Below are 57,287 nucleotides of genomic sequence, written 5' to 3' on the forward strand. Positions count from 1 at the left end.
GCCGATTGCCTTCCTGATCTGTTTGGCGGTCAGCCTTTTGCTCTCCACCGCCCTGAGGAACTTGTTCCCGTCCCTGTCCACTGCCGCCACTACTTGCACCGTGGTCACGTTGTGCTTCCCGCCATCGTTCCTTTTGAAGTCCGTGCCCCTCTTCCTCGGCTCCCTGTCCAGGTTCCTGTCGCCCTTTTTGCTCAGCGAGAGCTCCATCTCATCACACTCAACAGTGCCTCCTAGCTTACAAGGCTCCTGGGATCCCAGCGTGCTCAGTATCTTATGCCGCCAATCAAAACTGGTCTGGATGCTTATCCCTACTTCCTCGGCAGTTTTCTTGATGCCCGTCCCGCGCTGCATACACTCAAGATAGTGCTGCCATTTTTCCTTCTTCTTGATGTCCCATAAGGGAGTGCCGGTTGTCTGGCTGTACCATTTGTCGCATTCCCTGCACTGGTACATCTGTACGCCCTTCTGCTTCCCGCGCTTGTAAACCTTTTGGCTCTTGCAGTGCGGGCAGGGCTTGCGGTGCGATGATTCACCTACTTCCGCTTCGAGCTCTTCCAGTACTGGGCTTGATGCCTCCCTGATCATAAGTAGCTCCGACAGGATCGATTCCTGCTGAGAGGGGCTTAGGCCCCTGAACTGCTCCATTAGCTGTTTGTAGTCTTTCATCCTGCTAATCTAACACTTTTGCTGTTCTTTTTAGAACTAAGCCCTACGAACTTAATACAACCAAAAGAGGCAAAAGATGTAAATCTTGTAAGAAACAGTTTAGCGTTAGAGTTGGTACAATATTCGAGGACAGCAAACTACCTTTAAGAAAATGGTTTATTGCTATCTACTTAATCACAGCACACAAAAAAGGCATTAGCTCACATCAATTGTCAAGAGACTTAAAGATCACTCAAAAAACAGCTTGGTTTGTATTACAACGTGTAAGACATGCTTTTGCACCTGGGAATGATAAATTCTCAAATGATGTTGAAATAGATGAAACCTATATTGGTGGAAAAGAAAGCAACAAACACGCTAATAAAAGAACCAAAGGCACACAAGGCAGATCGTCTAAGACCAAAACACCTGTCTTGGGAATCATTGAAAGGGACGGTAAAGTTTATGCAGTTCCGGTTATAAACACGCGCAAAAAGCATATTTTGCCTATTGTAGAGGATAAAGTTGAAAAAGGCGGCAATATCTATACTGATGAATTTAATGCTTACAAATCATTAAAGGGTGATTATAGCCATAGATTTGTAAAACATTCAGCAGGAGAATACGTAAACGGAAGTGTCCACACCAATAACATTGAAAGCTTTTGGGCGTTGTTGAAAAGAGGTTTAGTAGGAATTTATCACAATGTTTCAGACAAACACTTGGATAAGTACGTAAATGAGTTTACATTTCGTTTCAATAACAAGGATTTGTCAGAAGGTTCAAGATTTGATGTCCTACTGGCTAATACCAACGGCAAAAGATTAGATTATAAAACTTTGAAAGGAAATGTCAGATAAGGATAAAAAGAAGATAGCGGAGCTTAAAAAGAAGCATAGGGACATAAATGTCCCTGACAAAGACATTAAGAACGACAAGTCTTTTAAGAAGTCTTTAGAAAATGTTTTAAATAAGGATAATCAAAAGAAAAACACTTTAAACTAAGTATAGCGTTTAAGATGCTAAGAACTAAAAGAATTTTATTTTGGTTATTAACTTGTAATAATTTTAGTAGATTTGCTTTAACCGAATAAAAAAGAAACAATGGCAATTGCAATCAAAAGTATACCAACCTTAAAAGATAAAGTAGCAAAAGACTTTGTTAAAAATGCTAATGAAGCCACTAGAAATAGAGCTTCAATCGATTTTAGCAAACAAATTCAAACTGCTCGATCTATCTTAGACAAAGCCAAGATTAAGCAGTCTTAATCATTGTGGCTTTTCTTGAGGATAATTGCACCTTTTCTGTATTATCAGAAGATCTACTTTCATCTTGTAATCAATTTGATTGTGGTCATGGTGATTTGAACGATTTTTTTTCCAATGACTCACACAATTATAACAAGGAGTTACTTGGAAAAACATATTGTTTTCAGTTAAACAAGGATCCCAAAGAAATAGTCTGTGCTTTTACAATTTCAAATGATAGTATCAAGACTACTTTTCTGCCAAATAGTAGAAAAAAGAAAGTTAATAAAGAGATCCCAAGGGTAAAACACAACAGAAGCTACCCGGCAGTACTGATTGGTCGTTTGGGAGTTAGTGAAAAATATCACGGAAAAGGTATCGGTCGAGAACTCATGGATTTTATCAAATCTTGGTTTATTGATTCTGAGAATAAAACTGGATGTAGGTTTGTAGTAGTAGATTCATATAATGAAACAGTTCCCATATCCTATTATTCAAGAAATGGATTCAAGTTTCTTTTTTCTACTGAGGAACAAGAAAAGAAGTTTATGGATTTGCCTCCTAATTATGATTTAAAAACCCGACTAATGATATTTGATCTGATTGTATTATCTTCTTAGGTTACACAAGTATATCAGTCCCTTTATTTTTAAATAAGTATACTGCTGTCAATGACATATTTATTTACCAGAAACAATTTTGTCAATTGAAGTTGATAATTTTTTCGGGATATCTTTCTGAGGCTTTACTATATGGTTTTTCGCAATCTGTAAAAAAGAAACAGGATGCTTCCTTTTACTTTTTTTTGAAGTAAAGTCTATTGACCATTTATCAGTTTTTTTTTGCATTGTTAACCGGAGTTTTTACTTACCTCTAAACTACATTCAGATCAGTGTTTTTGTTCCAATTCAGTATAAAAACAACAATTTATCTACAAAAACTAAAGACTTATTGCTCTTTATCAGCATTATTGTTCCAAAAATCATAATAATTAAACCATTGCAAAGGGTACTGGCTGATTTTATGCTCCAATAAAGCGATATACTCTTCAAGCAGCTCTTCCGGTTTTCCTTCATGTACTTTTCCTGGGGTAGCTGTAAAATGATAGTGATAACTCGATTCTTTCATGGCATAAACCAGGGAATAAGGAAATTTGTATTTGGTGGCCAATGCAAAGGGCCCCAGTGGAAATTCTGCTTCCTTGCCAAGAAAATTCTTTTTAGCGGATTTTCCACCTTCTACAAACCTATCGCCATGAAAACAGATCAGTTCTTTGTTTCTTATGGCATTGTTGATTTCAAACAAATGGGAAAGATCGTTTTCCCGGACAACTATGACTTTGAAATTTTTATCGGTCATTACTTCGTCCAGCATTTGTTTTATTTGTTCGTGCTCATTGTCATACATCACAATATTAAAAGGGCAATTGAGCCGGTTGAGGAAGTTTCCTGCAATTTCCCAGTTGCCGAGATGCGCAGATATTAATATGCCACCGGTGCTGTTGGCCATTTCTACAAGATGGTGCTCACCGTCAAAGTGATAGCTGAATTTGTCTTTCATTCCGGCCATAATGGCCACTTTGTCTAAAAGTGTTTGGCCAAAAACATAGTAATTGGAATACAAAGCCCTTAAGCTTTTCCATTTTGAAAAACCAAGTCTTTGTCGGAAGTAGTATTTGATGTGCTTGTTGGGCGTACCGCCAAAAAAGAAAAAATACAAGGCTACAAATCGCAGAATAAAATAGGCAGGTGCTAATCCGAGATTTTTAATTGTCCAGATAAAAATTCGATAGCCAAGTTGGTTTCCTCTGCTTTGCCCTTTCCATTTTGCCATTCAAGGGGATTATACTTCTAATTTATTCTCCAGGCGATTGTGTATGTAGTTGTAAAAATCCTGAAAAGTGAGAATTTCCTTGAAATCTTCACCCTTTACTTTAAAGCCAAAATTATTTTCAATCACTACTACCAGATCTACATAATCAAGGCTATCAAGATCTAAAGTCTCCTTCAGATCCTTTTCAGGCGCAATTTCACTTTCTTCTACTTCGAATTCTTCGACAAGAAAATGATTGGTTTTTTTAACAATTGAATCGTAGTTCATAGGGCAAAATTACAAAATAAATTTTTTCACAATAATCGATGAATTTGTTCCTCCAAATCCAAAAGAATTTGAGAGAAAAGTATTGATGTTCTGCTCTACTGTTTTATCTGCAATGCGCAATTTTTCAGAATCTTCATCGGGATGCTCAAAATTGATGTTGGGTGCTATAAATCCTTTTTCCATCATAATCAGCGAATAGATAATTTCACTGGCTCCGGCCATCCAACACTCATGCCCGGTCATTGATTTAGTAGAACTCACCCAAGGTTTTGAGCTGCCAAAAACACGGTCGATGGCTTTGGCTTCGTTGCTGTCACCGGCAGGTGTAGAAGTGGCGTGTGCATTGATGTATTCTATTTCACCGGCTTTCATTCCAGCTTGTTTCAGGCACATTTCCAGCGAATCTTGCGGGCCTTCAATATTGGGGTTGGAAATATGTTCACCATTTGATGAAAAACCATATCCTACAACTTCTCCCAGTATTTTCGCACCTCTTTTTTGTGCAGATTCAAGGCTTTCGAGAATCAGTGTAGCACCTCCGCCACTTGGCACCAATCCGTCCCTGTCCTTATCAAAAGGACGGGAAGCTTTGTGCGGATCATTTTCCCGCAAAGAAAAAACACTCAGTGCATCAAAACTCCCAAAACAGTATTTATTGACTTCCTGTGCACCTCCGCAAACTACCATTTCCTGCAATCCGCTTTTTATGAGGAAGTAGCCCATTCCAATGGAATGAGAGCCGCTGGCACAAGCCGCACTTATTGTGAAATTGATCCCCTTGAGCTTAAAAATGGTCGATAAATTCATCGTTACGGTAGAATTCATGGCCTGGAAAATATTTCCAGAACCCAATAGGGTTGTGTCTTTTTTCTCGCGAATAACATCTGTACCTTCTACTACTGCACGCGCAGAACTGTCATTTCCATAAATAATACCTGCTTTTTTCTCCAGCAATAGTTCTTCATCCACACCGGCATTTTCAAGTGCTTCAACAGTAGCCAGGTAGGCGTATTCTACTTCTTCGGCCATTCCTACTCTTTGCCTGCGCGATACCAGCCCTTTTAAATTGGGCTGTTCTACATGTCCGGTAAGTGCAGAGCGAAAACCATAATCTTTTCGTTCTTGCTCAAAAACAATTCCCGATTTCCCCTTGTACAAAGAGTTGCTGACCTCATCGACATTTTTGCCGATGCAGGAGTAAATTCCTGTGCCTGTTATAACTACTCTTTTCATTTTTATAAGTCTGCAAATCTAAAGGAACAGCACCTGTAAATCAAGTGTATATTCCGCCATTCACATGAATAACTTCTCCGGTAATATATGCTGATTCAGAACTGGCCAAGAAGTTTACTATAGCTGCTACTTCTTCCGGTTTTCCAAACCTTCTAAGTGGAATAAGATTTTTAAAGTTCTCTTCCGGTATATCTTCTGTCATATCTGTTTCAATAAATCCGGGGGCTACTGCATTCACTGTAATTTTTCTTCTGCCCATTTCCTGTGCCAGCGATTTTGTAGCGGCTATTACACCCGCTTTTGCTGCTGAATAATTGGTTTGTCCGGGCATTCCTTTTACTCCTGAAAGCGATACGATATTGATGATTCTGCCATAGCGATTGGAGATCATACCTTTTATTACACTGCGGGTTACGTGAAAAAAACTATTGAGGTTGGTACTGATCACATCATTCCATTCCTCATCTTTCATCAGCATCATCAGGTTGTCCTTTCTGATTCCTGCATTATTCACCAATACTTCTATATTTCCTTCCGGATGGTCTTTTTTCCAGGCATCCATAGCTGTTTCTATGGCTTTTGGATCGGAGACATCAAAAGGCATTTTTTCGGCCTTTCCCCCGGCTGCTTTTATTTCTTCTACAGTTGCATCAGCGGCAGCTTCATTGGAGCGGTAATTGACCAAAATGGTATAATCCATCTTTGCAATTTTCAAAGCAATGGCTTTTCCAATTCCCCTGGAAGCCCCTGTTATTAATGCGTATTTATTGTCCATTGTCTTCATTGATCAGTGCATTGTTTTTAATCAGCTCAGTCACTTTGTGAATGGCATTGTAGGCAGGCCGGTCTTCTTTGATTGGCTCCAGTTCATTGCGGATAAGCTCGTGTAATTTTTTTCCGCAGGAGGATAGTTTGTCCTTGTTTTTTAAATAATCTATGGCCTGGCAAATGGCAATAGTTTCAATGGCCAATATTTCAAATGAATTGTCAATCACTTTTCTCGCCATCAAAGCAGAATTGGTGCCCATGCTTACAATATCCTGGTTGTCATTATTATTAGGGATGCTGTGCACATACATTGGGTTCGACAGCATTTGATTTTCTGCAGTAGTGGAGGTTGCCGTAAACTGCATGCCTTGCAACCCAAAATTGAAACCGAGTTCTCCCAGGTTTATAAATGGTGGCAATTTTTCATTGAGTTTATTATTGAGCAAATAGTTGAGTTGTCTTTCTGCCAGCATACTCAATTTTGTAATGGCTATTTTCAGTTTGTCCATTTCGAAGGAAACATAATCGCCATGGAAATTACCTCCGTGAAATACGTTTTTATTAGCCACATCAATTATCGGGTTGTCATTGGCAGAATTGACTTCCTCCAATAATATTCTTTCCGACCTTTTTAAAGTATCGAGCACCGGCCCCAGAATTTGAGGCACGCAGCGCAGTGAATAGTATTCCTGCACTTTTTCTTTAAATACCTTAGTGACTTTATCTCCACTGTACAAGGATTCTGAACGTTGCTTTATGCTTTTGCTGTCGGCAAGCACATGGCGCATTGTTGCGGCTATCTTTTGCTGTCCTTTGTGTTTTTTAGCACCATTCAATTCCTTTGACAGGTGATCGTCATAGGAGCCCATTACCTCATTGATAACTGAAGATAGTGCTGTACTCCAGTTGAGCAGGCGCTGTGCTTTCAGGATATTGTTCAGGCCAATCCCCGTCATAGCTGCTGTTCCATTCATAATGGCCAGGCCTTCACGGATTTTTATTTCGGCAAACTGAATTTTATCAGCATTCTTTGATTGAGAAACAGGTATAGTTCTACACTGTTCTATAATTTCACCTTCGCCAATCATTGTAAGCGCAAGGTGCGCCAATTGCACTAAATCTCCACTGGCGCCCACGCCTCCATGAGAGGGGATATAGGGAATGGTATCAGTATTCAGGAAATCTTTTAGGGAATTCACCGTACTTTCATGTACTCCTGAATATCCGAGCAATAAGGTGTTTAGCCTGCAAAGCATTGTAGCACGTACATCTTCTGCAATTAATGGCGCCCCCGCTCCTGATGCATGGCTTCTGATAAGATTTAACTGTAGCTGCTTGCCTTTTTCATCTTCAACCCTGTACTGAGCCATTGGCCCGAACCCCGTATTTATGCCATAGATTACTTTATCTTTTGCAAATTCTGAAAGAAAATCAAAACTCTTATTTACAAAAGCTAAAGCGTTAGCATCTATTTGAAATGCTTGCTTGCCCTGTACAATTTCAGAAAATATATTCAGATCGAGATTTTCTCTTTTAAAACTTATCATTAAGTGCTTTGAACAATTAAAATATATTATTGTTGAATCAGGCCAATTTACAACGAAATAAGGTATGCCCAAGTCCTACTTCATCGGTGTCCTGATCTACTACCAAACCTGCGCGATGCACTTGTTTGATCATGTCTTTTGAATGGTACATTCTGCTATTTCCGTTGGCCATTGCAGTGAAATACAATGAAGTGGCATTCAGGCTATAAGTTGCTGCTTCAAAACGCTGACGGTCCCAGTAAGTTTCCATAATATAGAGTTTTGTACCGGAATCCATAGCTTCTCTTGCCCGGTTTAATATACTAAGTATCTGCTCCTCGGAAAAACAATCCAGGAATTGGCTCATCCAAATGGCATCGGCTCCTTCAGGGAATTTTTGATTTTCATCCAGCAGGTTAATTTCATAGCCTTTTATTCTGTTTTCAAATCCGTTTTCTTTAGCTGTCTTTTCTGCATCTCGCAATTGTCCGGGCAGATCGAGAATAGTGACTTCCACATCGGGATCGTATTTCACACATTCCAGGGCCCAGCGTCCGGTATTTCCACCTACATCAAATAGTTTGGCAGGTTTTTCAGAAAATACAATTTCTAAGGCTTTAGGAAAAGCATTGTCAGAATAAAAATGATCAAAAGCAAACCAGCTTTCGCGGACTTTTTCTGGAAGTTCAGAAAGAGCGTCATAGATTGTTTCCCATTCTCCAAAAACTTTCAGGCCGGAAGGTTTCTGTTTGTCAATAGCTTCACCCAGATAAAACAAGCCCTGATAACAGACATCGTGAATAAAGTCCATGTTGACATTCGACATTTTATCATTGAGGATAAAATAGCCGGTTTTCATTAGCACGTAGCGCTCTTCTTCAATGTAATCCACTAACATTAAGCTAGCTGCCATATCAAGCAGCACTTTTACTCCATAAAGAGAAACACCTGATTTTTCATGAATCTCTCGGGCACTTATTCCTTCCTTGCCAGCATCTGAGATCAATTTGAGTATCCCTTTATCTCGAAGCACTCGAGCGCATTGAAATGCTACTGGAGCAAAGGAAAGTTTTTGCGCTTCGAATTTGGCGTCAAGAGCAGAAATGTCCTTGCGCGGAGCTATTGTTTTTTGACTCATGTGGTAAATATGCTAAGCTTATTAATGTTTACAGCAAATACGATCAACTAAAATTGCTGGTGTTGGTATAAGGCTGCAAAATTATCGCTAAGTGCAGTAAAAACCAAATTGTAGTTTATTTATAAGAGATACACTTATTGCTTTGATTTAAAGCAATTTATAGGACAGTTCTTAGCTGTAAAATTGAGTATATTGAATTGTGAAAAGTACCTTAGCAGATAAAAACATAGAGATATTGGTATATACCCAACCGCATTACCACTTCTTTTTATACTGCTTTTCTGCGTCATCTAATACCAGGTAAAAACTTTTTGCCCAATAGTTTCTAAAACCAAAGCCGCCTGCATCGCCCTGCATTTTTTTGCTGAAAAGGATTTTTCTGCTTTCAATGTCAAAAAATACCAGGTGATAGGAGCCTTTTTCAGTGGCCTTATTCAGTGTCTCTGCAATGAACACAAGTCCAATCCCGGAATTTCCACCTGAATCATACTTCTTGATCATTCCTGCTAATTGATCCTCGCTAAATTCACTGGCCTCTTTTTTCACCAATTGATTGGGGTCAACTTTTGAATTGAGTTTATTGACCGATTCATTGTTGTATTTTATTTCATTTTTTTTGAAAATGCCTTGAAGGTCGTATTTGTCTTTTTCGCTGATAAACAAGCCGTTCCAGGACTGGAACATGCGATTTACAATATCATTTGGATTGGTGAAGCCTGATCCTTCGGCATCTTCTATACATTGCACTTTTGTATAGTCAATTCCAAACCAAACCAATTCGTCAGCAGCTTTTACATCTTCTATTCCAGCTGCTTTAATTTGAAATAATGAAAGTAAAATAAGATTGATCATTAAAAGGCTTAGCGTTTTCATAGTTGTATTTTTTTGTTAAGATAAAAAATCCCGGTACAAGCAGAAAATGTACCGGGATTTTTTTCCGCTAAATGCAGCTATATTTATTTCAGTCCTTTTTTGGCGATGTATTTTGCCAATTCCTTTCCGCATTTTGCATAGGATTCAGCAAGGCGTGTTCCTGTATCGAAATCCATTCCTGCAAACTGACTACCTGGACATCCGAAAATTGCCATTTTCAACAGTTCTTTCCCGCTTGAGTCGGTGAGAATTAACTCCCCATTAATGGAAGCTGGTTTTTTCATGACACCAATATTAAAACCAGGTTCGGTATAAGTGGTTTTAAACGTAACCGTGTGATCATTATCTCCATGTTTGACTAAAATCACACTTCCTGATTTGCCCTCGGCATGTTTGTTAAAAAGCTCTTCAAACTTGGGTTCAAAACGATTTCCCCTGTCTGCTACCCAAGACTCAGCCCAGTTGTCACCCCTTCCAGGCTCATCTTCGTTGTACTCTTTTACCTTTTTTGCAATGTAGTCCTCTTCCTTTTTGAATTTTCCCACACCCATGCTGCTGTAGTCATATTCAATATTTACAAGTTCTTTGCCTTTAAAGGCTGAGACATCTCCTTTTAAAACTTTGATTTTTTGTGCGAATGCTGTTCCACTAAAGAATAGCACCGCCATTAAAATTGGCATTGTTTTTTTCATGATTCATGATTTTTGATGATAAAAAAATTATTTCAGTAAAAATAAACTTAAATGGGAATTTGTAGTAAAAAAACAATCAAAAATATCAGATTAAAATCATTCCTTGACGAAAATGTAAATGATTTCGCGTCCACCTTCTGGTGTACCTCCCTTCATCATACTTCCTGACTGTTGAACTGAAAAATTTGAAGAAGTGGAAGTTTCCAGCTCGTAGCCTTCATTGTATAGCTTTGCAAACTCTTCATTGATAATACGGTTATCTGAATCAATTTGTTCATTCATGCCTCCATCAATATAGCGCTGTTGTAGTTCCCTTATGATTACATCTTCACCAGGTTTTGAAATAATCAGTCTTTGCTCATCACTTTTTCGTTTTGGTGCGCCCATCCAGTTTACCAGTCTAACGGTGGCAACTTTCGTTTCGGACTGGGCAAGCAATTGATTAGAATCAGGAACAAACAACAATGCAGCAAAACAAAATAAAACCACTTTTTTCATAACACTCAATACTTTTTTGATTCAATAAAACATTAAAGGTTTTAATGTATGTGTTCTTTATGGGAATTCAAATACAGCTTTGTATTTTATAGCTACAAATAGCTATTGATCAGACAAACTACTTTCTCTAATTTCACTGAGACACAAAACCTAAGGATTATGAGCAATTCATTACAGTCTTATCTAAACTCAATAGGTGAAAATTCCGATCATCTTCAAATGGTATTGGATCGTTATCCATTGAAAATTGAAAACAGGCAAGAGCCATTTAGTAAATTTTTAACGCGAAACCAGCTGACTGAAGACTTTGTAAAAAATATTGCAGTAGTTCTTGAAAGCCCTGAAAGTTTCGAAGCTGAAAATTTTAAGTCCGCAAGCATACCGGTTGTTTTGGATTACTTAAAAAGCACACATCAATACTATCAGTCTTATTATTTTTCAAAAATAGACCGAAGTATCGATAATCTTTATCAGCTCTATTCAGAAGCTGAAGAATTGCTTGATTTGCTCAAGCTCTTTTTTATGGATTATCAAAGGGATATTCATTTGCACATAGCGGAAGAAGAAGAAAAACTTTTTCCTTATATCTATAAGCTGCTTTGTCTGCCAAGTGTTACCTTTAAAAAAAGACACAAAAAAGGTTTTAGCATAGCACAGTTTAAAAAGCAGCACAATGATGAAAATGAGAATGCGCTGCTTCAAATTATCAATATGATTCGCCAGCGATATCCGGCTGCCGGTTTTTCCCCCTTGAATATTTTATTGCTGCAAATTCAGCTCTTTGAAAAGGATCTGCGCATTCACAGTAAAATAGAAGAGGAAGTTTTGCTGCCCAAAGCAGAAAAATTGGAAAAATTAGTGCTAAATAATTATTAGCAGGCTAACGGCCATAACAAGCATACCGAGAATCAGCCCATAAATAGAATGGTGATGCGCCCCGTATTTTTGTGCTGCCGGTAACAGTTCATCTAAGGAAATAAATACCATAACTCCCCCAACTGCGGAAAATACCATTCCAAAAACGACTTCATTAAAAAAGGGCATCAGAAAAAAATAAAATGCCAGGGCTCCTGCCGGTTCAGCCAATCCGGATAGGAAAGAGTAAAGAAATGCTTTACTTCTGCTGCCGGTGGCATAATATATAGGAACTGATATTGCAATGCCTTCGGGAATGTTGTGAATGGCAATGGCTATAGCCAGGGAAATACCCAAAGCAGGATCCTGCAGAGTAGAAAAAAAAGTGACTATTCCTTCCGGGAAGTTGTGAATGGCAATGGCCAATGCCGTAAACATGCCCATTCTGGCCAAATATTTTTTATTAATTATATCCTTATTCTCGCCTTGTGGCAATGGCCTTAGCATTTCCTCAGTGTTTTTCAACTCATGTGGATTTTCTGCATAGGGAATCATGCGGTCAATCAGGGCAATGATAAATATACCCGCAAAAAAACCAATAACGGTATAAAGTGTGCCTTTGGAAGTTCCGAGTTCTTCCTGCAAAATTTCCTGTGCAACCGGAAAAACCTCTATAAAAGATACATAGAGCATTACTCCCGCAGAAAAACCCAATACAGCCGAAAGGAATTTTTTATTGGTGGGTTGTGCAAAAAAAGCAAGTGTAGAACCTATACCCGTTGATAATCCGGCAAATAGTGTAAGACCAAAAGCAAGCCAAAGATTTTCACTCTCTATCATGGCTTGCAAATTTACGTTTTTTAGAATTATCTAAAAATTGTTTTAGTGGTTTTAAATAATTTATGTTGTTAAGATTTTTCAATGGATGTGTTTTTGTCGAGAAAATTGGCTTAACCGTATCGCCTTTATTTTGTAATATTGATATCTGCTTTTAAATTTTTTTATAGTGCAACAGCTTTTAATATTCTTCTTAGGATTTTTTATAGGTAATCTGGCTTTAGCTCAGGATGTTGCTTTTTCAGAGCCGGAAAAAATCTCCAGTAAAACCCCTAATTTTCAAATTCTGGGAAAGAACAATGATGGGGTTATACTTTATAAATATGGCAAAGGGGATTATGAGATCAATGCTTTCAATTCCAATTTAAAAAATATATGGTCTAAAAAAATTAGAATTCCAGAAGATGAAGCCGATATCAAGAGATTTGTGATTTTTCCGGACTCTACCTGGATGTTTTTTTCATCAATAGATCAAAATGGGATCGGGCAGATCAAAAGCATGTTGCTGTCCTCAAAATTTGAATATTCAAGTCAACCGATACTACTCGACACCCTAAGTCATAACAAATATCTGATTGAAGACCGGCTGAAAATAGTTCATTCTAAAGACAGGAGTCATTTAGTTGCTTATTTGCCTTTTTATGAGGGCAACAATATGGATGCGCTGTATCTCTTAGGCATACAAGGTAAAGATTCGGTATATACACGCAGCTACTTTCAAAATAATTTGCCGGGAGATTATATCCTTAGAAAAGTAGAACCCGATAGCAAGGGAAATGTATTCATTTTACTGGAACACGAAAAGAAAGGAGATAATAGGAAACCAATGAGTCAGCCGGAATACTTGTTATGGAAATACGACAGAGTCACTGATCTTTTTATACAGATCAGAGTGGATTTTGAAAGGCCTTTTTTTGATAAGCTGATGATGGATATTGACAATCACAACGAAAGCATAGTACTCAGTGGTCTATATGCCGATGCTGAAGGAAAATTATCAGAAGGCTATTACCTCGGAATTTACGATATAAAATTGGATGCTTTAACAGTAAATCGCTATGAACCCTACAATAGAGAGATATTTGCCAAAGTTACCGGCAAGGAAGATGAAAAAATGCAGGGGTTTTATTCTTTTAAAATAAGTGATATCGTTCTGCGCTATGACGGGGGAGTGAATATTTTAATAGAGTCCTCTTTTGACAATACTGAAAGTATGGAAATTCCTTCCTTTACACCTTCTGCCGGGCCAAATTATCGCACAGTGAATGTGATTTACTACAATGATGTGATTGTACTGTCAACTAAAGCCGATGGTTCGCTCGACTGGTATTCCGTAGTGAAAAAAAAACAGGTTTCAGAGGATGATGAAGGTTTCTTTTCTTCCTACTGCCTGCTAACAAGACACAACCACCTCCGATTGATCTACAATGAGGAAATTTATCACAAAACCAATATCAACGCATACAGAATAGATAAGAAAGGGGGGCAGCAAAGAAAATTTGTATTGAATGCAGCAGATAATAATATTTTTCTGGTGCCCTCACTGGGCAAGCAAATTTCTGCAACAGAGGTTTTAATTCCCAGTTTTAAGCGCAATTATTTCCGGCTTGTGAAATTTAATTTTAACTAAACCCGTGCTTTCATTCTTTGACAACAACAAACCATTTCTAATCCTCCCGCTTTTCCTGCTGGTATTAATATTGCATTTGCGTTTGTTTTTTGATGGAATAAGCCTGGCCCATACAGATGTACAGGCACCAATTGCACAATCTTTAGTAAGGGTGTTTGATCTAAGTAGCGGGATGCCGGTCTGGCTCGTTTTTATAATCAGTAGTGTGCTGCACTTTCTTGCTGCTTTGGTCTTTAATCAGTTTTTCAATGATTTTAAATTTATAGACCGTCAGTCACATTTGCCTGCCTATATGTATATTTTAGTCAGTTGTTATTTCACTGATTTCCTGCAATTACACCCCATGCTCTTTGCCAATATCCTCTGTCTGCTTTCCCTGAATCAGCTCTTTTTGGCATACAATGCCAAACAAGCATTTAAAGCCATATACAATGGTGGGTTTTTAATTGCACTCGCAGCACTTTTTTATTTCCCTTTTCTAATGCTTATTCCTGTTTTGATAATTGGGTTATTTGTATTCAGGGGCTTTATATGGCGCGAATGGACAATTCTTGTATTGGGAATCCTAACCCCCTTCTATCTGCTCCTGGCTTATTTTTATTTGAGCGGACAATTTGTTTCAAGATTTGGAATGCAATTGTCTCCAAAAGTAAAAACCCTGGGGCAGATGTTTGAGCAAATGAACTGGTTGGATTTTACACAATCTGCAATACTGATAATTATTAGCATATTTGCCTTATTTGTGATTCAGTCCAATTATTTCAACAGCCAGATAAAGATCAGAAAGTACTTTACTGTTTTTTACTGGTTACTGGCTTTTTGTGTTATAGCAGCTTTGGTTGAATTTCCGCCAGATCTTAAGCAATTTATGATTTTAACCTTACCTTTGTCCTTTGCTTTCAGCTACTTGATTATGAGCCTGGAAAACAAGCGCTGGGCTAATTTGCTCAATATAATTCTATTGTTGATTATATTCTCCGGACAGTACTTTGGGATCATTTTTAATTAGCCGCAGAAAACAAAAAAATAGCTTTTTTAATACTAAAACATAGAAACAGATGAAATTTGGCGTTGTAATCTTTCCCGGATCTAATTGCGACAGAGACATGATCCATGTATTGCGCAATGTAATGGGTGCAGAAGTAATAGAATTGTGGCACAAAGCAGAAAGTTTAGCTGATTTCACTACCGATGATTGTATTGTATTGCCAGGTGGTTTTTCCTATGGTGATTATCTGCGATCAGGGGCTATTGCGCGTTTTTCCCCTATTATGAAATCTGTTGTTGAATTTGCCAATAATGGCGGTTATGTTTTTGGTGTTTGTAACGGATTTCAGATTTTATGCGAATCGGGTTTGCTTCCAGGGGCATTACTTAGAAACAATAATCAGAAATTTATTTGCAAAAACATACACATAGTTCGCCAAACAAAAAACACAATATTGACTCAAAGAGTGGGCGTAAATAAAGCCTTGAAGATTCCCATAGCACATGCTGAAGGACGCTATTATGCTGATAAAGCAACGATAGAAAAATTAAATACCAACGATCAGGTGCTTTTTAGATACTGTGATAAAGATGGCGAAATTCTAAATTTGGCCAATCCAAATGGTTCAGTAGATAACATTGCTGGAATTTGCAATGAACAACGCAATGTTTTTGGTATGATGCCTCACCCGGAACGTGCAGCTGAATCTATTCTCGGCAATGATGCCGGCTTGTCAATGTTTCAGTCATTACTAAGCGGAAAACTGCAAACTGCTTAACTTTTTCAGTTACGGACAGGATATAATCACATTCGTGTAAAATGTGATTTCAAAAAATCATGCAGCGAAGGGGACATATTCTACTTCCTCTAAAATATATTTTCCAATAAAGGGATTGAGCGATTGGGGCGTAACTATTTCGACCTTTCTTTGGAGTAAATTTTGCAAGAAATCATGTAGGGCAACAAAGTTTTTAAGGTTTTTTTGCGCTTTGTTAATTTCAATGAAAAAATCTACATCACTATTGCTGTGGATATTTCCTTTTACAAAGGATCCGAATATACCGAGTTTTTCAACTCCGAAGCCTCGCAATTCCTTCTCTTTGGAAAGAACCTGATCAATGAGTTCTGTTTTGTTTTCTACAGGTCTGTTCATAATAGATGAAATCTACGACTATCTCAAACAGTTTGTAAAAGAACAGGAAAAACCAAGGAGCCCCATTGGATTTAAACTGAAGCAGAGTTTAATTTACACTCCCTATCCTAGTCAAATTCTAAAAGAATATTCAAACTAAAATCTTCTGAATAACCTAGGTTTTTACAAAATTGTGAACCCAAATCACATTCGCAACAATCATAACATTCTATTATCCAATAATCCTTGTTTCTGTTATTATTTGCCGGAAATGCCCGTTCATACTTCCATACTTTATGCTCCAAGAATAATTTATTGGCTTTAGAATTATCTGTTAGAACAATTCCATTTTTTATTTCCTCGACAATTATTGCGCTATCCGGCACATATACTATTACCATATTTGGCACATATTCTCCAGAATCTCTACAACACTCATCTTTTTCCTCCTTATTGCAAGATGTTATTACAATACAAGAAATGGAAATTATCAAAATCAGTTTAGACAATTTAATCATAACTTAATTTTTAATAAGCATTAGATATTTCCACTAATATAAAAATAAATAGTGCATAATTACCATTATCTGTTGAATAGGGACTTAACAGATGGCAGAAGGCATCTTGCGAGAAATAATGCTGCTTAAGACAAGATCACTATACCAAACCCTTCTCCACCAAATACTCCGCAATTTGCACAGCATTGGTAGCGGCTCCTTTTCGCAAGTTGTCCGAAACAATCCACATATTCAGCGTATTGGCATTGGACTCATCCCTGCGCAGGCGGCCAACAAAGGTTTCGTCTTTATCATGGGCAAAAAGCGGAAATGGATATTCCAGCTTTTCGGGATCGTCTTTTACCACTACACCCGAAGTATTGCTCAATAAATTTCTCACTTCAGCCAAATCAAAATCCCTTTCAAATTCCACATTCACGCTTTCGGAATGTCCGCCTACTGTGGGAATACGCACGGCCGTAGCGGTAATGCCAATTTGCGGAGCAGAAAGAATTTTGCGCGTTTCGTGTACCAGCTTCATCTCCTCTTTGGTGTATCCATTGTCCAGAAAAACATCACAATGTGGCAGGCAATTTTTATCAATGGCATAAGGGTAAGCCTTTTCTCCTTCCTTGCCCGCACGTTCGTTTTCCATTTGCTGCACGGCTTTCACGCCCGTTCCCGTCACCGATTGGTAAGTGGAAATCACCAAACGCCTGATGCCATATTTTTGGTGCAGCGGATTCAGGGCCAATACCATTTGAATGGTTGAGCAATTGGGATTGGCAATGATCTTATCTGTTTTTGTTAATGCAGTAGCATTGATTTCCGGCACAACGAGCGGAACATTTTTGCCCATGCGCCAGGCAGAGGAATTGTCCACCACAGTAGTTCCCACGGCCTTGAATTTTGATGCCCATTCCAGCGATACACTTCCACCTGCCGAAAACAAAGCAATATCCGGAGCAGCATCCACGGCCTCCTGTAATGTGTGAATGCGGTATTTCTTCCCCTTGAATGACAGCATTTTTCCTGCAGATCTTTCCGATGCGGCAGGAATAAATTCATCCACGGAAAAATTTCTTTCCTCTAAGACCTGTATCATTTTTTGCCCAACCAATCCGGTTGCGCCTACCAAAGCCAGTTTCATATAGTTATTTATTGTTTGAACATGATGCTTTGAGCTGCTTTAAAAGACAGTTTCTGAATAACATCATTTTATTAAGTCACAAAAATAAGGCTAAAAAATATCCCAAAAAATAGCTTAATTTGCTTTGTGCGAATATTATTGTCCTTAATAGCTGTCCTCGGTTTTTACTTTAGTGCATTAGCGCAGTTTAGCGATGATTTCTCCGATGGAGATTTCAGCAACAATCCTACCTGGTCGGGTATGGATTCCCTGTTTGAAGTAAATGCCAGCAACCAATTGCAACTGAACGACACCGTTCCTTTGAGTGCCGCCTACCTAAGTACGGAAAGCGAAGCCATTGAAAACGGGCATTGGGAATTTTTGGTACAAATGGATTTCAATCCCTCCTCGGCCAATCTGGCACGGATCTATCTGGTTTCCGACAAAGCCAATTTGCTGGATGATGTCTTTGGCTATTATGTAGAGCTGGGCGGCACGCCCGATGAAGTAAGTCTCTACCGCCAGGATGGTTCCAGCGATACCAAAATTATTGATGGAAAGGACGGTAGGATCAGTATGTCATTTGTAAATGTGCGGGTAGAAGTTTTCCGCGACAGCTCTGGCAATTGGGAATTGTATGCCGACAGCACCGGTGGCACTGATTTTATCCAGGAAGGCTCGGTGTTTGACAATACTTATTTCAGCTCATCCTATTTTGGGGTACGTTGCAATTATACGAGCACCCGATCCGATAAATTTTTCTTCGATGATTTTCAGGTTAGCGGACAGCCCTATATAGACAATGTGCCGCCCGAATTGGACAATTTGCTTTTGGAAAGCGACAGCACTTTGCTCCTGACTTTTTCTGAAGGCATGGATTCCACGGCTTTGGACAATAACAATTATTCAGTCAATAATGGCATTGGAAATCCGGCAAATGCAACAGCCACACAGGCCGACCTCTCGCAAATCCGCTTGGAATTTCAACCGCCCTTTTCAGTGAATGGCGTTTATACTTTGAGCTTTTCCAATTTGACCGATCCTGCGGGCAATCCTTTGGTGCAAAATTCATCAGACTTTACTTTTTACAAAGCTCAAAAAGGCGATGTAATCATCAATGAAATATTGGCGGACAATAGTCCTGTCGTTGCTTTGACAAATGATCCTGGACTGGAATACATCGAATTGTACAATCGCAGCAGTTTTGATATCAATTTGAATAACTGGACAATTGAGGACAACCTTTCCAGCGGCAGCATTCCAAACATTATTTTACCAGCCGATAGCTTTGTAGTTTTAACTACTTCAACAAATAGCGACAGCCTGTCTTTTTATGGTTTTAGCGGAATTTTTGTAGGCGTGCCTTCTTTTCCCGGGCTCAACAATGGCGGTGAGCTGATTGAGCTGAAAGCACCGAATAGCAGTATAATTGATCAAGTAGAATACAAAACCGAATGGTATGGCGATCCCGTGAAGGAAGAGGGTGGCTATTCCTTAGAGCGCATCGATCCTGATTTTGAATGTCCGGGTGGAATCAACTGGTTAGGTTCCGATGCTGCTGAGGGCGGAACGCCCGGTTTTAGCAACTCCGTAAAAAGCAGCATCACAGATAATATTACACCCGAAATTGAATCCCTGATATTGGCAGGAGCCGATTCCCTTTTGCTTACTTTTTCTGAAAGTATGGACAGCGCTGCTTTAAATGTGGCCAATTATATTATTTCGCCCGGCAATGTTTCTGTTGCCAATATTTTGGCCGAAAACGAATTGCTGCAAACTTTCACCCTGATTTTGAATAATCCAATTAATATTGGGACTGTTTACGAACTCCTTTTAAATAATCTGAGAGATTGCCCGGGAAATACCCTTGTCGGCAATACCGAAAATTTTGCCATTCCAGAAATGCCCAAAGCCAATGATGTGATTATTTCGGAGATCATGCCCAAGCCTGATCCTGAAGTGGAATTGCCCAATCAAGAATATGTGGAATTGTGGAATAGAAGCGATAAAGTGCTCAACCTGAAAGACTGGGCTTTTTCTGCCAACAATTCCTCTGTAACACTGCCCGATCGACTCTTTTTGCCCGGTGACAGGATCATTCTGGTTCCCAAAGAAAATGCAGCGGATTTTGAGGCGTATGGCGAAGTATTGTCCCTTTCCCGATTGCCACAGCTCACCAATAGTTCCGGTACTTTATTGCTTTTTGACAATACGGAAAAAGTAATTGACCGAGTGCTTTATTCCAATACCTGGTTCAATAGCAATATCAAAAAAGAAGGCGGGTGGGCTTTGGAAATTATAGATGGAAATAATCTGTGCCAGGGCGAGGGAAATTGGACAGGTTCAAAGGATGCTAAAGGCGGTACCCCGGGACAGGAAAATTCGGTAGCGGCAGAAAACCCCGATGAAATTGCTCCGCGCATCAATCACATTGTTTATGAAGCGCAAGATTCCCTCGTGTTGTTTTTTGACAGTCCCTTGGATGAAGCTGCTGTTTTGTCAGCCAATTTTGATTTGTCGCCACAAGATTTGGGTATTGGGCAGGTTTCATGGTCTGCATTGGAGCCGGAAAAAGTGCGCATAAAATTACAGGACAGTCCGCGGCAGAATACCATTTACACACTCACATGCAGCGAAATAACGGACTGTGCCGGAAACGAGGTGGATGAAAATTTCAATTCCGCCCGCTTTGGCATTCCCGAAAAACCGGAGGAAAATGCCGTTGTCATCAATGAAATATTGTTCAATGCCAATACTGGGGGCAGCGATTTTGTGGAATTGTACAACCGCTCCAATAAGATTTTTGATCTGCGCGATTTAGTCATTGCGCGGGCACCATACGGCTCCCGAGACGATTATGATGCCTCTGCCATTTGTTCCGAAAATGGTTTTCAGCTTCTACCGGGAAATTTTGTGGTGCTTACCCCCGACCCTGAAAACATTGCGGAAAACTATACGGTGGAAGATGAAAGAACCCTGCTGGAGGTGGACGATATGCCGAACTACCTGAACAGCGATGGGATTGTGGCTCTGCTCAATAAAAGCCTGGAGCCTTTGGATCAGTTGGAATATATCGAGGACTGGCATTTTCAGTTGCTGCAAAGTGTGAAAGGCGTTTCGCTGGAGCGCATCAATTACGAACGACCTACGCAGGATGCCGACAATTGGCATTCGGCAGCAGAGGCTGCGGGCTTTGCCACTCCGGGAAGGGAAAATTCCAATTTTTCAGCAAATTTCAGTACAGAAAACAATATTCACCTGGAGCCCAAACTTTTCTCTCCCGATGGCGATGGCTATAAAGATCTATTGCAAATCCATTACCAGTTCAATCAGCCTGGTTATGTGGCCAATATTAGGATATTTGACGGGGAAGGGCGGCCGGTAAGGAGATTGACCAATAACAAACTATTGGAAGCCAAGGGCTACCTCACCTGGGACGGCACCACGGACGATCAGACCAAAGCCCGCATCGGCACTTATATCTTAATGTTTGAAGTATTCGAGCCCAATGGCAACACTTCCAAATTCAAGAAATCCTGTGTGCTTGGAGGGAGGTTGGATTGATGGGGAAGCCCTAACAGTATTGACTCTCTGAATCAAAGACTTTATTCTATAACTATACTTCATTAATAATTGGGGACTATAAAGACCTAAGCAGATTATAAAATTGGCAATAGGATGACTTGCATGACAAATTTGATGCCTAAGGAAATCTCCATGCGTTAAGTCTTAATAATGAAGCAACGCTTGTACAGCAAAACAGATAGCCGTCATTCTTCAACCATTATCAGATAGAGGAAAAACACTGAGAATGCCTAACTCCGACAGAGTTCACATGCTATATTGCCTCACAAAAACAAATTCCTACAAATATTGCAACAGCGGTCAGATTGCTGATCAGAATTGAAGACTTTCATATTTTAAAAGCCCAACTTTTCCATTATTACACCCTGAATTTGCGGATTGATGGCAGCAGCCAGTGCAATGGAAATAAACAGGCCAATAAGCGCATAGGTCATGTCGCGCAGTACAAGTGTAAAAGTCTGCTTTTTACTGCGACCGGTTTTGCTGTGTGGTGAAAATTGCATGGCAATTTCCCTGCCTCCGAGCAGGCCTAAAAACACCCAGGTAGTGCTCATAGGGATAGTGCTTATTTCTTTGAAGAAAAAGAGCAAAACAGCATAGACCAAATCAATAATGGATGCAGAGCGCACATCGGTTACACTCGATTTTTCTTTTACAATACTCTGAATTTTGTCCCCTTTCAGATAAAAAAGTATCCCAAGTCCGAAAAATACAAAACCTGCAAAAGCCACATATTCCCAAATGCTCAATTGACGCGGTAGAAAAATGGCAATATTAGCAGCATCCTGCATGATCCACACCGACCAGAGCGAACCGCTTATGGTCCACTGAGCTATACGCCAGTAAGGGTGTGGTTTACCTTTTGTAAACCTTTTCAGGAATTTACCCATGCCATACCACACTACAATAGCCGTTACAAATGCAAGGCCGTATCCTGTTAAACTTTTTTGGGTCACCCCCAGAATCGCATCTGCATCGGCACTGAAAACACTCAGCAACATAAATGTAGTCGATACCGGCATTCGCAAGCGCGTAATCATTAAGAGTATAAGCGGAGAAATCAATTGTAGAAAATGAAAAGAAGTAGGCGATTCTGAAAAACCTTTGGAAGTAAGTCTTTGAAATGAAACATCCCCGTCAAAAGTATGCCAGCTGTACAATGAAGTAACAAGGAAAATACCCCCGATAAACAACCACAGGTGCCACCATTTTCGGTCTTCATTGGAGGCAATAAAAGTACCTATGGTTTGAATAGAATCGTTGGCAATGGCCGAATAGGCTGCAAACACAAACCCTACCCACATGGCAATGGCCGGATAAGGGTAAAATATAATGGATGAAAGCAAACAGAAAGCAACCAGCCGCAAAAAAGTACGCTCACGAAAGAAAAATAGATTGAGAATGCGATAACGCTTTTCTCCTATAATGGCCGATCCTAAAGAATACCTGCTATCGCTCATAAAAATGCTTAAATATCAAAATTCGAGTCAAATTGTTCATCTATACTTATTTCCATTTCCTCTTCAGTTGAGGTAATAATATTGTCCTCCATTAAATCTGAAAGTTTGAAATAGGCCAGTGCCGCTCCAATTGCCAGAAGTGGTGTTGCAATCAGTATTTGTTTTAAGCTTTGCTCCAGTAAATCCCCAATATGACTGCGATAATGGTAAAAACTCAACAAAATATCCTGCCACAAAGTAATGATGGACACGCTTTCAAGCGGCAAAGTCACAGCAGAAACCATAAAAACCACCACACTGATAAGCAATGTGCCGGTTAGTCGCTCCAACCTAAAAGAATACCTGATAAGTACCATTAGGTAGCTGAGAATATATACCAGCAGGGTAAATACAAAACTTCTGAGAATAACATCTTTTATTTCAAAGGCATAGAAAATAGAATTGTCAAGTACAGGGCTAAGGGACAAAACAGTTTTCTGCAGTTGTAAATAAATCAAAAAGCCTAAAGCTGCTCCTATTAATTGTGCAGGAATATTGATCAACAAAGGATCCAGCGTTTTTTGTATAAAACAGCGCATTAGCGAAAAGGCGGGAAAAATATCCACTTTATAGCTATAAGAAGCGATGAAAATAACAAAGACATAAAGCATGGCTGAAAACAATGCAATTTGCAGATAGGAATAGCTGAAGCTATCTGAACTGGCTCTTCCGGCAATCACAAAATAGGCAATGGTGAAAATCAATGCTGCGGAAAATTCAGAGAAGAATATTTTCCAGTTATTTTGCATGCCCGGCAGTTTAGCCATATTGAATTCAGATTAGGAGCAAATGCCCTTGAAGTGTTTATAAATCAATGATTTATTGGTATGCCAAAATCAGGTATTGTTTTCAATTACTACTTTGGGGACAAAAATACTATACTTATTGATTTTGAAAAGCCAATGCTGATTTAATATTAGAGCTCGCCCAAAAACTTAAAACTGGCTTAACAATGGAATTCTAAATTCAGGATTCTGATGCTTCAGTTTTCAAATTGTAATGGTGGTTCATTACTGCGCGAATTTCATTGTAAGAGTATCCCTCTCCCAGGCTTTCCTTTATTTCGGACATTTTGCGCGTTTCATCGCCCAGTTCTTTTAAAATGCTTTCCACTTTATCGGCTTTCACAAAATCAAAAACAGACAATTCACCTGTTTTGATAAAGGAAATCAAATGCGACTCAATAGTCCCCAGGACCAAACCTCTTTCTTCAGCTATTTCTTCTGCACTTTTTCCTTCTTTAAAATACTGCAAAGTAATTTTTTTACTTTCTCCTTTTTGGGGTTTTTGTTTGGTGAGTTTGGGTGCTTCGCTGTAGCTTGTGTTTTTTTGCACTTCGCTTCTTGTTTCCAATAAATGCGATTGGTCTTTGCCCTGCATCAAGCCTTCGGCCAGCTGTCGGCTTTGTTCTATTTCAGTGATCTTGTGTTCGCATTCTACTGTAAGCTCATGAATTTCTTTCAGGTATTTCTTTACCCTGCGTTCTTTTTTAAAGCGTTCGGTTTGTCCCTTTAGTGCCTGGATAATTTCCAACAATCCGGGTTTGAAATATTGTTCGGCAGCTTTAATGCGCTCAAAAAGTAAAGGATAAGGATCGGATTCGGAATGGGTTATTTTATTGAGTTGATCCCTGAATTTATCGGCAGGAGTTTTTTGAAGTTTGATTTTATCACGGCATTCCTGTGCTATTTTTTCGGCTTCATCTATATGTGGAATATTACGGTTTGCATGACTTTGTACAAATTCTTTAAATAAATTATAGGGTTTGTCCCAGTCAAAACTTTCATTGATGCAGCGGTGTATATATGCCTTTTGTTCTTCTTTAAGAACAGCTTCCAGCTTATTGTTTTGGCTTGTGCTTTCTTCCATAAAGTCCAATACCCGCTTATCGCATTGAATACTGCTTTCTCGAATTACAGATCTTAGTACCAGGCCATTTTTATTGCTCAACCTGCTCAGTGCCACATATACCTGACCGGGAGAAAATGATGCGCCTGCATCGATCACGGCCCTGTCAAATGTCAATCCCTGGCTTTTGTGAATGGTTACTGCCCAGGCAAGACGTATGGGGTATTGCCTAAAAACTCCTATTTCCTCTTCATCTAAGCGTTTTTGTGCTGAATTGTAATTGTAGCGAATGTTTTTCCATTCCTCTTTTTCCAGAAGCAGGGGCGTATCATCATCCGGGAATTCCACCCAAATCATGCGGCTTTCTATTTTTTGGATCGTACCAATTTTACCATTGTAATAGCGCTTTTCCTCCCCTTTATCATTTTTGATGAACATGATCTGTGCCCCTTTTTTCAGCTCCAATATTTCCTCTGCCGGATAGGCTTTTTCGTTAAAATCCCCATCTATTTCAGCTTTGAATTTTTCACTGTTTCCCGACAGTTTGCGCAATTCCGATTCATTGATATTGCGTGCTTTATAATTGTGCGAACAGAGGGTAATATAATGTTCATCTGCTTCGGGCTTAAATTCCGGCTGGTAATAGGTGTTCAGCTCCTGCAGTTCGCCTTCATCCAATTGATTGTGCCGAATCTTATTGAGCATAGCTATAAAAGCATCATCGCTCTGCCGGTATATTTTTTTCAACTCAATGCAAAGTGGCGGTGCTTCTCGCAAGGCATGGGCGTGAAAAAAGAAAGGGCTGGAATAATAATTTTTCATCACTTGCCACTCATTATTTACCACCACCGGAGGCAATTGAAACAAATCGCCAATCAACAAAAGCTGAACTCCGCCAAAGGGCAGCCTGGGTTTCTGGCGAAAATGCCGGAGTATCGCATCTATGGCATCGAGCATATCTGCGCGCAACATTGAGGCTTCATCAATAATGAGCAGCTCCAATTCCCTGAGGATTTTCCGTTTGTTGTTGTTAAAGCGAATTTTATTGAAAAGCGTATGTTTGGTATGAGCTGAGTTTTCGCCAGATAAAAACTGTTGTGGATCGGCACTTTCAGGTATAAATGGAGTAAAAGGCAATTGAAAAAAAGAATGCATGGTCACTCCTCCGGCATTGATAGCTGCAACTCCGGTAGGTGCTACTACAACTGCATTTTTGGTCGTATTGGCTTTGATATAATGCAGGAATGTTGTTTTGCCCGTACCGGCTTTTCCGGTAAGAAACAGATTGCGGCCAGTGTGATTCACACAGGATTCGGCCAGTTTAAAATACTTGTTTTCAGAATCTGTTTGTTGCATAATCATCGAATTTAATAAATTTGATACAATTGTTGTGTGCAGTTTTAGGATATGATTCTTAAACCCATATAGCATTAAACCCTAATAAAGACTATGGCTACTTCCTACGCAAAAGGTTTTGATTCTTTGGAAAAAGAAATAAAAATTGATGATCCGCTTATAGAAGGAAAAATTCCGAAATGGCTCAATGGCTCATTGCTGCGCACCGTTCCCTCTTTGTTTGAGGCGCCCAATAAACCGCTCAATCACTGGTTTGACGGCTATGCCATGTTGCATCAATTTAATTTTCTCAATGGTGCTGTAAGTTATCAGAATAAATTTGTGCATTCTGAATCTTACACAAGTATGCGTGAAAAGGGTAAAATGACGAGGAGCGAATTTGCTACCGATCCCTGTAGGTCTATTTTTGGATATCTTTTCAGCCTTTTCAAACCACCTCCACCTACCGATAATCCCAATGTAAATGTCAATAAAATCGGGGATGAATTTGTGGCAATGACCGAAACCCCAATGCCCATAAAATTCAATATGGATGATTTAGCAAGCAAAGGATATTTTGAATTTGAAGACGACCTGGAAGGTATTTTGTCAGTGGCACACCCTCATTTTGATGAGCAGGGAAACATGTACAGCTATTTGCTGGATTTTGGATATAAGAGTAAGTATCTGATTTATAAGCTGGCTAAAGGAAGCAAAAAGCGTGAATTAATAGCAGAAATCCCCAGCAAAAAACCGGCTTATGTTCATAGCATAGGCTATACAGAAAACTATTTGATCCTGATTGAAGCCCCCTTTGTAGTGAATCCTCTGAAATTAAGGTTTACCTGGAAACCATTGATCACCAATTATAAATGGAAGCCCGAATTAGGGACTCGTTTCCACATTATTGATAAAAAAGGAAAAAAGCTTTTGAAAACCATTAAAAGCTCAGCTTTTTTCAGTTTTCATCACATCAATGCTTATGAAGAAAACGGGGCTATACTGCTTGACCTGATTGCTTATCCTGATGCAAGCGTATTAGATGATCTCTATCTTGAGAAATTGCGGAAAGAAGCGCCCAATCCTACCGGAAAGCTGTGGCGCTACCGCCTGAATGCTGAATCCGGCATGGCAAAAGGGGAATGTTTGTCAGATACTTTTATGGAATTGCCCAGAATCAATTATGCCTTTAATGGAAATGCTTATCAATATTTGTATGCCGCTTCCAATAAAATTGAAGGGAATTTTTTCGATGCGCTACTTAAGCGTAACATGAAAAGCGGAACCGAATATTGGTGGGTGGAAGAAAAGGCATATCCCGGGGAAGCTGTTTTTGTTCCACATCCAGAGGCAAAGCAAGAAGATGATGGAGTGGTAATGTCCGTAGTATTGAATGCCAAAAATGAAAAGTCTTTTTTGTTGGTTTTAGATGCAGCTACATTCAAAGAAATAGCGCGTGTTAAACTGCCCCAGCACATTCCCTTTGGTTTTCACGGCAATTATTTTCAATAAAGGATGCGCTCAACACACATCCTTATGGATATTTCGCCCTTCTTTTTTTCTAAAAATAATTAAGGGAGTTCAGGTTAAAATTCATTAAACCTCAACTCCCTTTGATTGAGCACATTTTTACTGATTGCCATTCTTGTTGTCACTAAGCAGCAACAATTCATTTGCCTGTACTTCGGTAATGTATTTTTTATTGCCGTCTTTGTCATTGTGCTTTACCTCAATGGCAATTTCCTTGCCCTTGGAGGTTCATCAGCCACATAATTGGCACATTCAGCGCTTTGAAAAGTACTTTGATGGCTGGCAGGAAATCTAAGTGTTTAAAATGCGTGAGTTTTATTTATCGAGCTTTTTCAGATTCGAATTATTGACCAGTGAAGTCATTTGGGTGATGGCAATCTCGTTGAGCTGTTTTAGCCGCTTTGATTGGGAAATATTCTGGCGGATCAGCACAGCATTAATGCTTTCCAGGTTGGAGAGCACCACCAATTGCTCCAAAGTAGCCTGGTCGCGAATGTTGCCTTTAGCACCGGGGTTTTCATTTCTCCATTCTGTTGCGGTTTTTCCGAAAAGCGCCATATTGAGCATATCCGCTTCTGAGGCATACACAAACGAAATTTGCTTTTTACTGAGTCTGTCCGGGATCAGCCTTTCCTTAATGGCATCTGTATGAATGGTGTAATTCACTTTGGCGAGGGTGCGTTGTAGGTTCCAGTCGAGTTTTTGGCGATCATTTTCATTAGCTTTAAGACGTTGAAATTCTTTTATGAGATAGAACTTAAATTCTGCACTGATCCAGGTTGCAAATTCGAAGGCGATATCGCGGTGAGCAAAAGTTCCGCCATAACGTCCGGTTTTAGAAACGACCCCTTTGGCATTGGTGGTCTCTATCCAGCGTTTAGGTGTAAGGGAAAAACTGTTGGAGCCTGCCATATTTTTAATTCCATCGAATTCGGGCTAATTACACAGAGACCAAAAACCACGTAATCAAGTCAAAATTTCCCAATTTATATTTCTCGTCCACTTTTCGTTCTTTTTCTTGTTGATCTGTCCGAGCGTGGGCAAATTTAAAAGAGCTCCAGAATCACAATACGATACTGGAGCCCTTTGCAATGTAGCTACTGATTGCCATTCTTATTGTCACTGAGCAACAACAATTCATTGGCCTGTACTTCGGTAATGTACTTTTTGTTGCCGTCTTTATCATTGTAGCTGCGATTGTTCAGCTTCCCTTCCACGGCAACTTCTTTGCCCTTGTCGGTGTATTTCTCCGCAATTTCGGCCAGTTTACCCCAGGCTACTACCTGATGCCATTGGGTGTCTTCAACTTTTTCTCCTTTGCCATTGCGGTAAAACTCATTGGTGGCAAGGCTGAAGCGCGCCATTTTTTTACCGTCAAAGTCTTTGATTTCTGCCGGTGCTCCCAGGCGACCGATTAATTGTACTTTGTTTCTTAAACTACTCATAATTGAAAAATTTTAGTGAAAAAAATAATTTAGTTTGTAAGAATTTGATTCAAAGCAAGAAAAATAATTGAATTATAATGCACTAATAATCGCTTATGAGCGGATGTAAGCGTTTGTAAACGCTTGCATAAGTAAATATAATTTTATAGTTTCATTTAAAAATCATAATTGTGCCCGTTATTACTGATCAAAAAAAGGATTGTTTGCATTGTGGTAAAGCACTTTTAGGCCGCTCTGATAAAAAGTTTTGCGACAACTATTGCCGCAGTGCATACAACAATCAAATGAAAGCAGCCTCTAATAATTATATCCGAAACGTAAACAATGCATTGCGCAAAAACAGGCGCATTTTGGAGCAATGTATTTCAAATGCTGGCAATACTGAAAAGTGCAGCCGTGAAAAATTATTGCTCGAAGGTTTTAATTTTAAATACTATACCCACACTTTTACCAATCGCAAAGGGAATATTTACTTCTATTGTTACGATTTTGGCTACCTCCCTCTGGAAAACGAGCAATACCTGATCGTGAAAGAACAGGATAAAAAAAATTAGATTTTAAATTGCTTCCCGTAACACATTGAAAATCAGTGGTGTTTTTTTGCCTGTTCTCGACTGCTTTCGCTCCTGTTCCCGACCTTTTGGTGCGAGGCAGGCTGGATAAACTTCGCGGGTGGTTTGTTGTCCAAGCTATTTGTGAAAGTATAGTAACTGTTCATTCTTGCAATCCACCGATTATTTCTTATTTTAAAGCAAAACATTGTGCAGTATTTATTCATTAAAAACAGGACCATGAGCAGCAATTCCAATTTATACAAAATTTTAAGTTCACTATTTATACTATTGTTCCTGGCATTTTTCTCAATGGCACAAATGCCCAAAAACATTCCCCATGATACCGGGCCTGTTGAATTTTTAGATTCTCCCTTAAATATTCTGCTTTTTATTGCACTGCCTATTTTATTGGTCGTATTTTACATTTGGTGGAGGAAGTTTTATCAAAATAAACACAAGGACAAAAAGGATCAATAAATAAAAACCATCCACTCAATTTCTTATTTTTACATCAATCAACCCTTTAAATATGAAAATCAATACGCTTGTTTTATCAGTAATACTGCTTTTCACAGGAAGTGTTTTTCAGGCCTGTAATAAAGATGATGACAGTGGGGGCGGCAGCTGGTTTAATGTTTTTAGTATAGAAGACGATAAGGAAATTGGCGCACAGTTGGATGCCGAAATTCGCAGCAAACCACAGGAATATCCTATACTCAATGAAAATGATCACCAGCCGGCATATCAATACATCAAGGATCTGCGTGATGAAATTTTAATTTCGGAAAATGTAGCGTACAGAAATGAATTTGAATGGAAAGTAACCATTATTAATGATGATGTATTGAATGCATTTGTAGCTCCGGGCGGCTACATTTATGTTTATACCGGGTTGATCAAATACCTCGACTCAAAAGATGAACTGGCAGGTGTTTTAGGTCATGAAATTGCCCATGCAGATCTACGGCATTCAACAGAAGCACTGACCAAACAAACCAGTATTTCACTTGTAGCAGAAGTTTTATTGGGCGAAAATCAAGGTGCAATAACTGAATTGGCCCAGGGTTTGCTAGCGCTAAAATTTAGTCGGAGTAATGAAAGCGAAGCAGATGAATTCAGTGTGGTTTATTTGTGTGAAACCAAATACAATGCATCAGGAGCAGCTGGTTTTTTTGAAAAATTAGATGCCGAGGGAGGACAACGTCCCCTGGAGTTTTTAAGCACACATCCCAACCCGGACAACAGGGTTGTTGCGATTAATGACAAAGAAACTGAATTGGGTTGCTCTGGAGATGTTACGATTTCAGATTATGATGACCTGAAAAACAGTTTGCCTTAATCACACTGACTTATTGCGAATCTTCAACTTGGCAAATTTGAGCATCACTTTCTTTTGTCCCAAACCATTGAAGTGAATCGTAGCAATTTTATTGGGTCCATTGCCCTCTACATTCAATACTTTTCCAAAGCCGAATTTCATATGCTCTACTTCCATACCGCTCTGTAACTCTGCAGTATCATCGGGCTTAAAGTCACTGGAAGCTTGGTGTTTTGGTTTGGGAGGAGGCGCAGCTTGAGGCTTCACCACATGCCTTTTTTCACGACTGCCGCTCTCAAAACTCCCCCAGGGATTTCTTATATCGCGTGGAATACCGGTGCTCACCTCAGGTCTTCTGCCAATTGATTCTGTCAATTCAATTGGAATATCTTCCAAAAAACGGCTGGGTTCCTGATATTGCAAATCGCCAAAGCGATAGCGGGTAGTGGCATAGGACAGGCTAAGTCGTTGCTTGGCACGAGTGGCTGCCACATAAAATAACCTGCGCTCTTCCTCCAGTTCTTCGCGCGAATTCATAGCCATTTGCGATGGAAAAAGGTTTTCTTCCATGCCTACTACAAATACATTCTCAAACTCAAGACCTTTGGCAGCGTGAATGGTCATCAGTTTCACACGCTCTTCATCACCTTCTTTTTCATCCTGATCAGTAAGCAGACTAACGTTTTGTAAATAGGCACCCAGTCCACGGTCAGACGGTAAATCTTCGTCCTGAACTACCTCATCCTGCTCAGCAAATTCTTTTATGCCATTGAGCAATTCCTGTATGTTTTCAAATCGGCTAAGCCCCTCTACGGTTTTGTCAGATCCCAATTCCTGCAGCAATTTAGTGGATTTTGCAATGTGCATAGCAAGTTCAAAAGCATCTTTGTCTTTTAACATTGTCTGGAAGCTCTTGATCATGTTTACAAAGTCGCTGATTTGATTTACAACGCGTGAACTCAACGGGTAGATCTGAATGTTTTCAATCACTTGCCAAATGCTTCTACCGTGCTCATTGGCAATTACGGTTAATTTTTCAACAGTTGTTTGTCCAATTCCACGTTTGGGATAATTGATCACCCTTCTCAGCGATTCCTCATCTTTAGGGTTGACAACAAGTTTAAGATAGGCCACAAGGTCTTTCACTTCTTTGCGCTGATAAAAAGAAAGTCCTCCGTAAATTTTATAAGGGATATTCAATCGCCTTAAACCTTCTTCAAAAGACCGCGACTGTGCATTGGTGCGGTAGAGAATGGCAAATTCACTTGCGGGAATTCGCTCATGGGTTCTGAGGTCTTGAATTTCTGCTGATATCTGTCTGCCTTCTTCACTATCAGAAACTGTAGCTCTTATTTTTATGCGGTCACCATCTTGGTTTTCAGTCCATATGGTTTTGGGCAGTTGATTTTTGTTTTTGGAAATTATTTCATTGGCAGCTTTTACGATTTGCTGGCTAGAGCGGTAGTTTTGCTCCAGTTTAAAGACTTTCAAATCCGGATAGTCGCGCTCAAAATTCAGGATGTTTTGAATATTGGCCCCCCTGAAAGAATAAATGCTTTGCGCATCATCTCCCACGACACAGATATTTTGAAAGCGATCTGCCAAAGTTTTGGTAATAAGGTATTGTGCAAAATTGGTATCCTGATACTCATCAATTAGTATGTAGCGAAACTTGTCCTGGTATTTGAGCAAAATATCCGGGTACTTGTTGATCAGTTCATAGGTTTTCATCAGCAAATCGTCAAAATCCATTGCGCCCGACTGAAAACATCTTTGCGCATAGATTTCATAGATTTTGCCGATTTTCGGCCTTCCATTGGATTCGTCTTCTGATGTGAGATCGGGGTTAGACTGGTATGCCTGAGGGCCAATTAAACTATTTTTTGCATTGGAAATGCGAAACTGCACAATATTTGCTTTGTACAGTTTATCATTTAGACCTTGTTCTTTTACAATATTTTTGATCAGGTTTCTGCTGTCTTGTGTATCGTAAATCGAAAAATTGGAAGGATAGCCAATGCGATCTGATTCTACACGCAGTATTCTTGCAAAAACGGAGTGAAAAGTTCCCATCCAGATATTCCTTGCTTCCATGCCCTTGATCTGCTCAATGCGCTCGCGCATTTCACGTGCAGCTTTATTGGTGAAGGTCAGTGAAAGAATATTAAAAGGGTCGATGCCTTGTTCTATCAAATGTGCAATTCTATAGGTGAGCACCCGGGTTTTCCCTGATCCCGGGCCAGCAATAATCATCAGCGGGCCTTCAATATGCTTTACAGCTTTTCTTTGCGATTCATTTAGTTCTTTGAGATAATCCATTGTTCAAAATTAAGGGATTTATATGGTAGCACCACAGCATTAACATATAAAGCTGTTTCTAAAAATCATGATTTTGGTACTCTGTAAATTTCCGATTTTCACCAATTCCCAACAGCTATTGCGGCACTTTTATAAAACTCTAAAAGTAGTATATTTGCCGTTCGTGAACTAAATATTAACAAAGCCAAACCTAGCCTATGAACTGCTTATTAAATTCGAGTAAATATTTTTTCATTTTGCTAGCCAGCACTCTTTTAATAGGGTGTTCAGGTGAAAGTGAAAATGCTTCTGATTCAGGCGAAGCGGTAGATGCATCAGCAGAATTCAGCAAAGAATACACCGTTACTTCCAGAGAGCTTTCAGATCCCGAATCCATCAATCTTTTGACCGGCCAGGGCGAATCCACAACCTACTTGGGCTACTACATTATGCCCAGCCTTACTGGAGTAGATTTTAAAACTTTGAAAGTAGTTCCTTATTTGGCTAAAGCACTGCCCGAAGTTGAGGAAAAAGAAGACGGAAGAATTCATATTACCTACGAAATAAGAGAAGAAGCAGTTTGGGACAATGGCGAACCCGTTACAGCAGAAGATGTGGCATTTGGATTGAAGGTCATTAAAAACCCAAGAGTGGATTGCGAAAGAATTCGCCCCTATTTTGAATTTATAGAGGATGTGAAATTTTATCCTGAAAATCCCAAGAAGTTTACCATCATTGGTGATGAAGCCTATATGTTGGCAGAACAGACTTCTGGTGGAATTTATATGTTTCCTCCATACATCTACGATCCGGATGGATTAATGGAAAAATTTACGGTGAAGCAATTGGCCAGAAATGCAGAGGAACTAAGGGATGATCCGGATATCAAAGCATTTGCCGATCTATTCAATTCGGAAAAATTCGCCAGAGAAGTAGTGGCAGGCTGTGGCCCTTATGAGCTTGATAAATGGGAAACCAACCAACGCCTGGTACTTAAAAGAAAAGAAAACTGGTGGGGAGATCAACTAAAAGGATTGCACTCTTTCTTTGACTACCCAAGGCCAGAGAAAATCATTTTTGAAACCATTAATGACGATGCTACGGCCATTACTGCTTTGAAAAGCCAAAAAGTGGATGTAATGCGCAGTATAGACCCCAAGGTATTTGTAAAGGATTTGCCAAAATCCGAGAAATACAACAAGTATTTCGATTCGCATACGCCAAACTTCATGGCATACGAATACATTGGCATGCACATGAAAAACCCAAAATTTGAAAGCGTAAAAACCAGAAAGGCATTGGCCTATTTGACTGATGTTCAAAAAATGCTCAAAACCATATTTTACGGTCTTGGGGAGAGAACCATCGGATTCATCCACCCATCACATGAAGATTTTTACAACGATACCATTACCCCCTATGAATTTAATGTGGATAAAGCTCAAAAATTATTGGCAGAAGATGGCTGGGAAGATACAGATGGTGATGGCGTGCTGGATAAAATGATCAACGGTACTAGAACCAATTTCACCATTCAATTGAATTACAACAATGGAAATCCGAGAAGGGAAAAAATCGCTTTGATTTTTCAGGAGCAGGCCAGAAAAGTGGGTATCAATGTAGATGTTCGTCCATTGGAATGGTCCGTATTTTTGGAGCGCACCAAAAAGCACGAATTTGAAATGTATATTGGTGGCTGGGTAAGCTCTATTTTAGAAAGCGATCCCAAGCAAATTTGGCATACAGATTCTTACAATGATGGTTCAAACTATGTAGGATTTGGAGATGCCGAAACCGACCAAATGATTGAAGATTTGAGAAGTGAGTTGGACAAAGAAAAACGCGCCAAAATTTACAAGCAATTGCAAGTGGTTTTGCATGAAGAAGTTCCTTATATCTTTTTGTACATTACCAAGCAAAGAATTGCCATTCACAAAAGGTTTGAAAATGCATACGGAACACCACAGCGCCCAGGTTATTGGAGAGGTGGTTTCAGATTGGCAAGTGAAGTAACTCAATAAGATCCAAGCCTAAGCATGTTAAAGTATATTGTAAAAAGGATATTGATATTTATCCCCACGCTGATAGCCATATCGCTACTCACCTTTATGATTAGTGTGTATGCACCCGGAGACCCTGTTTCATTAATGCTGAACGAGTCGGGTGGTGATGGACAATTGGCCGATAAACTTTCGGGTGAAAAGGCATACCAAGACATGCGCAGAAAGCTGGGTTTGAATTTGCCTGTTTTTTATTTTGCGTTGGGCAGTTCTGCCAGTTCCGATACTCTTTACCGCATTCCCAAAAGATTTCACAGAGAGACGCTGGACAATCTAGTGAGCCTGTATGGAAATTGGGAGCAAATCATCAATTACTACCACACTATCCAAGATTTGGAATTGGATGTATTTGCCACTACAAAGGATACCGTAGCGCAAGATGTAATTTACCTTAAAGAAAGGCTCAACAATTTATACCTGAATTACAAACCCGATGAAGTAGAACGCTATGTAAGCGAAATTTATACAAGGGTAACGAGCAAGCCGGAATTGGCACATTTAGAGGCAAAAGCCACCACACTGAAAAACAGCTACAATGCGGTGGTAAATGAAGCTACACCTTATAAAAATTATATCCCTGCATTTCGGATTTATCCTAAAAACCAGTACCACCGCTGGTTGTTTGGCGATGGCCATTGGCTGACTGGAAAAGGAGCTGAAAATACCAAAGGTGTAATTCGAGGTGATTTTGGAATTTCCTACCAAGATAAAAGACCTATCAATACTGTTTTGGGCGAGCGCATCAAATGGACCATGTTGATTTCATTGATCTCAATCTTTTTGACCTACATAATAGCCGTTCCCATTGGGGTTTATTCGGCCGTAAATAAAGGATCGTTCATTGACAATTCCTTCACCACTGGATTGTTTATCCTTTACTCATTGCCCAGTTTCTGGGTCGCGACCTTATTGATTTTCTTTTTTGGAGGAGGCGACTATTTTTCATGGTTTCCCACTTATGGATTGGGAAACGTGCCAGAAGGAGCTTCTTTTTGGGAAGTAATAAGAGTTAGAGGTTACCACTTGATTTTGCCAGTTTTCTGTTGGACGTACGGCAGTTTTGCTTTTCTTTCCAGGCAAATGCGCGGGGGGATGCTCTCGGTTGTCGGTCAAGATTATATCCGCACGGCCTATGCCAAAGGATTGGAAAAAAGAACCGTAATCTGGAAACATGCTTTTAGAAATTCCCTATTGCCCGTGATTACTTTGTTTGCCAATGTATTCCCATTGATGATTGGAGGTTCGGTAGTATTAGAGGTAATTTTCACCATTCCCGGTATGGGAAAATGGGGATATGATGCAATTATAGCAAGGGATTACCCTGTAGTATTTGCCGTAATGATGCTTTCTGCAACATTGACCATTGTTGGCTATTTGGTTGCGGATATTTTATATGCCGCCATCGATCCCAGAATTTCATTTTCAAATAAGAAATAATGCTCCATGTTTTTCAAGCTGTTTAAAAGAAGAAAGAAAGTAGAAGAAGCAATGGATCAAGCTGCTGAAGGGCAAAGGGAAATTGTGAATAAATCGCTGGATCAAAGCTTTAAGGCTTATGTGGTGCGTCAGTTCAGGAAAAATAAACTGGCTTTGTTTTCTTTTTACTTTGCTTCCATTTTGGCATTTATCGCATTATTTGCAGATTTTATTGCCAATGAAAAACCCTTGGTGGCGCAATATGAAGATGAGATTTTCTTCCCTGTGTTACGCGATTACTCTGTATCCATGGGATTTGCCGAATGGCCTACGCAATTTCAGAATATTACCTGGAGCGAATTGGAATACGATTGGGTCGTTTGGCCTTTGATTCCTTATCTGCCACAGAATATGGACTTTATGAACAGTCAATTTGTAAGTCCGCTGGAGGAACAGGAAGTGAAGTCGCTAAGGTGGAAACACTGGATGGGCACCGATGCGCTGGGCAGGGATGTACTGTCGGGAATGATTCACGGTACGCGCATTGCCTTTTTGGTAGGGATTATTTCCATGAGCATTTCGGGCTTTATCGGCATTTTTTTGGGAGCACTGGCCGGCTATTTTGGCGATGATAGACTGAAAGTTTCCAGGGCTAAATTTTTCCTGAATATCCTATTTATCGTGCTGGGTTTTTACTACGGATTTGGAGTGAGAAGTTTGACATTAGAAGAAGCTTTCTCTACTTCCATTGGTGGCGGAGTTTTTCAAATTTTGATCAGCGTAATGATTGTTACGGTATTTATTGCTTTGGGAAATTTGCTGGCAATACCATTTTCAAAATTGCCCTGGCTCAAAGGAAAAATGGGCGTGCCAATGGATTTGATAATCACTCGAATGATTGAAATTATCGTTTCCGTTCCCAAATTGATTTTAATCATGTCTATAGTTGCCATTGTAAAACCTTCGATTTTCATTGTAATGGTAATCATCGGCTTGACTTCTTGGACAGGCATTGCCCGTTTTATTCGCGCGGAATTGCTCAAAGTGCGCAACCTTGAATTTATGGAAGCTGCTAATGCGCTGGGATTTTCAAATTTCAGAAGCCTTTTAAAACATGCCATACCCAATGCGCTTTCTCCGGTATTTATTGCCATTGCCTTTGGTATCGCTGCTGCAATTTTAATTGAATCTACGCTGTCGTTCCTTGGAATCGGGGTGTCTGCAGAAACCATTACCTGGGGAAAACTACTCTCTATTGCGCGAAGTGCTCCTGATGCTTGGTGGCTGGCTATCTTCCCTGGTTTTGCCATTTTCATCACCGTTACTATTTTCAACCTTATTGGCGAAGGCCTTACAGATGCATTGGATCCGAGGTTGAAGAAGTAAAAACCTGAGTTCGGAAATTATTTATTCCTCAGAATGCCAGAAAATAGTGAGATTCGACTGGAAATATTGATGGAATAGCGGGCTATTTTGAGATATTTCCGGGAAGAAGATTGCTGTTTTCTGGCATTTGAAATCCATAAAACGCAATTTGCTGCGTTGCATTTGCTTGGTTTATCCCGATAGACCTTCACAAATGCGCCTTGCCTATTACGTTTTAATGAATTTCCCCGCCTGTCCGCCCGGCCAAACCATTCGGACGGGCATGAAGCATTCGGGCAGGTGAGCTTTTAAATAATTATCGAACTCAGGTTAAAACACATAACTTTTTTACTGTTTTTCCGTATTATTGAGAGTGACAACAACTGAATATTGAAACGATATAATTCATTCAACGAACATTTTCACATAATTCAGGGTTAGATATTTACGCTCAATACCTGGGTTAATATCCAAAAATAAAACAATGGCAAAAGCATTACTCCTACTTTTAATATTTTCATTTACAGGTATTTTATATGCCCAGGAATACGAGCCACGTCCAGAAAAAATGGATGCTGGGAATTTTGAAATGCATTATTATCAAAAGCCCGGGAGCATCAGCTTGCACTTGAGCAATTTTATGTTTGGCGATGTGAAATCGGTTTCTATGCCCATTACTCTAAATCCACAGATCACTGTTTTGAAGAATTTCACAATGGGACCTAGCTTTACTTATTTCAAATCAAAGTATGTTTATCAGGCAGCACATAATGTTCAGGTTTGGGAAAACAGCGATGAAACTTATCGCAGCCTAATGCCGGCAATCAGGGGTGAATATCACATTACACCACTTTTGGACAAGATTATTAACAAGCCTATTCAAGCCATGTATGTAGATGTTTACCTACAATCATGGGTGGGTTATCAATTTGTGACGGGAGAAGCCGGAACAGCAGAAAAACCGAATTACAAAGATGAATACCAGGATTGGCGAGGGGGCATTGGTATTGGTGTGCGCACGATGCTTTTGCCATTTATGGGTATTTTCCTGGAAGTGGGTTATTCCCGAATCGGATATGGTAGTTTTGGTCTGAGTTTTAAATTGAAATAAATATATCTCATAAAAAGAGTAGGGGGGGGGGGCCGGGCGCCCCTACTTTTTTTTGAAATTCAGCTATTATGCTGAGATAAGTCGCTTCAAAGCCATTACTTCCTTATCATTTAAAAAACGCCATTTGCCCCTGGGGAGATCCTTTTTTGTAAGATTACCATAAAGCGTCCTGTCCAATTTCATGATTTTATAAGACAGGTTTTCAAAGATTTTTTTGATCAGGTCCTTTTGATTGTCCCACAATTCTATTCCGACTTTTGTATGATCCTCTTCATCAGGAAATGCAATCTCCTCAACTTTACAATTGCCTTCGTCCAGTTCCACCCCGTTTTTTAGCAAGTTAAAATCTTCTTCACTCAACGCTCTGTTCAATTCCAACAGATAGATTTTGCGCAGCTTTAGCTCGGGGTTTGTAATTTTTTTAGCCAGATTTTTATCGTTGGTAATCAGCAAAAGCCCCAAGTCGGCAGTTTCCATTTGTTCTGCGGCAAAAAGGTTTTCTGCTTCAATATTTTTCACAAATTGCAATACCGTTTTGTATTGGCTGCTTTCTCCTTCTGTGAGCGTATCTTTGGGTTTGTTGAGCAAAATATAAACCGGTTTATAAGGCCATTCAAGGGTTTCATCTTTAAACTGCACCTCGTCACTGCGCTTTACCTGAATGCCCATTTCACGAACCACTTCATTGTTGATTTTAACCAGGCCTTTTTTGATCAGATCATCAGCCTCCCTGCGTGTGGCAATGCCCGAATTTGACAAAAACTTATTCAGTCGCATTGATTCTTCGGAACCTGTTTTTTCTTTACTCATTGTGTTGTCTTCTCACTATTATCACTTTCCTCTATTTCAGCCCTATTGCCAATTTCATTTTCTTCTGTCTGCTCTATTTCCTTTAATTTGGGCAGGTCTTTGGGCGAATTGATGCCAAAATAATCCATAAACTGTGGGCTGATGCCATAGAGCAATGGCTTACCTGGGCCATCAGCTCTGCCTTTTATGCTGATCAATTCTTTTTCTAAAAGCTTTTGAACCGTATAATCACAATTAACACCTCGTATCTGCTCTATTTCTGATTTTACAATAGGTTGTTTATAGGCAATAATAGAAAGCGTCTCCAAAGCAGCAGAAGAAAGTTTTTTATTGGATTTGATGTTTAAAAACTGCGCAATCAATTCGTGGTATTCAGCTTTGCTCATAAACTGAAAGCCCCCGGCAATTTCTACTATTTCAAATGCGAAATCTTCGCCCTGATATTTTTCTTTTAAATCATTGATGATTTCGAGCAACTCTTCCTGAGGAAGTTCCCATCCATAAATTTTTACCAGGCTTTCCTGAATTTCCTTAAGGCTGGTTGCCTGATCATTGGCAAAGATCATTGCCTCAATATAGCGGTGGATGTTTTTCATTTGAAGGGACGAATTACATTGCAAATATAAAGGTATAATAGATAGAAAAGGTGAGAAGCATTGTTCGTTTAACTTTTTCAAAGTTTTAGAACTTTGGAAAAGTTTACAATTAATCCTTCAAGGTTTTTGAAGAAATAAAAAAGGCGACAGAGATGTCATCTTTTTGGAAAGATGACATCTCTTGCTCAGTATAACAATATTTTGATGTGTTTTATGCCTCTTTCAAAGCAACTGCACCACTTACAATCTCTGTAAGCTCTGTAATTGAGGTTTTGATAAATCTATCTTAGCTTTGCCGAAAATTTTAAAATGGAGTCTGCTATGACCGAAATACCTATCAGAGGCTATCACCTTGATTTTTACCAACATGTAAACAATGCGCGTTATCTCGAATTTCTGGAAGAATCCCGCTGGAATTATTTTTCTGAGACGATTAATTCTGAATATTTTGAAACCCGTGGATGGGGTTTTGTAATTGTCAATATCAATATCAATTTCAGAATGCCCGCTGTTTTGGGTGATATAGTGCAAATTGAATGCACCATAAAGAAAATCGGAAGTCGAAGCATTACCATTTATCAAAAGATTACGGAAAAGAACAGCGGCAAATTTGTAGGCGATGCCGATGTAACTTTTGTAGTGCTTGATATAAAGGAAAACAAAGCGGTGAAAATAAATGAGGATTTAAAGCAGATGTTTGAAAAGGCATAAAGAAAAAAGGCTAAAACCTCTTACAGTTTTAGCCTTTATACAATCGGTTACCTTAAACCACTACTCCACATCTACAAACTGCACTTTGGTCCCCGATTGATTTCTTGCTTTGGTATTGATGTATTTTAATACCTGCGTATTTCTAAATCCTACTGAATTGAAAACATACAATTCTTCGGTGTCATTGGTCATTGCTATTCCTGTCATATATCCTTCTGTATGAGAAGAAGCGATTTTAACTGGTGTAGAAAATGCCTTATCTATTGCTTTTCTTTGAGCATGATAAATGTGATCTCCTGAAAGTACATAAATATCAAGCTCGTCATTTGAAAGTACGCAGCTCATATTGTTTGAAACTTTAGGTATTTCAATTGCCAGTTTTTCTGGTGCTCCAAAATTTCCGTTTGCCCCGGCATCTGCTACATAAAATTCAATGTTTGCATTGTGCTGTTTAGTAAAGTACAATCTTTTACCATCGGCAGAAAGAAAAGGATAGCTGTCTGAGATATTGTCTTCACTCAAAGTTTTAAGTTCTTTGATATTGGAGACACTTCCATTATCTAATGAAGCAGTAAACAAATTATTTCCTGATTGTGTGCCGTCTTTACTTTCAACAAAAACCAAAGTTTTTTCATCGGCACTAACTGTAGGCATTAAGACTTGTCTTTCTTCCAGTCCTTTTACTTTAGTGCTGGCAGTAAAGTCAGCACCTTTTACAGATCTTTTGGAAATATAGAGATCGCGCTCTCCCTGGTGATTTTGAGAGGAGAAATACAACTTATTGCCATCTTTAGACATTTGACCTACCAATGGCATTATTTCAAGCCCCGGATTCACTACACCGGAATACATAAATTTAAATTTTTTGCTACTTTCCTCAGTACCTTTCATATCATATACTGATGTTGAACTGTTGCTCATTAAAAGCATGGAAAGTAAAGCAAGTGCGGGAAAACTAAGTAACTTATTCATGACTATAGATTTTTGGTTGAGAATCTGTTTCCCATTTTTACGGAGGTGAAAAGAAAAGGTTACACCCCCGACCAAAAAAATCATGAACCCTTTGCTTTTTTATTTTGCTACTGCCTGAAAAAATTAGCTGTGCACTTATTGGCTGTACCGTTTACATAATATTCGTACTCAATTACTATGCGGTTGGCATTTTCAATATAATTGCCACGGCCTTGAAATCTGATAGAACCAAGATTTTGCTCGTCAAAATAAATTTCATTGCCATAAACAACTCCTTCTGCTGTGAGTCCGGTGTTTAAGGCATTGCTGATATTTACCTTATTTATACCATTTCCCGGGCTAATATAACTGAATGTCCAGCCTCTCGGAGTTCCCGGATTGCAGGATTCATTTACATTATAATTGCCAATGTATTTGTCCTGGCTCAGGATATCACAATTGGGGCCTTCATATCCATCCGGGCACTGACAAATTCCACTAACGCAGTAGGATTCAGGACCAGTACATATCACATCGCTACATGGATCGCGGTCGCAAGACTGAAGCAACATGAAAAATGATACAAAAAGCAGTAAGACCGATGATTTAAAAATTAAATTGCGCATAATTATTTAAAATATTTGAGTATATATTTAGCCAATTGGAATTCTAAGATAAGAATTAGCATTAAAGAAGATACTGCCGAAGCGATTAAAATTGTCCTGAAGTTTTGATAGACTTCAAGTGCAGCATCCCCGTCCAAAACAATATCTGTCCGCAAAAACTGATTGATATCATAATGGTCAAAGAGGTAAAAAAAATCCTGAAGCTGAATGATTATGGCAAAAAACAAGGGAATATTGAGCATGAAAAATAAAATTCGAACAACAATATTTTTAATCAACAGGTTTTCCTCTGTAAACAATATCATCCGGAAATAAGTAATTGCCAGGAAATTATAAAATATCAGCGGCAGCAAAAATTCATTTTTCACGGCTCCCAAAAGCACATAACAAAATACCAATGCCAATATAAGCGCAAACAACAACCATAAAAATTCAATCAATAGGCGTAAGAAAAGGGGTTTCTTCATTTCAGTTTCGCTTTACATTATAAACACCTCTTCCTTCAGCAATCAGGCTCAGTTCTTCCTCCGGATGATACGCTTTCATTGCTGTAGCTACTATTCTGTTTCCACTCCTGGTAATTTTTCCTTCCACAATCAAATCTTTGGCTTGTCCGGGGCGCAAATAATCTACCCGCATGTCAATTGTTGAAATCCGGTCTTCAAAAGAAGTAAGTGTAGTCATTCCAGCAGCACCACCTGCGGTATCCATCACTGTAGAAATCAACCCACCATGTAGTGCATTGAGCATTGGATTTCCCACCAATTCGGGTTTAAATGGCACTTTCAATTTCACAAAACCTTCTTTTACTTCTACAAGCTGAACACCAATAAATTTATTGAAGGGTATCAATTCCTCTACTATATTTTTAAACATTGCTATGCGCTCATCCATGATTATTGATTTAAGTGGTAAAACTACTAAGCTTAATTCGATAATTATTTAATTGCTCAGTATAAAGGATCGCTGAAATGGCTCAACAATGAATCCAGCTTTTCGGCTGTTTGTTCATTAATCCTTGCTTCCAGGATAAAAAGCGCCTGAGTGGTATAGGCACCTTTTATTTGATCCCCTTCAAGTTCTATCAACCAGTCTTGCATATGCGCTGTCGGAATTTGGATTTTTTTGCCTGTGCTGTGTTGCAGTATTTCTAATTGAACAGTATCGGCACTCATCAATTTTCCCCATTCATAATGGATTAGCGTCTTTTGTGTGTCAACAGGGTATTTTACATAAGTGTTTTTAGGATACCTGGGATAATATTTCCACAAAGTATCCAGGTTTTCACTTGCCCGCTGCTTTGCGGAAATCAAAAGCGGATTTTCCTCATACACTTCTTTTAATGGAATATTAGGATTTGGTCTATCATAGAGATAAGCCAAATATCTAAGGGTAATAGAAAGTAAAATCACTGCTGAGATCAGTAAATAGATTTTTAATGCTTTGTCCATTATAATAATTAAAGCAAATGGCCTTATTATCTTTATGCCATGATCAGTAAAAACAAAAAGCTTTTATCAAAGTTGCAACTTTTAAGGTCAAGCGGACAAAAAGGCTTTGCAATTTTGATTGACCCTGACAAAGATAATACCCGTTATTTTTCTGCATTGGCCGAATTGTTGCCCAATTATCCTGTTGATTTTATTTTTGTTGGTGGTTCTTTTGTTAAAAATGGAGCGACAGATTATTGCATTGAGCAGATTAAAGGCTTTACTGATCTTCCGGTGATTTTATTTCCGGGCAATTACAATCAGCTTTCGGCCAGGGCTGATGCCCTGTTTTTTTTAAGCCTGATTTCCGGCAGAAATCCTGAATATCTTATTGAACAGCATATTAAATCTGCCCCCTGGCTAAAAGAAAACAAGCTGGAAGTGATTCCCACTTCCTATATTATTATAAGTGATTCTACTAAAGCATCCGTTTTAAAAGCTTCAGAAACCAAACCAATATCTCCAAAAGCGGAGGAAAAAATAGTAAATACTGCATTGGCCGGTTATTACCTGGGGCATCAATTGCTGTATCTCGAGGCAGGCAGTGGCAGTGAGGAGCCAATTCCAGCAAGTGTTATAGAACAAGTAGCAAAAACAGTGGATTTGCCATTGATTTGTGGCGGAGGGATTCGCAATACAGAAGCCGCTGAGGAAATATGCACTGCCGGAGCTGATGTGGTGGTTATTGGCAATGCCCTGGAAAAAAACCCTTTTCTGTTGAAATCTCTCTCGCACAGGATTAAAAACTATAAAGCAGAGCACCCGAATTTTCAGTTATGAGCCAAAAAGCAACAGTCATACAATCTACCGGAAGTTGGTACCAGGTACAGTTGGAAAACGGACAAAATATTTCATGCCGCCTGAAAGGGAAGCTCAGGCTGAACGACAATAAATTCACCAACCCTGTTTCTGTAGGAGATAAGGTATTGCTTGAAAACAAAGAGGGGGAATATGTCATTGAGCATATTGAAGACCGGAAAAACTACATTATAAGACAATCGCCTAAACACGATCATGCTCGGCATATTGTGGCCGCCAATATTGATCAGTTGATCATTCTGGCATCGGTAATGTTACCGCGCACATCATCTGGCTTTATAGACCGGCTTTTGCTTGGGGCTGAAATTTATCATATCCCTGCCATTATAGTTTTCAACAAACAGGATATCTACAATAAAAAAGCGCTGGAAAAACAGGATTTTCTGGCTGAGATATATCAGGAACTCGAATATCCGGTACTTTTCACAAGTATTTACGATACTGAAAGTATTATGGCGTTTAAAAAGCTGTTGCCTAAAAAAGTGACTTTGATTGCAGGCCACTCTGGAGTTGGGAAATCCAGCCTGATCAATGCCGTGGAACCCGACCTGAAACTCAAAACAGCTGAGATTTCAGGTAAATTTCAAAAAGGGAAACATACCACTACTTATGCCACCATGTATGCATTGGGTTCGGAAACTTATATTATTGATACCCCCGGCATCAAGGAGTTTGGGCTTTTAGATCTGGAGCTGCACGAAGTGGGACGCTACTTCCGCGATTTTGTTCCACACCTGGAGCAATGTAAATTCAATAATTGTTTGCACCTGGAAGAGCCCGGCTGTGGAATATTGGATGCTGTTGCTGAAGGGATAATTCACCCCGAACGCTACAAGAATTATATCAATATTGTGGAATCGCTAAAAGGAAAAAAGAAATACTGATGCGTATCATATTACAAAGAGTGGATTCAGCTTCGGTAATAGCTGACGCTGTACTGACCGGAAAAATCGATCGCGGTTTACTTTTGCTATTAGGCATTGAAGCGGAAGACAATGAAGAAGACATCAACTGGCTGGTGAAGAAAGTACTGAACATGCGCATATTTCCTGATGAAGAAGGAAAAATGAACCTTTCGCTACTTGATATTCAGGGTGAAATACTGGTTGTAAGTCAATTTACATTACATGCCAGCACCAAAAAGGGAAACCGCCCCTCTTTTATCAAGGCGGCAAAGCCGGAGAAGGCCATTCCCCTTTATAAAAAATTTCTAAAGCAATTGAAAACAGAAAGCGGCTTGAAAGTAGAAGCCGGGGTCTTTGGTGCAGACATGTCGGTAGAGCTTGTCAATTCCGGTCCCGTGACCATATGGATAGACAGCAAGCAGCGGGAGTGATTACATAATTTGAAGAATGAAAATCAATAAATCATCATAAGCTAAGTTCGGAAATTATTTATTGCTCAGCTTTTAAATAATTATCTGTCAAGACACTTGTCGTCTTGATCGGACTCAGGTTAACAGATTGTGAACACTGTTTCATTTCAAAAGTAAATATGTCGAACTTTGCATCAGAATATTAATAATGCCAGAAAACAAAATTACATACAAACACATTACGCCAGTTCAGTTGCGCTTTGCAGACATGGATTCACTGGGGCATGTCAACAATGCCAACTACCTGACCTATGTAGAACTGGCACGTTGCAATTATTTAAATGAGGTACTCAATATTCCTGTAGATTTTTCAGACCTGAGTGTAATTCTGGCCAAAGCCGAACTCGAATTTCTTCGTCCCGCTAAATTTGGAGATCAATTAACTATTGGCTGTGCATGTAGCCGTATTGGCAGAAAAAGTTTTGAGCTCATTTATGAAATCTTTCAGAATAATGGCAAGCAGGAAATTTCAGTACTTAAAGCCAAAACAATTCTTGTGGCATTTAATTATCCAGAAAATAAAACAGTTGAAATTCCAAAAAAATGGCGCGATGCACTCAATGATTTTGAGGAACACCTTATTGCTCAGTAGTATCTTATGGTTATTCAGCTTTTCCAATTGTAATTCCGGGAATACCGAATTGATCAATGGAACTTATGCACCAGCAATTAATTTGCCCGACACCAGTGGCAAAGAAATAACTTTAGAACAACTCAAAGGGAAAATAGTATTGATTGATTTTTGGGCATCATGGTGCAAACCCTGCCGAAAAGTCAATCCGAAATTGGTGCAACTGCACAAAAAATACCGGGATGCGGAATTTGAAAATGCCGAAGGTTTTCAAATACTGAGTGTTTCGCTGGATGCCGATCGTGAAAAATGGATTGCAGCTATAGAAAAAGACAAGTTATACTGGCCCTGGCATGTAAGCGAACTAAAAGGATGGCAATCAAAAGTGGCTTTGGATTACAAGCTTGAATCTATTCCCGCATCCTTTCTTATTGACCAAAAAGGAATGATCATTGGCGTGGATTTAAGGCTGCGCGACCTGGAAAGAATTCTTCAAAACCGCTTAAAAAGCAACAATTTACCCTGACAATTTGTCCTTTATTTCAATTTGGCAGGGAATTTGAAAATTAGACGTGATTATAAAAAAAGCAGCAAATGAGTGAAGAAAATCTAAAAGCAGAAGAGACAGAAAAAAGGGAGCAGGGCAATGAAGAGGAAAATGAAGACGCCCAAAAAAACCCTAAAAAGAAAAAATCAGAAAAGGGAAAAAAGACTGAAACAGCTGATTTGAAAGAGCAAATCGAGGAACTTGAATTGAAAATTGAAGAACAGAAAGACAAGTATTTGCGTCTTTATGCCGATTTTGACAATTATAAAAAGCGCGCTGCTAAAGAACGGCTCGAACTCATTAAAGATGCCGGACAGGATATTATGTCAGTCTTTTTACCTGTACTTGATGATTTTAACAGAGCAATGAAATCTTCGGAAAATTCAGATGATCCTGAAATTCTGAAAGAAGGGATGGATCTTATTTACAACAAAATGCAAAAATCCCTTGAGCAAAAAGGACTGAAAGTGATGGAGAGTATGGGCAAAGATTTTGATCCCGAATTGCACGAAGCACTGACAGAAATTCCTGCAAAAAGCGAGGAAGAAAAAGGCAAAGTAGTAGATGTAGTCGAGGAAGGATATATGTTGAACGATAAAATTATAAGATACGCAAAAGTAGTAGTAGGAAAATAATTATGGCGAAAGATTATTACGATATACTGGGGGTTTCTAAAAATGCCTCAGCACAGGAAATAAAAAAAGCATACCGCAAACTTGCTGTCAAATATCACCCTGACCGGAACCCTGATAATCCCGGTGCAGAGACAAAATTTAAAGAAGCAGCCGAAGCATATGAAGTACTCAGCAATGAGGACAAAAAAAGGCGCTACGACCAATATGGACATGCCGGAGTTAAGGGTGGTCCCGGTGGTGGTGGTGGAGGCTTTTCCGGTGGCGGAATGACAATGGAAGATATTTTCGAGCAGTTTGGTGATGTTTTCGGACAGGCCGGTGGTGGAGGCGGAAGCCCCTTTGAATCTTTCTTTGGAGGAGGAGGTCGTTCACGTAGAAGAAGCAGTGGAAGGAGAGGTTCTAATTTGAGGATAAAAATTAAAATGACGCTAAATGAAGTTGCAAATGGCGCCAATAAAACAATTAAAGTAAAAAAATACCTCGCCTGCGATAGTTGTAGCGGTACCGGAGCTAAAGATGGAAGTGCATATAATACTTGCTCTACTTGCAATGGCGCTGGCCAGGTAAGAAGAGTTACCAATACCATTTTAGGGCAAATGGCTACCAGTTCAACCTGCCCCACCTGTCATGGAGAGGGACGTACAATTGTAAACAAATGCGGCAAATGCAATGGCACCGGAAGAATGTACGGTGAAGAAACCGTATCGCTCGATATTCCTCCGGGTGTCAGTGATGGCGTTCAACTTTCAATGACCGGAAAAGGAAATACAGGAGAACGAGGCGGAAGCAATGGCGATTTAATTATCCAGGTAGAAGAAGTGCCACATGAAAGCCTGCAACGAGAAGGGCAGGATGTGGTTTATAACTTGCACCTCAATATCGCAGATGCGGCTCTTGGAACGACAGTAGAAGTGCCTACGATAAGCGGTAAAGCCAAAATAAAAATTCCGGCTGGAACCCAATCGGGCAAAATATTCAGGCTCAAAGGAAAAGGAATACCTGATTTAAACAGCAGCTACAATGTAGGCGATGAGTTGATTGATGTAAATATCTGGACACCCAAACGCCTGAATGATCAGGAGAAAAAAATCTTAGAGCAGTTAAAAAATTCGGAAAACTTTAAACCCTCTCCCGGAAAAAATGAAAAAGGGTTTTTCGATCGTGTAAGAGATCATTTTAATTAAACCTAATTGGCATTAAAAGTGCATAATCTGCCCGAAGGCCAAAATGTCTGGGTTAAACTATTCTTGAAAATCATTCTGAATGGGCAGTTTAATAATAAAGCTACTGCCCCTTCCTTCTGTACTTTCTGTGCTAATTATACCACGATGGATTTCCACAATTTTCTTGCAGGTACTTAATCCCAATCCCGGACCGGGATATTTGTTGCGGTCTTCCAGTTTTTCAAACATTTGAAAAATGCGATCTGCATATTTTTGATTGAAACCTATCCCGTTGTCTTTCAATACTATTTTTAAGACATCATCGCTTATATCGCTGCTGATTTTCACTTCTGCTATATCATTGTTGTTGAATTTTATTGCATTGCTGAGCAATTCCCTAAAAAGCTCAGTAATTAATGTTGAATAACCGGGCCACTCCGGCAACTTGTTTTCTGCCTCAATGCGCAGATTTTTTCCTTCAGATTTCAGCGAATTTACAGCTGTTTCCAGGCATTTTTCATAGGATAATTTGTGGATTGCATCATCTGAAATTTCAATACTCCCAAAATTTTCTAAGGCTTCAATTGTATTAATCATACGCTTCCCCTCTGCAACAATCATATCTAAGTTGTCCTCTCTTCTTTCTCAATCTGCTCAGTAAATTTCTTTTGAAAATGCTGTGTCATTAAGGTGATATTCCTGAGTGGTTCTTTCAAGTCATGCGAAGCAGAATAGGTCAATTGTTTCAGTAAATTATTGGAATTTTGAAGGTCATTTGCTTTTTCCAGTAGTTTCTTTTCGGCAAGTTCTCTTTGTTTAATCTCATTTTTCAATTCCAAATTTACCACAGCCATTTGTTGAGGGCTTGGAATTTTGAGTGCAGCCGGTATTTTAACAAAAAGTACTACTGGAAACCGAAGCAGTAAAAACTTTGGCAATGCCCTCAAAGGCATAAATAGGTTCCCATACCGAAACAATGGTCAACACATGCGTGATACCGCAGGAAAGAATAAACATAGCAAAAAGGTAAAAAATACCGCGAAATCGAATGTCTGATCTTTTGCGCAGGAAATAAACCAGCAAAAAAGGAATACTGAAATAGGCCAGGGCTATTAAGCCATCTCCTATTACATTCGTCCATAGGATATCCGGACGCCAAAAATAACAATGGCCGTGCGGCATAAACTGACCCTGGAAGAAGTTGATGATTGATAACAGCATAGCTTTTCAATTTTATAGCGTAAACATATGAATTTAAATATTTGCATTCTGATTGAAAGAATAATAAATAGAAATTGTCAATTCTAACTGATTTCTTTAGTAATTTAGTGGGCAAGCAAACTCAATTATCATGAAAAAGAACATGGGTATTATTGATCGTATAATAAGGTTTCTCATTGCTGCAGCAATAGTGGTTCTTTATATGACAGATGTAATCAGCGGCACTTTGGCCATTGTGCTACTTGTATTTGCTGCTATATTCGTTTTAACGAGCTTCATCAGCTTTTGTCCACTCTATGCTCCTTTTGGACTCAGCACATGCTCTGTGAAAGAGAAAGAAAACAGCTGATTTTCAGGTGCTAAAACATAATTTGGGACAGCTTGCGTTGTATGTTGGCTGAACATGGATTTATTTTATATTCCTGAAACAATTAAAATCTGTTGACCCTTTTCATTAATTTTGGTTGCTTATTGAAAAAATAAACATTGGCAAATGCGCTTATTTTACGCCTTTAAAAAATTACTCTTTTTAATCCCTGTGCTTTTGATCTGGCACTCCTGTAAGCACGAACCTATTGATATTGAAGGTTTTGACCCCAATGATCAAAATCCAACGGATACTACAGTTACGGATACTACCGATTCGGATTGTGATCCCGATACGGTTTATTTTGAAAATCATATTCTCCCCATTTTTATAGCCAACTGCTTAGGTTCTGGCTGCCACAATGCGCAGGATGCACAAGAAGGGGTTATTTTAGACAATTATGATGATGTAATGAAAGAGGTTGACCCGGGAGATCCTAATGGTAGTAAATTATATGAATTGATTACAGAAAATGATGTAGATGATTTGTATGACCGGATGCCTCCTTCTAACCTCCCTCGACTTTTGCCAGAAGAAATTGATAAAGTAAGAACCTGGATAGATCAGGGCGCTTTGAACAACTCCTGTGATGCTGGTTCTGTTGATTGCGACACAAGCAATGTGACTTATAGCAATGATATTGCATCTATTTTACAAAACAAAGGTTGTGTTGGATGTCATAATGGAGGGAATGCTTCAAATGGAAATGTGGACTTACGTTCCTATGCAAGTGTAAAAGCCGTAGCCGAAGATAATGACAGGCTTTTTGGAGCAATTAACCATGAACCCGGTTTTGAGCCTATGCCACAAAACCAATCAAAGTTAGATGACTGTATAATTAATACCATAAAAGCCTGGATTAACCAGGGACTCCAAGAATAACAATTATGAATTACAAAAATATTTTTTCGCTTATTTCAATTATTCTAACAGCTATGATTTATAGTGGCTGCTATTACGACAATGAGGAAGAGCTCTACGAAGAATATTATGCATCCCAAACCTGCGATACTGTGGCTGTAAGTTATGATGAAAGCATACGCCCTATTATTGAGAGCTCATGTAATCTATCAGGATGTCATATTGCTGGAGGAGATGGCAATGGTATTTTCACAAATTATGCAGGAGTAAAGGCCAAGGTGGACAACGGCTCAATGATGAACAGAGTGGTTGATGTAAGAACAATGCCACCAAATACGCAATTAAATTCTTGTCAAATCAGTTTAGTAAAAGCCTGGATAGACCAAGGCGCATTAAATAATTAAAAAACAAAAACTATGAAAAATTTACTGGTTATCACGCTAAGCATTTTTTCTTTTTTTGCAATAAAAGCTGAAAAATACATTACCAAAACCGGGCACATCAGTTTTTACTCAGAGGCTCCTTTGGAAAATATTGAAGCCGACAACAACCAGGTCACCAGCATTTTGGATACCGAAAGCGGAGAAATGGTTTTTTCAGTTTTAATGAAGGGCTTTCAATTTGAAAAAGCATTGATGCAGGAACATTTCAACGAAAAATACATTCATTCTGAAAAATATCCCAAATCTACTTTCCAGGGAAAAATTGTGGATTTAAGTGCTGTGGATTTTTCCAAAGACGGGGAATACGAAGTAGAGGTAGAAGGTACTTTGAATTTGCACGGGGAAAGCAAAACCATAAAATCTCCCGGTACTTTAGAGGTGAAAGATGGTGAAATTAATGCCAATGCAACATTTAACCTCACAGTAGCAGATTACAATATTGAAATACCATCTGTGGTGGAAGACAATATTGCAGACGTGGTAGAAGTGAGAGTGAAAATGAATTATAAGCCCTTCAAAAAATAAAATTATATCATGCTTAAAAAGTCGATTGTACTGTTGTGCGTCCTGTCGTTGTTTTCAATGCCATTGTTTTCCCAGGAAGAGGAAGAAGATGATGATTTGATGGCCTTGCTTGAAGAAGAGGAAGAAGAAACCACCGATTATACCATTGCTACTTTTAAAACAGCAAGAATAATCAATAATCACTCCATAGAGACAGTAAATGAAGGGGTGTTGATGTTTATTATAGGACACCGATTTGGGCGTGTCAACAGTGGAATCAGGGAGTTTTTTGGAATTGACAATGCCACAATCCGTTTGGGTTTTGAATATGGTGTTACCGATAATTTCACCATAGGCTATGGGCGTAGTTCTTTCGAAAAAACCTACGATGGTTTTCTCAAATACAAAATCCTGAGGCAAAGCACCGGAAAAAAACGAATGCCCATCACATTGACCGCATTTGCAGATGCCGCCATTAATAGTGCGCGATTTCCAGAACCGGATCGCGAAAACTATGCTACTTCCAGGTTTACTTATACCTATAGTTTGCTTATTGCCAGAAAATTCAATGAATATTTTTCCCTTCAATTATCGCCAACTATGATCCATAGAAATTTGGTAGCAACCAAGGCCGATAATAATTCCGTATTTGTAATGGGTGCAGGAGGCCGTGTGAAGTTGACGGGCAGCCTGGCTGTCAATATGGAATATTCCTGGATTATTCCCGGGCAAATCGAATCCAAACTCTATGGTGAAAATGTACAGGATGCATTTTCCGTTGGTATTGATTTAGAAACTGGCGGGCATATTTTCCAGTTGCATTTCACAAATTCCAGGGGCATGATCGAAAAAGCAGTGATGACCGAAACAACCGGTCGCTGGCTGAATGGCGATATTCACTTTGGGTTCAATGTTACCAGGGTGTTTACCATTTACGACAAAAACAAAAGGAAAGCCAAGAAAGCGGAAAAGAAAATGTAGCCTCCTTCGATTTTGAACAATATTCGAGTTCTGCTATTTTACTTTCATATCACTTTTGATTAGTTTGTTTAAAAAATCGAGATGGAAAAGAAAATAGCACAAAAATCACCTTACGTAATAGAAGTAAAGCCCGGCACCTATGCATGGTGTGAATGTGGGCATTCCGGAAAGCAACCTTTTTGCGATGGCTCTCACAAAGGCACGGAATTTTCACCTGTAATCGAAAAAGTGGAAGAAACAAAAACCGCGGCTTGGTGTGGTTGTAAGCACTCTGCCAACAAACCATTTTGCGATGGCACACATGCAAAGCTCTAAGCCTAAATTCGAATAACAAGTAAGACCCCGCTGTGGTCTGCAAAATTTTTTTTTGCTTTTTATAAACATCGAATGTATCCGGCATTGCCATCGCTGCATATTCAATTCTATTGGGCAGGGAAAACATTAAAAACCAATGGACATCTCTTCAAACAAAGCCAATTGATCCCAGCGGGGATCAGATGTTTATAAAAAAGTATCCCCACCACCGCCCGATCCCGGAGGGATCGCACATTATAATACATAAAACCATGGTTTAAAATTGAACCGATTTTTTTGTAGAGGACGACTTTTAGTCGGCCACTTGGAAAGAATATTATTATCACGTAAAACCATTCTCGGTTTACTTGGAATTTTCATGCAAAAGGCACGGAACGTCCTGTAAAGCAATTTGAAAATCGTGCTTTGTGAAGGGCAGTAACACATTTTTTCTTTAAAACGAGAATTGCCGGTGGTGCTTTGAAGAAAAATTACCTTCCCCAAACTTCTGGTGCATTTCTCCATTCGTTCAACAAAGCTAAATCAGCTTCTTTGATATCGCCATTTTGCAAGGCTATTTTAAGCAGCGCATTATAATCTGAAAGGCTGTAGTAGATCGAACCGGCATTTTTAAAATTTTCCCTTGCCTGCTCAAATCCATAGGAAAAGATTGCAGCAGTCCCCAACAATTCCAGTTCTGCTTCTTCCAGTGCAGAAAAAGTTTTTATACAACTTTTTCCTGTAGATACCAGGTCTTCAATTAAAACCACTCGCTGACCAATTTCGACACGGCCTTCTATTTGCTTGCCCATACCGTGTTTTTTTGGTTCAGGACGTACATAAGCGAAAGGTAAGCCCAGGTACTCAGCCACCAAAGCCCCCTGCGCAATCCCGGCAGTTGCAACACCCATTATCAATTGCACATCGGGAAAACGATCGGAGATCAATTGTGCCAAATGCTTTTTAATATAAGTTCTCAAATCGGGATAAGAAAGTGTGACTCTATTGTCGCAATAAATCGGAGAATTCCAACCTGATGCCCATTTGAAAGGTTTATGAGCTTGTAATTTTATTGCTTTTATTTGCAGCAGTTTTTCTGCAAGCGTTAGTGCTACTTTATCGTCAAAAATCATGTCCCAAAACTATCAAATCTTTTTCAATAAAAGCCTGATTTCAATAGCTTTCAAAGAAGGAGCTGGCCGGGAAGTTTATTTCTCCAATCTTCAAAACCCCATACGGCTATCAGAAAAACGCAAATTCAAGGCTGCTTTTAAGGCGGGTTTGTTGGAAATTGAACACGGCTCAATGGAAGAATTGGAAATATTATCCAATGATCCAAAAGCTGTTTTCAAAGCTGTGAAAAGCTGTTTTGACGAATACATTAAAGCCGGTGGTGGAATTGTCCGCAACAGCATGGGGGAAATTCTCTTTATTTTTCGCAAGAAAAAATGGGACCTGCCCAAAGGAAAAATTGAAAAGGGAGAAACCATTAAAGAAGGCGCGCGCAGGGAAGTAATGGAAGAATGTGGAATTGAGCAGCTTAAAGTGCGCCAAAAAATTGCCACTACATTCCACGCTTATGAAATGAAGCAAAAAAGTGTGCTGAAAAAAACCAATTGGTACCTGATGTTTTCCGATGCCACACAATTCACTCCACAGCAAGAAGAAGACATTAGTAAAGTGCGCTGGATTAAATCAACAAAAATGAAAAAGGTGTATAAAAACACCTACCGGAATATCAAAAGTTTGCTGAAGGGATATTTGGGCGAATCAAAAAATAATCAAATATTCCCTCAATAATTCCCGATAAGCATTGGAATAAGACTCGTCAGGATTGCGTATGATCAATTGCTGAACATCAAGTGATTTAGGCTTCTGAAAAGCAAAGCAAGCGGCTTCGCGCAAAACCGGTTTTCCGGGTTTATGGATCAATTGCAATTTTTCATGTAGATACAATCCATTTTCAGACGCGAGCAATACAAAATGCTGCATGGTTTCAGGCGGCAAAAGCACATAAAATTTGCCGCTTTTTTGAAGCAATCTTAAAACGGCATATATCAAATCCCCAAGGCTCAAAGATTCATTGTGCATAGCCCTGTTTTTGGACTCCTGTTTTCTTTTGCTCTGCTTAAAGAAAAAGGGCGGATTACAAACTATGGCATCGTATTTTTCAGCAGAATCAAAATTTTGAATGCTGCTATGATGAATCTTCAATCGCTTTTTCCAGGGACTGTTTTTGAAATTATCAGCACAAATTTCCATTGCTCCTTTTTGAATTTCAATGGCCTCAATTTGGGCATTTGATTTTTGTGCCAGCATCAAGCTCAAGACACCTGTTCCCGCTCCTATGTCCAATATGTTTTGTGCTTTTTCTGCATTGACCCAAGCCGCAAAGAGGGTAGCCTCAGTTGTTATTTTGAGATGGTTTTCACTTTGGATAAGCTGGAATTGTTTGAAACGGAAAGTTGAAATATGGTTCATCGTGAATTGTAAAATTACAAGCTTTAAAAAACAGTTTAGCACTGCAATGGAATTTCATAACTTTACCACCTGAGCTCGGAAATTATTTATTGCTCAGAGCTCTTAAATAATTATCGAACTCAGGTTAAAACCAATCATATGCGCATATTACTCATTGGCTCGGGAGGCAGGGAACATGCTTTGGCCTGGAAATTGGCACAAAGCCCTAAATGTGAAAAATTATTTATTGCCCCTGGCAACCCCGGAACTGCACAGCATGGCGAAAATATTTCCCTGGATACCACTAATTTTGAAAAAGTAGCGGACTTTGCCGTTCAGGAAAAAATAAACATGATTGTTGTTGGCCCTGAAGATCCTTTGGTAAATGGTATCAGCGACTATTTTTACGATCACTCCGATTTAAACCATATCGCAGTTATTGGCCCGGTAAAAGCAGGTGCTTTGCTGGAAGGCAGCAAAGCTTATGCAAAAGCATTTATGAAAGAAAACAATATTCCCACAGCTGGTTATACTGAAATAACTGCCGATAATCTGGAAGAGGGAATGGATATAATCGATAAAAAAACAACACCTATAGTGCTAAAAGCCGATGGCTTAGCTGCCGGAAAAGGAGTTTTGATTTTATTGGATGAAAAGGCTGCCAAACGCAGTTTGCGCGAAATGATCATGGATGAAAAATTCGGTGAAG

Annotated in this window: 65 protein-coding genes (2 of these 65 cut by a window edge); 33 read left to right on the forward strand and 32 right to left on the reverse strand. The window is 39.3% G+C overall.

Features of this window, described 5'->3' with window-relative positions:
* Positions 1-666: the 5' portion of an IS1595 family transposase gene (locus WD048_00245; protein ID MEX0810609.1), read on the reverse strand. 366 nt of this gene lie to the left of the window's left edge; 666 of the gene's 1,032 nt are visible here — the first part of the coding sequence; its start codon is at positions 664-666; its stop codon lies beyond the left edge, outside the window.
* 119 nt (positions 667-785) lie between these two features.
* Between WD048_00245 and WD048_00250 the strand changes: the two genes are divergently transcribed.
* From WD048_00250 to WD048_00265, 4 genes are all read left to right on the forward strand, one after another.
* A complete protein-coding gene (locus tag WD048_00250) occupies positions 786-1,505 on the forward strand; it encodes an IS1595 family transposase (protein MEX0810610.1) in 720 nt (239 codons plus the stop codon).
* Positions 1,495-1,650: a hypothetical protein gene (locus WD048_00255; GenBank protein ID MEX0810611.1), complete on the forward strand. Its 156-nt coding sequence runs from the start codon at positions 1,495-1,497 to the stop codon at positions 1,648-1,650. The genes WD048_00250 and WD048_00255 overlap by 11 nt, the downstream gene beginning before the upstream one ends.
* Before the next feature lie 99 nt (positions 1,651-1,749).
* A complete protein-coding gene (locus WD048_00260) occupies positions 1,750-1,914 on the forward strand; it encodes a hypothetical protein (GenBank protein MEX0810612.1) in 165 nt (54 codons plus the stop codon).
* 5 nt (positions 1,915-1,919) lie between these two features.
* The gene (locus WD048_00265; protein ID MEX0810613.1) at positions 1,920-2,513 is read left to right on the forward strand and encodes a GNAT family N-acetyltransferase; all 594 of its coding nucleotides are present in this window, start codon (positions 1,920-1,922) and stop codon (positions 2,511-2,513) included.
* A 328-nt stretch (positions 2,514-2,841) separates the two neighbouring features.
* Here the strand turns inward: WD048_00265 and WD048_00270 are convergent, their stop codons facing one another.
* From WD048_00270 to WD048_00310, 9 genes are all read right to left on the reverse strand, one after another.
* The gene (locus tag WD048_00270; GenBank protein ID MEX0810614.1) at positions 2,842-3,726 is read right to left on the reverse strand and encodes a lipid A biosynthesis acyltransferase; all 885 of its coding nucleotides are present in this window, start codon (positions 3,724-3,726) and stop codon (positions 2,842-2,844) included.
* A gap of 9 nt (positions 3,727-3,735) precedes the next feature.
* Positions 3,736-3,993, reverse strand: a complete 258-nt coding sequence (locus tag WD048_00275; protein MEX0810615.1) for an acyl carrier protein — start codon at positions 3,991-3,993, stop codon at positions 3,736-3,738.
* A 9-nt stretch (positions 3,994-4,002) separates the two neighbouring features.
* Positions 4,003-5,226 carry a beta-ketoacyl-[acyl-carrier-protein] synthase family protein gene (locus WD048_00280; protein ID MEX0810616.1) on the reverse strand — a complete coding sequence of 408 codons (1,224 nt, stop codon included), beginning with the start codon at positions 5,224-5,226 and terminating at the stop codon, positions 4,003-4,005.
* Between the two features lie 40 nt (positions 5,227-5,266).
* Positions 5,267-6,010, reverse strand: coding sequence for a 3-oxoacyl-[acyl-carrier-protein] reductase (gene fabG / locus WD048_00285; GenBank protein MEX0810617.1), 744 nt, complete (start codon positions 6,008-6,010; stop codon positions 5,267-5,269).
* Positions 5,991-7,541 carry an aromatic amino acid ammonia-lyase gene (locus WD048_00290; protein MEX0810618.1) on the reverse strand — a complete coding sequence of 517 codons (1,551 nt, stop codon included), beginning with the start codon at positions 7,539-7,541 and terminating at the stop codon, positions 5,991-5,993. The genes fabG and WD048_00290 overlap by 20 nt, the downstream gene beginning before the upstream one ends.
* A gap of 37 nt (positions 7,542-7,578) precedes the next feature.
* The gene (locus WD048_00295; GenBank protein MEX0810619.1) at positions 7,579-8,658 is read right to left on the reverse strand and encodes a methyltransferase; all 1,080 of its coding nucleotides are present in this window, start codon (positions 8,656-8,658) and stop codon (positions 7,579-7,581) included.
* 255 nt (positions 8,659-8,913) lie between these two features.
* A complete protein-coding gene (locus WD048_00300) occupies positions 8,914-9,531 on the reverse strand; it encodes a hypothetical protein (protein MEX0810620.1) in 618 nt (205 codons plus the stop codon).
* Between the two features lie 83 nt (positions 9,532-9,614).
* The gene (locus WD048_00305) at positions 9,615-10,223 is read right to left on the reverse strand and encodes a hypothetical protein (GenBank protein MEX0810621.1); all 609 of its coding nucleotides are present in this window, start codon (positions 10,221-10,223) and stop codon (positions 9,615-9,617) included.
* 96 nt (positions 10,224-10,319) lie between these two features.
* A complete protein-coding gene (locus WD048_00310; protein ID MEX0810622.1) occupies positions 10,320-10,721 on the reverse strand; it encodes a hypothetical protein in 402 nt (133 codons plus the stop codon).
* Positions 10,722-10,880: 159 nt separating this feature from the next.
* On the opposite strand from WD048_00310, the gene WD048_00315 reads away from it, so the two are divergent.
* Positions 10,881-11,597: a hemerythrin domain-containing protein gene (locus WD048_00315; protein MEX0810623.1), complete on the forward strand. Its 717-nt coding sequence runs from the start codon at positions 10,881-10,883 to the stop codon at positions 11,595-11,597.
* Here WD048_00315 and zupT read toward each other — a convergent pair.
* Positions 11,583-12,416: a zinc transporter ZupT gene (zupT, locus tag WD048_00320; protein MEX0810624.1), complete on the reverse strand. Its 834-nt coding sequence runs from the start codon at positions 12,414-12,416 to the stop codon at positions 11,583-11,585. The two genes, WD048_00315 and zupT, sit on opposite strands and share 15 nt — an antisense overlap.
* A gap of 166 nt (positions 12,417-12,582) precedes the next feature.
* Between zupT and WD048_00325 the strand changes: the two genes are divergently transcribed.
* From WD048_00325 to purQ, 3 genes are read left to right on the forward strand one after another with little or no spacing between them, the layout of a single operon-like run.
* Entirely contained in the window at positions 12,583-14,043 is a 1,461-nt protein-coding gene (locus WD048_00325; GenBank protein MEX0810625.1) for a hypothetical protein, read from the forward strand.
* A 4-nt stretch (positions 14,044-14,047) separates the two neighbouring features.
* On the forward strand, positions 14,048-15,052 hold the full coding sequence (locus WD048_00330) for a hypothetical protein (protein MEX0810626.1): 1,005 nt from the start codon (positions 14,048-14,050) through the stop codon (positions 15,050-15,052).
* 49 nt (positions 15,053-15,101) lie between these two features.
* Complete coding sequence (gene purQ / locus WD048_00335; GenBank protein ID MEX0810627.1) at positions 15,102-15,809, forward strand: phosphoribosylformylglycinamidine synthase subunit PurQ; 708 nt, start codon at positions 15,102-15,104, stop codon at positions 15,807-15,809.
* A gap of 57 nt (positions 15,810-15,866) precedes the next feature.
* Here the strand turns inward: purQ and WD048_00340 are convergent, their stop codons facing one another.
* From WD048_00340 to WD048_00350, 3 genes are all read right to left on the reverse strand, one after another.
* Entirely contained in the window at positions 15,867-16,184 is a 318-nt protein-coding gene (locus WD048_00340) for a nucleotidyltransferase domain-containing protein (protein ID MEX0810628.1), read from the reverse strand.
* A 107-nt stretch (positions 16,185-16,291) separates the two neighbouring features.
* The gene (locus WD048_00345; protein ID MEX0810629.1) at positions 16,292-16,681 is read right to left on the reverse strand and encodes a hypothetical protein; all 390 of its coding nucleotides are present in this window, start codon (positions 16,679-16,681) and stop codon (positions 16,292-16,294) included.
* A 139-nt stretch (positions 16,682-16,820) separates the two neighbouring features.
* Entirely contained in the window at positions 16,821-17,810 is a 990-nt protein-coding gene (locus WD048_00350) for an aspartate-semialdehyde dehydrogenase (protein MEX0810630.1), read from the reverse strand.
* A gap of 126 nt (positions 17,811-17,936) precedes the next feature.
* On the opposite strand from WD048_00350, the gene WD048_00355 reads away from it, so the two are divergent.
* A complete protein-coding gene (locus WD048_00355; protein MEX0810631.1) occupies positions 17,937-21,353 on the forward strand; it encodes a lamin tail domain-containing protein in 3,417 nt (1,138 codons plus the stop codon).
* 356 nt (positions 21,354-21,709) lie between these two features.
* On the opposite strand, the gene WD048_00360 is transcribed toward WD048_00355, so the two are convergent.
* From WD048_00360 to WD048_00370, 3 genes are all read right to left on the reverse strand, one after another.
* Positions 21,710-22,834, reverse strand: a complete 1,125-nt coding sequence (locus WD048_00360; GenBank protein MEX0810632.1) for a hypothetical protein — start codon at positions 22,832-22,834, stop codon at positions 21,710-21,712.
* A gap of 8 nt (positions 22,835-22,842) precedes the next feature.
* Positions 22,843-23,622: a hypothetical protein gene (locus WD048_00365; GenBank protein MEX0810633.1), complete on the reverse strand. Its 780-nt coding sequence runs from the start codon at positions 23,620-23,622 to the stop codon at positions 22,843-22,845.
* Between the two features lie 217 nt (positions 23,623-23,839).
* Positions 23,840-26,077 (reverse strand): helix-turn-helix domain-containing protein, encoded by a 2,238-nt coding sequence (locus WD048_00370; protein ID MEX0810634.1) that lies wholly within the window; start codon positions 26,075-26,077, stop codon positions 23,840-23,842.
* Positions 26,078-26,170: 93 nt separating this feature from the next.
* Here WD048_00370 and WD048_00375 point away from each other — a divergent pair, with 93 nt between their 5' ends.
* On the forward strand, positions 26,171-27,568 hold the full coding sequence (locus WD048_00375) for a carotenoid oxygenase family protein (protein ID MEX0810635.1): 1,398 nt from the start codon (positions 26,171-26,173) through the stop codon (positions 27,566-27,568).
* Positions 27,569-27,901: 333 nt separating this feature from the next.
* Here the strand turns inward: WD048_00375 and WD048_00380 are convergent, their stop codons facing one another.
* Both WD048_00380 and ssb read right to left on the reverse strand, forming a co-directional pair.
* Positions 27,902-28,498: a KilA-N domain-containing protein gene (locus WD048_00380; GenBank protein MEX0810636.1), complete on the reverse strand. Its 597-nt coding sequence runs from the start codon at positions 28,496-28,498 to the stop codon at positions 27,902-27,904.
* 185 nt (positions 28,499-28,683) lie between these two features.
* Positions 28,684-29,031 carry a single-stranded DNA-binding protein gene (gene ssb / locus WD048_00385; protein ID MEX0810637.1) on the reverse strand — a complete coding sequence of 116 codons (348 nt, stop codon included), beginning with the start codon at positions 29,029-29,031 and terminating at the stop codon, positions 28,684-28,686.
* A gap of 170 nt (positions 29,032-29,201) precedes the next feature.
* Between ssb and WD048_00390 the strand changes: the two genes are divergently transcribed.
* The 3 genes from WD048_00390 to WD048_00400 all read left to right on the forward strand — a co-directional run bounded on the left by WD048_00390 (position 29,202) and on the right by WD048_00400 (position 30,924).
* The gene (locus tag WD048_00390; protein MEX0810638.1) at positions 29,202-29,585 is read left to right on the forward strand and encodes a hypothetical protein; all 384 of its coding nucleotides are present in this window, start codon (positions 29,202-29,204) and stop codon (positions 29,583-29,585) included.
* Between the two features lie 237 nt (positions 29,586-29,822).
* Complete coding sequence (locus WD048_00395; GenBank protein ID MEX0810639.1) at positions 29,823-30,062, forward strand: hypothetical protein; 240 nt, start codon at positions 29,823-29,825, stop codon at positions 30,060-30,062.
* A gap of 52 nt (positions 30,063-30,114) precedes the next feature.
* A complete protein-coding gene (locus WD048_00400; GenBank protein MEX0810640.1) occupies positions 30,115-30,924 on the forward strand; it encodes a M48 family metalloprotease in 810 nt (269 codons plus the stop codon).
* Here the strand turns inward: WD048_00400 and WD048_00405 are convergent, their stop codons facing one another.
* The gene (locus tag WD048_00405) at positions 30,925-33,222 is read right to left on the reverse strand and encodes a UvrD-helicase domain-containing protein (protein MEX0810641.1); all 2,298 of its coding nucleotides are present in this window, start codon (positions 33,220-33,222) and stop codon (positions 30,925-30,927) included.
* Between the two features lie 197 nt (positions 33,223-33,419).
* Here WD048_00405 and WD048_00410 point away from each other — a divergent pair, with 197 nt between their 5' ends.
* The 4 genes from WD048_00410 to WD048_00425 all read left to right on the forward strand — a co-directional run bounded on the left by WD048_00410 (position 33,420) and on the right by WD048_00425 (position 39,153).
* Complete coding sequence (locus tag WD048_00410) at positions 33,420-35,222, forward strand: ABC transporter substrate-binding protein (protein ID MEX0810642.1); 1,803 nt, start codon at positions 33,420-33,422, stop codon at positions 35,220-35,222.
* Between the two features lie 15 nt (positions 35,223-35,237).
* Entirely contained in the window at positions 35,238-36,698 is a 1,461-nt protein-coding gene (locus tag WD048_00415) for an ABC transporter permease (GenBank protein MEX0810643.1), read from the forward strand.
* Positions 36,699-36,704: 6 nt separating this feature from the next.
* On the forward strand, positions 36,705-38,063 hold the full coding sequence (locus WD048_00420; protein MEX0810644.1) for an ABC transporter permease: 1,359 nt from the start codon (positions 36,705-36,707) through the stop codon (positions 38,061-38,063).
* Between the two features lie 463 nt (positions 38,064-38,526).
* Positions 38,527-39,153: a hypothetical protein gene (locus WD048_00425; protein MEX0810645.1), complete on the forward strand. Its 627-nt coding sequence runs from the start codon at positions 38,527-38,529 to the stop codon at positions 39,151-39,153.
* A gap of 66 nt (positions 39,154-39,219) precedes the next feature.
* Here WD048_00425 and WD048_00430 read toward each other — a convergent pair whose 3' ends face one another.
* Both WD048_00430 and scpB read right to left on the reverse strand, forming a co-directional pair.
* Entirely contained in the window at positions 39,220-39,963 is a 744-nt protein-coding gene (locus WD048_00430; GenBank protein ID MEX0810646.1) for a S4 domain-containing protein, read from the reverse strand.
* Positions 39,960-40,559, reverse strand: a complete 600-nt coding sequence (scpB, locus tag WD048_00435; GenBank protein ID MEX0810647.1) for an SMC-Scp complex subunit ScpB — start codon at positions 40,557-40,559, stop codon at positions 39,960-39,962. Before scpB ends, WD048_00430 begins: the two co-directional genes overlap by 4 nt.
* A 321-nt stretch (positions 40,560-40,880) precedes the next feature.
* Between scpB and WD048_00440 the strand changes: the two genes are divergently transcribed.
* On the forward strand, positions 40,881-41,270 hold the full coding sequence (locus WD048_00440; protein ID MEX0810648.1) for a thioesterase family protein: 390 nt from the start codon (positions 40,881-40,883) through the stop codon (positions 41,268-41,270).
* Positions 41,271-41,330: 60 nt separating this feature from the next.
* Here the strand turns inward: WD048_00440 and WD048_00445 are convergent, their stop codons facing one another.
* The 5 genes from WD048_00445 to WD048_00465 form a co-directional block, all read right to left on the reverse strand.
* A complete protein-coding gene (locus tag WD048_00445) occupies positions 41,331-42,242 on the reverse strand; it encodes a hypothetical protein (GenBank protein MEX0810649.1) in 912 nt (303 codons plus the stop codon).
* Between the two features lie 107 nt (positions 42,243-42,349).
* A complete protein-coding gene (locus tag WD048_00450; GenBank protein ID MEX0810650.1) occupies positions 42,350-42,847 on the reverse strand; it encodes a hypothetical protein in 498 nt (165 codons plus the stop codon).
* A gap of 2 nt (positions 42,848-42,849) precedes the next feature.
* Positions 42,850-43,314 carry a hypothetical protein gene (locus tag WD048_00455; protein MEX0810651.1) on the reverse strand — a complete coding sequence of 155 codons (465 nt, stop codon included), beginning with the start codon at positions 43,312-43,314 and terminating at the stop codon, positions 42,850-42,852.
* 1 nt (position 43,315) lies between these two features.
* Positions 43,316-43,741 carry a hotdog fold thioesterase gene (locus WD048_00460; GenBank protein ID MEX0810652.1) on the reverse strand — a complete coding sequence of 142 codons (426 nt, stop codon included), beginning with the start codon at positions 43,739-43,741 and terminating at the stop codon, positions 43,316-43,318.
* Between the two features lie 56 nt (positions 43,742-43,797).
* Positions 43,798-44,298: a hypothetical protein gene (locus WD048_00465; GenBank protein MEX0810653.1), complete on the reverse strand. Its 501-nt coding sequence runs from the start codon at positions 44,296-44,298 to the stop codon at positions 43,798-43,800.
* Between the two features lie 39 nt (positions 44,299-44,337).
* Here WD048_00465 and WD048_00470 point away from each other — a divergent pair, with 39 nt between their 5' ends.
* The 7 genes from WD048_00470 (at position 44,338) to dnaJ (ending at position 49,468) form a co-directional block, all read left to right on the forward strand.
* A complete protein-coding gene (locus WD048_00470; protein ID MEX0810654.1) occupies positions 44,338-45,117 on the forward strand; it encodes a geranylgeranylglyceryl/heptaprenylglyceryl phosphate synthase in 780 nt (259 codons plus the stop codon).
* Positions 45,114-46,040 (forward strand): ribosome small subunit-dependent GTPase A, encoded by a 927-nt coding sequence (gene rsgA, locus WD048_00475; protein MEX0810655.1) that lies wholly within the window; start codon positions 45,114-45,116, stop codon positions 46,038-46,040. Before WD048_00470 ends, rsgA begins: the two co-directional genes overlap by 4 nt.
* Positions 46,040-46,492 (forward strand): D-aminoacyl-tRNA deacylase, encoded by a 453-nt coding sequence (dtd, locus tag WD048_00480; GenBank protein ID MEX0810656.1) that lies wholly within the window; start codon positions 46,040-46,042, stop codon positions 46,490-46,492. Before rsgA ends, dtd begins: the two co-directional genes overlap by 1 nt.
* 187 nt (positions 46,493-46,679) lie before the next feature.
* Positions 46,680-47,123: a thioesterase family protein gene (locus tag WD048_00485; GenBank protein ID MEX0810657.1), complete on the forward strand. Its 444-nt coding sequence runs from the start codon at positions 46,680-46,682 to the stop codon at positions 47,121-47,123.
* A complete protein-coding gene (locus WD048_00490) occupies positions 47,083-47,628 on the forward strand; it encodes a TlpA disulfide reductase family protein (GenBank protein ID MEX0810658.1) in 546 nt (181 codons plus the stop codon). The genes WD048_00485 and WD048_00490 overlap by 41 nt, the downstream gene beginning before the upstream one ends.
* A 68-nt stretch (positions 47,629-47,696) precedes the next feature.
* Positions 47,697-48,284: a nucleotide exchange factor GrpE gene (grpE, locus tag WD048_00495; protein MEX0810659.1), complete on the forward strand. Its 588-nt coding sequence runs from the start codon at positions 47,697-47,699 to the stop codon at positions 48,282-48,284.
* A 2-nt stretch (positions 48,285-48,286) separates the two neighbouring features.
* Positions 48,287-49,468, forward strand: coding sequence for a molecular chaperone DnaJ (dnaJ, locus tag WD048_00500; GenBank protein MEX0810660.1), 1,182 nt, complete (start codon positions 48,287-48,289; stop codon positions 49,466-49,468).
* Between the two features lie 57 nt (positions 49,469-49,525).
* Here dnaJ and WD048_00505 read toward each other — a convergent pair whose 3' ends face one another.
* The 3 genes from WD048_00505 to WD048_00515 are packed head-to-tail and all read right to left on the reverse strand — an operon-like array spanning position 49,526 to position 50,668.
* Complete coding sequence (locus WD048_00505; GenBank protein MEX0810661.1) at positions 49,526-50,068, reverse strand: ATP-binding protein; 543 nt, start codon at positions 50,066-50,068, stop codon at positions 49,526-49,528.
* Between the two features lie 2 nt (positions 50,069-50,070).
* Positions 50,071-50,301 (reverse strand): hypothetical protein, encoded by a 231-nt coding sequence (locus WD048_00510; GenBank protein MEX0810662.1) that lies wholly within the window; start codon positions 50,299-50,301, stop codon positions 50,071-50,073.
* A 37-nt stretch (positions 50,302-50,338) separates the two neighbouring features.
* Positions 50,339-50,668, reverse strand: coding sequence for a hypothetical protein (locus WD048_00515; GenBank protein MEX0810663.1), 330 nt, complete (start codon positions 50,666-50,668; stop codon positions 50,339-50,341).
* Positions 50,669-50,798: 130 nt separating this feature from the next.
* On the opposite strand from WD048_00515, the gene WD048_00520 reads away from it, so the two are divergent.
* From WD048_00520 to WD048_00545, 6 genes are all read left to right on the forward strand, one after another.
* Positions 50,799-51,017, forward strand: coding sequence for a DUF2892 domain-containing protein (locus WD048_00520; protein ID MEX0810664.1), 219 nt, complete (start codon positions 50,799-50,801; stop codon positions 51,015-51,017).
* Between the two features lie 144 nt (positions 51,018-51,161).
* Positions 51,162-51,917: a c-type cytochrome domain-containing protein gene (locus WD048_00525; protein MEX0810665.1), complete on the forward strand. Its 756-nt coding sequence runs from the start codon at positions 51,162-51,164 to the stop codon at positions 51,915-51,917.
* Positions 51,918-51,922: 5 nt separating this feature from the next.
* On the forward strand, positions 51,923-52,300 hold the full coding sequence (locus tag WD048_00530; GenBank protein MEX0810666.1) for a hypothetical protein: 378 nt from the start codon (positions 51,923-51,925) through the stop codon (positions 52,298-52,300).
* A gap of 12 nt (positions 52,301-52,312) precedes the next feature.
* Positions 52,313-52,864, forward strand: coding sequence for a YceI family protein (locus WD048_00535; protein MEX0810667.1), 552 nt, complete (start codon positions 52,313-52,315; stop codon positions 52,862-52,864).
* Positions 52,865-52,873: 9 nt separating this feature from the next.
* Complete coding sequence (locus WD048_00540) at positions 52,874-53,824, forward strand: DUF5777 family beta-barrel protein (protein ID MEX0810668.1); 951 nt, start codon at positions 52,874-52,876, stop codon at positions 53,822-53,824.
* A gap of 81 nt (positions 53,825-53,905) precedes the next feature.
* Entirely contained in the window at positions 53,906-54,139 is a 234-nt protein-coding gene (locus WD048_00545; protein ID MEX0810669.1) for a CDGSH iron-sulfur domain-containing protein, read from the forward strand.
* A 470-nt stretch (positions 54,140-54,609) separates the two neighbouring features.
* Here the strand turns inward: WD048_00545 and pyrE are convergent, their stop codons facing one another.
* A complete protein-coding gene (gene pyrE, locus WD048_00550) occupies positions 54,610-55,251 on the reverse strand; it encodes an orotate phosphoribosyltransferase (GenBank protein ID MEX0810670.1) in 642 nt (213 codons plus the stop codon).
* On the opposite strand from pyrE, the gene WD048_00555 reads away from it, so the two are divergent.
* The gene (locus WD048_00555; GenBank protein ID MEX0810671.1) at positions 55,250-55,918 is read left to right on the forward strand and encodes an NUDIX domain-containing protein; all 669 of its coding nucleotides are present in this window, start codon (positions 55,250-55,252) and stop codon (positions 55,916-55,918) included. The genes pyrE and WD048_00555 overlap by 2 nt on opposite strands.
* Here the strand turns inward: WD048_00555 and WD048_00560 are convergent.
* Positions 55,889-56,599 (reverse strand): methyltransferase, encoded by a 711-nt coding sequence (locus tag WD048_00560; GenBank protein ID MEX0810672.1) that lies wholly within the window; start codon positions 56,597-56,599, stop codon positions 55,889-55,891. The two genes, WD048_00555 and WD048_00560, sit on opposite strands and share 30 nt — an antisense overlap.
* A 138-nt stretch (positions 56,600-56,737) precedes the next feature.
* On the opposite strand from WD048_00560, the gene purD reads away from it, so the two are divergent.
* On the forward strand, positions 56,738-57,287 hold the start of the coding sequence (gene purD, locus WD048_00565; GenBank protein ID MEX0810673.1) for a phosphoribosylamine--glycine ligase. The gene runs 728 nt beyond the window's last position; only the first 550 of its 1,278 coding nucleotides appear in the window; its start codon is at positions 56,738-56,740; its stop codon lies off the right edge, out of view.

The sequence above is a fragment of the Chitinophagales bacterium genome (assembly GCA_040877935.1).
Classification (GTDB): domain Bacteria; phylum Bacteroidota; class Bacteroidia; order Chitinophagales; family CAIOSU01; genus JBBDNB01.

Coding starts and splice junctions, on each gene's coding strand:
- WD048_00255 (MEX0810611.1), top strand. CDS start 1,495: ATGTCAGATAAGGATAAAAAGAAGATAGCGGAGCTTAAAAAGAAGCAT.
- WD048_00260 (MEX0810612.1), top strand. CDS start 1,750: ATGGCAATTGCAATCAAAAGTATACCAACCTTAAAAGATAAAGTAGCA.
- WD048_00270 (MEX0810614.1), bottom strand. CDS start 3,726: ATGGCAAAATGGAAAGGGCAAAGCAGAGGAAACCAACTTGGCTATCGA.
- WD048_00275 (MEX0810615.1), bottom strand. CDS start 3,993: ATGAACTACGATTCAATTGTTAAAAAAACCAATCATTTTCTTGTCGAA.
- WD048_00280 (MEX0810616.1), bottom strand. CDS start 5,226: ATGAAAAGAGTAGTTATAACAGGCACAGGAATTTACTCCTGCATCGGC.
- fabG (MEX0810617.1), bottom strand. CDS start 6,010: ATGAAGACAATGGACAATAAATACGCATTAATAACAGGGGCTTCCAGG.
- WD048_00290 (MEX0810618.1), bottom strand. CDS start 7,541: ATGATAAGTTTTAAAAGAGAAAATCTCGATCTGAATATATTTTCTGAA.
- WD048_00295 (MEX0810619.1), bottom strand. CDS start 8,658: ATGAGTCAAAAAACAATAGCTCCGCGCAAGGACATTTCTGCTCTTGAC.
- WD048_00300 (MEX0810620.1), bottom strand. CDS start 9,531: ATGAAAACGCTAAGCCTTTTAATGATCAATCTTATTTTACTTTCATTA.
- WD048_00305 (MEX0810621.1), bottom strand. CDS start 10,223: ATGAAAAAAACAATGCCAATTTTAATGGCGGTGCTATTCTTTAGTGGA.
- WD048_00310 (MEX0810622.1), bottom strand. CDS start 10,721: ATGAAAAAAGTGGTTTTATTTTGTTTTGCTGCATTGTTGTTTGTTCCT.
- WD048_00315 (MEX0810623.1), top strand. CDS start 10,881: ATGAGCAATTCATTACAGTCTTATCTAAACTCAATAGGTGAAAATTCC.
- zupT (MEX0810624.1), bottom strand. CDS start 12,416: ATGATAGAGAGTGAAAATCTTTGGCTTGCTTTTGGTCTTACACTATTT.
- purQ (MEX0810627.1), top strand. CDS start 15,102: ATGAAATTTGGCGTTGTAATCTTTCCCGGATCTAATTGCGACAGAGAC.
- WD048_00340 (MEX0810628.1), bottom strand. CDS start 16,184: ATGAACAGACCTGTAGAAAACAAAACAGAACTCATTGATCAGGTTCTT.
- WD048_00345 (MEX0810629.1), bottom strand. CDS start 16,681: ATGATTAAATTGTCTAAACTGATTTTGATAATTTCCATTTCTTGTATT.
- WD048_00350 (MEX0810630.1), bottom strand. CDS start 17,810: ATGAAACTGGCTTTGGTAGGCGCAACCGGATTGGTTGGGCAAAAAATG.
- WD048_00360 (MEX0810632.1), bottom strand. CDS start 22,834: ATGAGCGATAGCAGGTATTCTTTAGGATCGGCCATTATAGGAGAAAAG.
- WD048_00365 (MEX0810633.1), bottom strand. CDS start 23,622: ATGCAAAATAACTGGAAAATATTCTTCTCTGAATTTTCCGCAGCATTG.
- WD048_00370 (MEX0810634.1), bottom strand. CDS start 26,077: ATGCAACAAACAGATTCTGAAAACAAGTATTTTAAACTGGCCGAATCC.
- WD048_00375 (MEX0810635.1), top strand. CDS start 26,171: ATGGCTACTTCCTACGCAAAAGGTTTTGATTCTTTGGAAAAAGAAATA.
- WD048_00380 (MEX0810636.1), bottom strand. CDS start 28,498: ATGGCAGGCTCCAACAGTTTTTCCCTTACACCTAAACGCTGGATAGAG.
- ssb (MEX0810637.1), bottom strand. CDS start 29,031: ATGAGTAGTTTAAGAAACAAAGTACAATTAATCGGTCGCCTGGGAGCA.
- WD048_00395 (MEX0810639.1), top strand. CDS start 29,823: ATGAGCAGCAATTCCAATTTATACAAAATTTTAAGTTCACTATTTATA.
- WD048_00400 (MEX0810640.1), top strand. CDS start 30,115: ATGAAAATCAATACGCTTGTTTTATCAGTAATACTGCTTTTCACAGGA.
- WD048_00405 (MEX0810641.1), bottom strand. CDS start 33,222: ATGGATTATCTCAAAGAACTAAATGAATCGCAAAGAAAAGCTGTAAAG.
- WD048_00410 (MEX0810642.1), top strand. CDS start 33,420: ATGAACTGCTTATTAAATTCGAGTAAATATTTTTTCATTTTGCTAGCC.
- WD048_00415 (MEX0810643.1), top strand. CDS start 35,238: ATGTTAAAGTATATTGTAAAAAGGATATTGATATTTATCCCCACGCTG.
- WD048_00420 (MEX0810644.1), top strand. CDS start 36,705: ATGTTTTTCAAGCTGTTTAAAAGAAGAAAGAAAGTAGAAGAAGCAATG.
- WD048_00425 (MEX0810645.1), top strand. CDS start 38,527: ATGGCAAAAGCATTACTCCTACTTTTAATATTTTCATTTACAGGTATT.
- WD048_00430 (MEX0810646.1), bottom strand. CDS start 39,963: ATGAGTAAAGAAAAAACAGGTTCCGAAGAATCAATGCGACTGAATAAG.
- scpB (MEX0810647.1), bottom strand. CDS start 40,559: ATGAAAAACATCCACCGCTATATTGAGGCAATGATCTTTGCCAATGAT.
- WD048_00440 (MEX0810648.1), top strand. CDS start 40,881: ATGACCGAAATACCTATCAGAGGCTATCACCTTGATTTTTACCAACAT.
- WD048_00445 (MEX0810649.1), bottom strand. CDS start 42,242: ATGAATAAGTTACTTAGTTTTCCCGCACTTGCTTTACTTTCCATGCTT.
- WD048_00450 (MEX0810650.1), bottom strand. CDS start 42,847: ATGCGCAATTTAATTTTTAAATCATCGGTCTTACTGCTTTTTGTATCA.
- WD048_00455 (MEX0810651.1), bottom strand. CDS start 43,314: ATGAAGAAACCCCTTTTCTTACGCCTATTGATTGAATTTTTATGGTTG.
- WD048_00460 (MEX0810652.1), bottom strand. CDS start 43,741: ATGGATGAGCGCATAGCAATGTTTAAAAATATAGTAGAGGAATTGATA.
- WD048_00465 (MEX0810653.1), bottom strand. CDS start 44,298: ATGGACAAAGCATTAAAAATCTATTTACTGATCTCAGCAGTGATTTTA.
- WD048_00470 (MEX0810654.1), top strand. CDS start 44,338: ATGATCAGTAAAAACAAAAAGCTTTTATCAAAGTTGCAACTTTTAAGG.
- rsgA (MEX0810655.1), top strand. CDS start 45,114: ATGAGCCAAAAAGCAACAGTCATACAATCTACCGGAAGTTGGTACCAG.
- dtd (MEX0810656.1), top strand. CDS start 46,040: ATGCGTATCATATTACAAAGAGTGGATTCAGCTTCGGTAATAGCTGAC.
- WD048_00485 (MEX0810657.1), top strand. CDS start 46,680: ATGCCAGAAAACAAAATTACATACAAACACATTACGCCAGTTCAGTTG.
- WD048_00490 (MEX0810658.1), top strand. CDS start 47,083: ATGCACTCAATGATTTTGAGGAACACCTTATTGCTCAGTAGTATCTTA.
- grpE (MEX0810659.1), top strand. CDS start 47,697: ATGAGTGAAGAAAATCTAAAAGCAGAAGAGACAGAAAAAAGGGAGCAG.
- dnaJ (MEX0810660.1), top strand. CDS start 48,287: ATGGCGAAAGATTATTACGATATACTGGGGGTTTCTAAAAATGCCTCA.
- WD048_00505 (MEX0810661.1), bottom strand. CDS start 50,068: ATGATTGTTGCAGAGGGGAAGCGTATGATTAATACAATTGAAGCCTTA.
- WD048_00510 (MEX0810662.1), bottom strand. CDS start 50,301: ATGGCTGTGGTAAATTTGGAATTGAAAAATGAGATTAAACAAAGAGAA.
- WD048_00515 (MEX0810663.1), bottom strand. CDS start 50,668: ATGCTGTTATCAATCATCAACTTCTTCCAGGGTCAGTTTATGCCGCAC.
- WD048_00520 (MEX0810664.1), top strand. CDS start 50,799: ATGAAAAAGAACATGGGTATTATTGATCGTATAATAAGGTTTCTCATT.
- WD048_00525 (MEX0810665.1), top strand. CDS start 51,162: ATGCGCTTATTTTACGCCTTTAAAAAATTACTCTTTTTAATCCCTGTG.
- WD048_00530 (MEX0810666.1), top strand. CDS start 51,923: ATGAATTACAAAAATATTTTTTCGCTTATTTCAATTATTCTAACAGCT.
- WD048_00535 (MEX0810667.1), top strand. CDS start 52,313: ATGAAAAATTTACTGGTTATCACGCTAAGCATTTTTTCTTTTTTTGCA.
- WD048_00540 (MEX0810668.1), top strand. CDS start 52,874: ATGCTTAAAAAGTCGATTGTACTGTTGTGCGTCCTGTCGTTGTTTTCA.
- WD048_00545 (MEX0810669.1), top strand. CDS start 53,906: ATGGAAAAGAAAATAGCACAAAAATCACCTTACGTAATAGAAGTAAAG.
- WD048_00555 (MEX0810671.1), top strand. CDS start 55,250: ATGTCCCAAAACTATCAAATCTTTTTCAATAAAAGCCTGATTTCAATA.
- pyrE (MEX0810670.1), bottom strand. CDS start 55,251: ATGATTTTTGACGATAAAGTAGCACTAACGCTTGCAGAAAAACTGCTG.
- WD048_00560 (MEX0810672.1), bottom strand. CDS start 56,599: ATGAACCATATTTCAACTTTCCGTTTCAAACAATTCCAGCTTATCCAA.